39 protein-coding genes are annotated in these 47028 nt (G+C 72.0%); 19 read left to right on the plus strand and 20 right to left on the minus strand.

Annotation, left to right across the window (positions count from 1 at the left end):
* Positions 1-125: 125 nt before the first annotated feature.
* The 4 genes from ACFRCG_RS40230 to ACFRCG_RS40245 are packed head-to-tail and all read right to left on the minus strand — an operon-like array spanning position 126 to position 4181.
* On the minus strand, positions 126-980 hold the full coding sequence (locus ACFRCG_RS40230; RefSeq protein WP_380040900.1) for an ABC transporter ATP-binding protein: 855 nt from the start codon (positions 978-980) through the stop codon (positions 126-128).
* Positions 977-2065: a FecCD family ABC transporter permease gene (locus tag ACFRCG_RS40235; RefSeq protein WP_380040902.1), complete on the minus strand. Its 1089-nt coding sequence runs from the start codon at positions 2063-2065 to the stop codon at positions 977-979. Before ACFRCG_RS40235 ends, ACFRCG_RS40230 begins: the two co-directional genes overlap by 4 nt.
* Positions 2062-3078 (minus strand): FecCD family ABC transporter permease, encoded by a 1017-nt coding sequence (locus ACFRCG_RS40240; protein ID WP_380040904.1) that lies wholly within the window; start codon positions 3076-3078, stop codon positions 2062-2064. The genes ACFRCG_RS40235 and ACFRCG_RS40240 overlap by 4 nt, the downstream gene beginning before the upstream one ends.
* 20 nt (positions 3079-3098) lie before the next feature.
* Positions 3099-4181, minus strand: coding sequence for an iron-siderophore ABC transporter substrate-binding protein (locus tag ACFRCG_RS40245; protein ID WP_380040906.1), 1083 nt, complete (start codon positions 4179-4181; stop codon positions 3099-3101).
* A 117-nt stretch (positions 4182-4298) separates the two neighbouring features.
* On the opposite strand from ACFRCG_RS40245, the gene ACFRCG_RS40250 reads away from it, so the two are divergent.
* Complete coding sequence (locus ACFRCG_RS40250) at positions 4299-5318, plus strand: 1-aminocyclopropane-1-carboxylate deaminase/D-cysteine desulfhydrase (protein ID WP_380040908.1); 1020 nt, start codon at positions 4299-4301, stop codon at positions 5316-5318.
* Between the two features lie 42 nt (positions 5319-5360).
* On the opposite strand, the gene ACFRCG_RS40255 is transcribed toward ACFRCG_RS40250, so the two are convergent.
* The gene (locus tag ACFRCG_RS40255; RefSeq protein WP_380040910.1) at positions 5361-6467 is read right to left on the minus strand and encodes a TetR/AcrR family transcriptional regulator; all 1107 of its coding nucleotides are present in this window, start codon (positions 6465-6467) and stop codon (positions 5361-5363) included.
* Positions 6468-6643: 176 nt separating this feature from the next.
* Between ACFRCG_RS40255 and clpX the strand changes: the two genes are divergently transcribed.
* A complete protein-coding gene (gene clpX, locus ACFRCG_RS40260; protein ID WP_380040912.1) occupies positions 6644-7915 on the plus strand; it encodes an ATP-dependent Clp protease ATP-binding subunit ClpX in 1272 nt (423 codons plus the stop codon).
* 60 nt (positions 7916-7975) lie between these two features.
* Here the strand turns inward: clpX and ACFRCG_RS40265 are convergent, their stop codons facing one another.
* Positions 7976-8617 carry a TetR/AcrR family transcriptional regulator gene (locus ACFRCG_RS40265; RefSeq protein ID WP_380040914.1) on the minus strand — a complete coding sequence of 214 codons (642 nt, stop codon included), beginning with the start codon at positions 8615-8617 and terminating at the stop codon, positions 7976-7978.
* A 76-nt stretch (positions 8618-8693) separates the two neighbouring features.
* Between ACFRCG_RS40265 and ACFRCG_RS40270 the strand changes: the two genes are divergently transcribed.
* Positions 8694-10235, plus strand: a complete 1542-nt coding sequence (locus tag ACFRCG_RS40270) for an MFS transporter (protein ID WP_380040916.1) — start codon at positions 8694-8696, stop codon at positions 10233-10235.
* Between the two features lie 87 nt (positions 10236-10322).
* Here ACFRCG_RS40270 and ACFRCG_RS40275 read toward each other — a convergent pair whose 3' ends face one another.
* The 10 genes from ACFRCG_RS40275 to ACFRCG_RS40320 form a co-directional block, all read right to left on the minus strand.
* Positions 10323-11051 carry a polysaccharide deacetylase family protein gene (locus ACFRCG_RS40275; protein WP_380040918.1) on the minus strand — a complete coding sequence of 243 codons (729 nt, stop codon included), beginning with the start codon at positions 11049-11051 and terminating at the stop codon, positions 10323-10325.
* Positions 11052-11491: 440 nt separating this feature from the next.
* A complete protein-coding gene (locus ACFRCG_RS40280; RefSeq protein ID WP_380040920.1) occupies positions 11492-12001 on the minus strand; it encodes a GNAT family N-acetyltransferase in 510 nt (169 codons plus the stop codon).
* Between the two features lie 81 nt (positions 12002-12082).
* On the minus strand, positions 12083-12616 hold the full coding sequence (locus ACFRCG_RS40285; protein ID WP_380040922.1) for a DUF3060 domain-containing protein: 534 nt from the start codon (positions 12614-12616) through the stop codon (positions 12083-12085).
* A 141-nt stretch (positions 12617-12757) separates the two neighbouring features.
* Positions 12758-13654 carry a sensor histidine kinase gene (locus ACFRCG_RS40290; protein ID WP_380040924.1) on the minus strand — a complete coding sequence of 299 codons (897 nt, stop codon included), beginning with the start codon at positions 13652-13654 and terminating at the stop codon, positions 12758-12760.
* Complete coding sequence (locus tag ACFRCG_RS40295) at positions 13651-14382, minus strand: response regulator transcription factor (RefSeq protein WP_380040926.1); 732 nt, start codon at positions 14380-14382, stop codon at positions 13651-13653. The genes ACFRCG_RS40290 and ACFRCG_RS40295 overlap by 4 nt, the downstream gene beginning before the upstream one ends.
* Positions 14383-14487: 105 nt before the next feature.
* Entirely contained in the window at positions 14488-14637 is a 150-nt protein-coding gene (locus tag ACFRCG_RS40300) for a hypothetical protein (RefSeq protein ID WP_380040928.1), read from the minus strand.
* A gap of 9 nt (positions 14638-14646) precedes the next feature.
* On the minus strand, positions 14647-16716 hold the full coding sequence (locus ACFRCG_RS40305; protein WP_380040930.1) for a radical SAM protein: 2070 nt from the start codon (positions 16714-16716) through the stop codon (positions 14647-14649).
* A gap of 78 nt (positions 16717-16794) precedes the next feature.
* On the minus strand, positions 16795-17910 hold the full coding sequence (locus ACFRCG_RS40310) for a hypothetical protein (protein WP_380040932.1): 1116 nt from the start codon (positions 17908-17910) through the stop codon (positions 16795-16797).
* Positions 17911-17977: 67 nt separating this feature from the next.
* The gene (locus ACFRCG_RS40315; protein WP_380000404.1) at positions 17978-18337 is read right to left on the minus strand and encodes a hypothetical protein; all 360 of its coding nucleotides are present in this window, start codon (positions 18335-18337) and stop codon (positions 17978-17980) included.
* Positions 18338-18374: 37 nt separating this feature from the next.
* On the minus strand, positions 18375-18755 hold the full coding sequence (locus ACFRCG_RS40320; RefSeq protein WP_380000406.1) for a hypothetical protein: 381 nt from the start codon (positions 18753-18755) through the stop codon (positions 18375-18377).
* A 469-nt stretch (positions 18756-19224) separates the two neighbouring features.
* Between ACFRCG_RS40320 and ACFRCG_RS40325 the strand changes: the two genes are divergently transcribed.
* The 7 genes from ACFRCG_RS40325 (at position 19225) to ACFRCG_RS40355 (ending at position 31651) form a co-directional block, all read left to right on the plus strand.
* The gene (locus ACFRCG_RS40325) at positions 19225-21531 is read left to right on the plus strand and encodes a TOMM precursor leader peptide-binding protein (RefSeq protein ID WP_380040934.1); all 2307 of its coding nucleotides are present in this window, start codon (positions 19225-19227) and stop codon (positions 21529-21531) included.
* A gap of 174 nt (positions 21532-21705) precedes the next feature.
* On the plus strand, positions 21706-23172 hold the full coding sequence (locus tag ACFRCG_RS40330; protein ID WP_380040936.1) for a SagB family peptide dehydrogenase: 1467 nt from the start codon (positions 21706-21708) through the stop codon (positions 23170-23172).
* Entirely contained in the window at positions 23169-23984 is an 816-nt protein-coding gene (locus ACFRCG_RS40335; RefSeq protein WP_380040938.1) for an HlyD family efflux transporter periplasmic adaptor subunit, read from the plus strand. Before ACFRCG_RS40330 ends, ACFRCG_RS40335 begins: the two co-directional genes overlap by 4 nt.
* Positions 23981-26242 (plus strand): NHLP family bacteriocin export ABC transporter peptidase/permease/ATPase subunit, encoded by a 2262-nt coding sequence (locus tag ACFRCG_RS40340; protein ID WP_380040940.1) that lies wholly within the window; start codon positions 23981-23983, stop codon positions 26240-26242. Before ACFRCG_RS40335 ends, ACFRCG_RS40340 begins: the two co-directional genes overlap by 4 nt.
* Before the next feature lie 87 nt (positions 26243-26329).
* Positions 26330-29317, plus strand: a complete 2988-nt coding sequence (locus ACFRCG_RS40345) for an NHLP bacteriocin export ABC transporter permease/ATPase subunit (RefSeq protein ID WP_380040942.1) — start codon at positions 26330-26332, stop codon at positions 29315-29317.
* A 79-nt stretch (positions 29318-29396) separates the two neighbouring features.
* The gene (locus ACFRCG_RS40350; RefSeq protein WP_380040944.1) at positions 29397-30818 is read left to right on the plus strand and encodes a cytochrome P450; all 1422 of its coding nucleotides are present in this window, start codon (positions 29397-29399) and stop codon (positions 30816-30818) included.
* Entirely contained in the window at positions 30815-31651 is an 837-nt protein-coding gene (locus ACFRCG_RS40355; protein ID WP_380040946.1) for a methyltransferase domain-containing protein, read from the plus strand. Before ACFRCG_RS40350 ends, ACFRCG_RS40355 begins: the two co-directional genes overlap by 4 nt.
* A gap of 42 nt (positions 31652-31693) precedes the next feature.
* On the opposite strand, the gene ACFRCG_RS40360 is transcribed toward ACFRCG_RS40355, so the two are convergent.
* Positions 31694-34780, minus strand: a complete 3087-nt coding sequence (locus ACFRCG_RS40360) for a LuxR C-terminal-related transcriptional regulator (RefSeq protein WP_380040948.1) — start codon at positions 34778-34780, stop codon at positions 31694-31696.
* 356 nt (positions 34781-35136) lie between these two features.
* Here ACFRCG_RS40360 and ACFRCG_RS40365 point away from each other — a divergent pair, with 356 nt between their 5' ends.
* Both ACFRCG_RS40365 and ACFRCG_RS40370 read left to right on the plus strand, forming a co-directional pair.
* Positions 35137-35370 carry a DUF397 domain-containing protein gene (locus tag ACFRCG_RS40365; RefSeq protein ID WP_380040950.1) on the plus strand — a complete coding sequence of 78 codons (234 nt, stop codon included), beginning with the start codon at positions 35137-35139 and terminating at the stop codon, positions 35368-35370.
* 122 nt (positions 35371-35492) lie between these two features.
* Positions 35493-36419 carry a helix-turn-helix domain-containing protein gene (locus ACFRCG_RS40370; RefSeq protein ID WP_380040952.1) on the plus strand — a complete coding sequence of 309 codons (927 nt, stop codon included), beginning with the start codon at positions 35493-35495 and terminating at the stop codon, positions 36417-36419.
* Positions 36420-36437: 18 nt separating this feature from the next.
* Here ACFRCG_RS40370 and ACFRCG_RS40375 read toward each other — a convergent pair whose 3' ends face one another.
* The 3 genes from ACFRCG_RS40375 to ACFRCG_RS40385 all read right to left on the minus strand — a co-directional run bounded on the left by ACFRCG_RS40375 (position 36438) and on the right by ACFRCG_RS40385 (position 39106).
* A complete protein-coding gene (locus ACFRCG_RS40375; RefSeq protein WP_380040954.1) occupies positions 36438-37250 on the minus strand; it encodes an SAM-dependent methyltransferase in 813 nt (270 codons plus the stop codon).
* A 199-nt stretch (positions 37251-37449) separates the two neighbouring features.
* Complete coding sequence (locus ACFRCG_RS40380) at positions 37450-38088, minus strand: hypothetical protein (protein ID WP_380040956.1); 639 nt, start codon at positions 38086-38088, stop codon at positions 37450-37452.
* Complete coding sequence (locus ACFRCG_RS40385; RefSeq protein WP_380040958.1) at positions 38078-39106, minus strand: helix-turn-helix domain-containing protein; 1029 nt, start codon at positions 39104-39106, stop codon at positions 38078-38080. Before ACFRCG_RS40385 ends, ACFRCG_RS40380 begins: the two co-directional genes overlap by 11 nt.
* Before the next feature lie 1062 nt (positions 39107-40168).
* Between ACFRCG_RS40385 and ACFRCG_RS40390 the strand changes: the two genes are divergently transcribed.
* The 7 genes from ACFRCG_RS40390 to ACFRCG_RS40420 all read left to right on the plus strand — a co-directional run bounded on the left by ACFRCG_RS40390 (position 40169) and on the right by ACFRCG_RS40420 (position 46972).
* Positions 40169-40918, plus strand: coding sequence for a DUF4232 domain-containing protein (locus tag ACFRCG_RS40390; protein ID WP_380040960.1), 750 nt, complete (start codon positions 40169-40171; stop codon positions 40916-40918).
* A gap of 906 nt (positions 40919-41824) precedes the next feature.
* The gene (locus ACFRCG_RS40395) at positions 41825-43297 is read left to right on the plus strand and encodes a hypothetical protein (RefSeq protein ID WP_380040962.1); all 1473 of its coding nucleotides are present in this window, start codon (positions 41825-41827) and stop codon (positions 43295-43297) included.
* A gap of 54 nt (positions 43298-43351) precedes the next feature.
* Positions 43352-43738: a hypothetical protein gene (locus ACFRCG_RS40400; protein ID WP_380040964.1), complete on the plus strand. Its 387-nt coding sequence runs from the start codon at positions 43352-43354 to the stop codon at positions 43736-43738.
* A gap of 64 nt (positions 43739-43802) precedes the next feature.
* The gene (locus tag ACFRCG_RS40405; protein WP_380040966.1) at positions 43803-44525 is read left to right on the plus strand and encodes a nuclear transport factor 2 family protein; all 723 of its coding nucleotides are present in this window, start codon (positions 43803-43805) and stop codon (positions 44523-44525) included.
* Between the two features lie 158 nt (positions 44526-44683).
* Entirely contained in the window at positions 44684-45187 is a 504-nt protein-coding gene (locus ACFRCG_RS40410) for a hypothetical protein (RefSeq protein WP_380040968.1), read from the plus strand.
* Positions 45188-45293: 106 nt separating this feature from the next.
* Positions 45294-45830 carry a hypothetical protein gene (locus tag ACFRCG_RS40415; protein ID WP_380040970.1) on the plus strand — a complete coding sequence of 179 codons (537 nt, stop codon included), beginning with the start codon at positions 45294-45296 and terminating at the stop codon, positions 45828-45830.
* A 329-nt stretch (positions 45831-46159) separates the two neighbouring features.
* Positions 46160-46972, plus strand: coding sequence for an SAM-dependent methyltransferase (locus ACFRCG_RS40420; RefSeq protein WP_380040972.1), 813 nt, complete (start codon positions 46160-46162; stop codon positions 46970-46972).
* Positions 46973-47028: the final 56 nt, after the last annotated feature.

Here is a 47028-nt window from a genome sequence, read left to right on the forward strand (position 1 = left end):
CAACCAGATGCTCGCCCACGCCGGCAGCGCCGACCCCACCAAGACCCGCACCGACTTCGAGACCACCTGGAACATCTGGAACGGCATCCGCGCCGTGCTGTCCACCGCCGCCGCCGTCGCCATGGTCAAGGCCGTGCGGCTGTACCGCCGCTCGGCATGACGCCCGAACCGCTCCGTGGGGTGCGGGTGTGGGGGATGACCATGGGGGTTCCGGTGATCGGGTCCGGGGTGATGTCGCAGGGGAGGGCGAAGACGTCGTGGACACGTTCGGCGGTCAGGACCGCGTCCGGTGGGCCCTCGGCGACGATGCGGCCGGACTTCATCACGATCAGGTTCGAGGCGAAGCGGGCGGCCTGGTCGAGATCGTGCAGGACGGCCGCGATCGTACGGCCCTCGCGGTTCAACTCGGCGCACAGCTCCAGGAGTTCGTACTGATGCGCGATGTCCAGGAAGGTGGTCGGCTCGTCGAGCAGGATCACCGGGGTCTGCTGGGCGAGCACCATCGCGATCCACGCCCGTTGCCGCTGCCCGCCGGACAGGTCGCCCACCGGGGTGTCCGCCAGGTCGGCGAGGCCGGTGCGGTCGAGGGCGAAGGCGATCGCGCGATCGTCGTCCGGGGACCACTGGCGCAGCAGCGTGTGGTGCGGGTACCGACCGCGGCGGACCAGGCCGCGCACCGTGATGCCCTCGGGAGCGATCGGGCTCTGCGGCAGCAGCGCCACCTTGCGGGCGAACTCCCGTCCCCGGTAAGCGTGTACGTCCCGACCGGCGAGGGTGATCGTGCCGCCGACGGGGCGCAGCACCCGGGCGAACGACTTGAGCAGCGTGGACTTGCCGCAGCCGTTGGGGCCCACGATCACGGTGAGGCCGCCGTCGGGGAGGTCGAGGTCGACGCCCTCGACGACGGGGGTGCGACCGTACGACAGGGTCACGTCGCGGGCGCTCAGCCCGACAGACGTCGGGGCCGGTTCGGCGGTCACAGTCGACCACTCCTCCACTCGCGGGTCAGCAGGAATCCGAGGTAGGCCCCGCCGAAGGCGAGGGTGTAGATGCCGACGGGAAGCGGTTCGACGTACGGCAGTTGCTGGGCGGCCAGGTCGGCGACGGTCAGCAGCGACATCCCGACCAGGGTGGAGAGCACCAGGTGCGGACCGGATCCCCGGGTCAGCCGGCGGGCGATCTGCGGCGCGGTGAGCGCGATGAACGCGACCGGGCCGGCCACGGTGACGGCACCCGCCGACAGCACGATGGCCAGGACCACCGCGCAGGTTCGGGCCCGGCCGGGGTTGCCGCCGAGCGAGCGGGCCACCTCGTCGCCCATCTCGGCGAGGTCCAGGTGCCGGGACAAAACCAAGGCCGGGACGGCCACCACGAGCAGGACCAGGGCGATGGTCGTGGCGTCGTCCCAGGAGCGGGCCGCGACACTGCCGTTGACGTACGCGCTCAGCGCGCTCGCCTTGTCCCGCTCGACGACGTAGACCACGTACTGGGTGATCGCCGTCCCGATCGCGGCCACCCCGATCCCGGCGACGACCAGCCGCCCCGGATCGCGGAAGCCCGTGCCGGTGGCCAGGTGCACGATGCCCATCGCGCCGGTCGCCCCGAGCAGCGCGCCCAGCCATACGGGCGCGCCGGCGGGCATGGCGAGCGCGAAGATCGCCGCCCCCGCGCCCGCGCCGCTCCCGAGCCCGATCACATCCGGACTGGCCAGCGGATTGCGGGTGGCCGTCTGGAACAGCGCGCCCGACAACCCGAACGCCGCTCCCGCACCCAGGCACACCACGAGTCGGGGCCCGCGCAGCCGGTTCAGGACGAACTTCTCCTTGCCCTCGGCGCCGCCGAAGATCGCCGGCAGCAGGTCGCCGGGCGCGATCCCGAGCCGCCCCAGGGTCAGCGTGGCCACGGCGGCCGCGAGGGTCAGCACGAGTACGACGATCGCCGCGAGCACGGTGACCCCGCGTACGGGCAGCACGACCAGGTTCCCGATCCGCAGCCGGCCGCGCGGGCGACGCACCTCGACGGACACACCCGCACCGCCTTCGAGTTCGGTCTCGACCGGGCTCATGTCGCCGGCCGCATGCGCCGTACCGCGACCAGGAGCGCCGGTGCGCCCACGAAGGCCGTGACCACGCCGACCATCAACTCCTGGGGGCGGAGCAGGACCCGGCCCAGCACGTCGGCGAGGAGCAGCAGGGCCGGTCCGAGCAGAGCCGCAAAGGCGATCCGGCGTCGGAAGTCGGTGCCGGCCATGGCCCGTACGATGTGCGGAACTCCCAAGCCGACGAAGGCGATCGGGCCTACGGCGGCGGTCGCCGCGGCGCTCGCGACGATGGCCGCGACCAGGCCGCCCGCACGCAGTACGGCCGGGTTGCCGCCGAGCGCGGTGGCCGATTCGTCGCCCAGGGCAAGGGCGTTCAGCCCGGGGCCGAGCAGCAGCGCGGCGGCCAGACCGAGCCCGGCGAGCGGCAGCACCGACCAGAACACGTCCCACCCGCGCCCGCCCAGCGCGCCCACGACCCAGTAGCGGTAGCTGTCGAACACCTTGGGTTTGCTGAGCGCGACCGCCTGGATGTACGCGCCGAGCACCGCGGACAACACGGCGCCGGCCAGCACGAGGCGCACGGTGCCGCCGCCCGCACCGCCCCCGCCCAGGAGGTGCACGAACCCGCCGGCGAGCAGCGCGCCGGGCAGCGCCCACCACAGGGCCGCCCAGCCGCCGGAGGCGCCGGCGAAGGCGGTGCCGGTCACGATGCCTGCCGCCGCGCCCGCGTTGATGCCCAAAAGCCCCGGATCGGCCAGGGGATTTCGGGTGATGCCCTGCATCAGGGTGCCGGCGACGGCCAGACTCGCGCCGGCGAGTACGCCGAGCGCGGTCCGGGGGTAGCGGCTCTCGACCACGGTGGTCAGGTAGGGGTCGCCGTTGCCGGTGAGCACGTCGACCACGTCCGCGAAGGACGTCGTCCTGCTGCCGAACATCACGCTCGCGAAGAGCGCGACGAGCAGCAGGACGAGAGACCCGGCCAGGAGGGCGGTGGTCCGCGGCACCCCGCCGTCGGCGACTTCGTTGTCGGCTTTCATGCGCGTCGGTTCGGTCGGGGCTACTTGCCGGCCTTGGCGACCGCCGCGTCGATCTGCGGGAGGTAGCGCTGGATGCTCCACGGCACGGTCAGCGGGTTGATCATCGACGACGCGGTGACGAACGGGTTGTCGTTGCTCGCCACGACGGCGCCGCGCTTGACCGCCGGTATCGACGCGTAGAGCGGCTGGGCCTCGATCTCACGGCGCGTCTTGTCGTCGGTGTAGAAGGTGAAGACGACGTCGCTGGCGGCGAGTTTGTCGGCGTTCTCCAGTCCGATGACGGCCGAGTCGGTGCCGTCGGTCTCCGGGAAGGTGTTCACGATCGGATCGACCTTGAGCCCGAGCGAGGAGACCACGGAGACCCGCTGCTCCTCGGGCTTGAAGACTCCGAGGGTGCCGGGGCCGGTCGTGTAGATGTAGGAGAAGGTGACGTTCTTGTAGTTCGGTCGACTCGCCGACGCGTCCGCCAGTTGCCGCTTGATCCCGGCGGTCAACTCCCTGGCCCGGTCCGGCTGTCCGAGCGCCTTGCCGACGATGTCGATCTGCTGGTCCCAGTCGGTGCTCCAGGCCTTGTCCGGGTACGCGACCGTGGGCGCGATGTCCTTCAGCAGGTCGTACTGCTTCTGCGTGATGCCGGACCAGGGCGCGAGGATGACGTCCGGGTCGAGCGCGGCGACGGCCTCGATGTCGAGTTCCTCGCCGCCCTTGAACTGCTTCGGCAGCTTGCCGCCGGACTTGGTGACCGCCTCGTGGATCCACGGCAGATAGCCGGACCCGTCGCTGCCCCACGCGTAGCTCTCGATACCGACGGGGACCCGCCCCAGCGCGATCGAGGTTTCCGCCGAACCCTGCCCCAGCGTCACGACCCGCTCGGGCTTCCTGGTGATCGTGGCGGTGCCCAGGGCACTTTTGATGCCGACCGGGAAGGCGCCGGGGACGTCGGCGGCGGGGGCGCCCGCGGACCCGGCGGAGCGGTCGGCTCCGGCGGACCCGTCGTCCTTGTCGTCCTTCGATCCACAGCCACCCAGCACGAGCGCCATGACAACCGCCGCGACGGGCGCCACGAATCGGCGGCGAACCCTGCCCTCGAACCGGAGAGACATCGATGACCTCTTTCTGCGTACAGCCCGAAAATATCGCGGCTTGTTAGGACAGCCTAAGCTAACCTCTCGATCGTCCTCCATGCACCCTCGGCACCGATGATCCGTAGGCTGGGCGCCGTGAAGACTCCGCTGCTGCACGAGCGTTTTCCCTCGCACGACCCCGACGCGCCGTTCTTCCGTCACCTCCCGCTCGGCGAGCGCCCGACCCCGGTCGCCCGGCTCACCGGCCTCGCGGACGGCACGGCCGAGGTGTGGATCAAGGACGAGAGCGGGTTCGGCGACCTCTGGGGCGGCAACAAGGTCCGCAAGTTGGAGTGGGTGATCGCCGAGGCGCTGGGACGGCGGTCGCCGAGCATCCTCACCTTCGGAGCACTCGGCACCAACCACGGGTTGGCGACGGCGCGGTTCGCCCGCGCACACGGGCTCGACGTCGCGCTCGCCCTGGTGGACCAGCCGCTCGACGAGCACGTGCGCCTGCAGACGGAACGGCTCGAAGCCTCCGGGGCGAGGATCCACCGCACCCGCACCAAGGGCCGCACCAAGCTGCTCGCGCCGTGGCTGATCCTGCGTCACGGACGGCTCGTCGGCGGCCGGTTCAGGCCCGCGTACGTCCTGCCGACCGGCGGCTCGTCCCCGATCGGGATGCTCGGGTACGTCGAGTGCGGCCTGGAGATCGCCGCACAGGTCGGCGCGGGCGAACTCCCCGAACCGTCGCACGTCGTGCTCCCGGTCGGCAGCGGAGGTACGGCCGCGGGCCTCGCCCTCGGACTGCGCCTGGCCGGCCTGCGCACCCGCGTGACGGGGGTCGTGGTGAACGATCAACTGCCCCTGGATGCCGAGCGGATCACCAAGATGGCGAACAGGACCGCTCGGCTGCTGCGCAGACGGACCGGCGACTTCAGGGTCGAGGGCCCGCGTCCCGAGGACGTGACGACGACCCGCGAATGGCTGGGCGCCGGCTACGGGCGTCCGACACCGGAGGGCGAGCGAATCATCCGCGACAGCCGAAGGATCGGCGGCCCGGAACTCGAACCGGTCTACACCGCGAAGGCGTTGGCGGCACTGCGCGACCTGAACGCACGCGGCGGACTCGGCGACGGGGCGGTGCTGTACCTGCACACGCACGGGCCGCGCTGACCCTCCGGCGGCGCCGGGCCGCTCGGGGCGGCCCGGCCGGTTTCAGCCCGTGGCGGACGGTGTCGGTGCGGGCACAGCCGATGCCGCCGCGTGGCAGGCGCCGGCCCCCTCGGCTCGGGTGAGGATCCGGCCGGCATCGATGCGGATCGCCGTCTCGGTCGCGTCGCTGATCGCGGACACCCCGGCCGCCGCCGCGACCGCGCCCGATTCGTCGCACACCACCCGCAGTCGCGGCCAGGCCGCGCGCGGGAACGCGCGCCGCAGACAGTCGCACAACTCGGCGAGGATCAACCGGGCCAGCGGGGTCAACTCCCGCGGATCCCCGGTGACCATGACCACGGTCACCGCCGCGCCGGGCGGCGTGGAGCGTACCGCCTGCTCGGCCGCGGCAAGTCTGTGCAGGCCCAGGATCGCCACCAGACCGTCGTCGAGCAGATCGGCGGGCTCGGCCCGAACCAGGTCGAACACCGGCGGCGGGGCCCAACGTTCGTCCACCCGATGCGTGGGTGCGACCACGGCCGGCGGTGACCACCAGTCGCCGAGCCGCAGGCCGGCCAACCGCTCGCAGGCCGTGACGATGTCGAACGGCTCCACGAACCCCGGTGCCACGGAGGCCATTTGACTCGCCCCGTGCAGCGCGGTGAGCACCGTCTCCGCCAATCGCACGCGCCGGGCCGGCGGCACCCCGGGCACCGTCTCGGGCGGGTCCAGGCGCTCCAGCGCGAGCGCCACCAACAGCGCGTCCAGGTTCATCAGTTGGTGATACGGCACGCGCATGCGCTCGTCGGCCAACACCTCGGGGATCAGGTCCGAGCCGAGCCGGGCGAGGTCGTGCGGATCGGTGTCGGCGTGCGGCAGCCGCGCCACCCAGGCCCGGGCCAGCGCGCCCAACGCCTCGCGCATGGTCGTGCCCGGCGGCGCCGACGCGAAATCGTCGGGATATTCCGCGAGTTCGGCCAGCACCGCCAGGTAGAGCGCACGTTTGCCGGGGAAGTTGGAGTAGACGGCGCCCCGGGTGAGTGCGGCCCGTTCGGCGATGGCGTCGATCCGGGCGGCGCGGAAGCCGAATTCGGCGAATTCGGCGCGAGCGGCGGCCAATACCCGCCCCCGCGTGCGCTGTTGCGTCTCCGCCCTGCTCAGCCGGGCCATCGCTCTCCCTGTCCGGACGCCCCCGCCCAGGCGCACCGCCGTTCCCCGACGGTCAAAGTACCGTACTATCCGGATGGTGAGACCATCTGTTGCGACCACTTGACGTGCGCCGGCCGGGTCCGAACGCCGGCACGGAGCACATTCGGCCGCGCGCCGGAGGGGACGGGTCCGAGGTCATGGCACGCATCGGCGACGGTGAATTCTTGATGAAGTGCTCTTTCTGCGCGAAGACCCGAAAGCAGGTGCGAAAACTCGTCGCCGGACCCGCCGGCCTGTACATCTGCGACGAATGTGTCGGCCTGTGCAACGAGTTGATCGACGAGGAGCCGGTCCCGGACCACGACGCGCCCCGGAGCGGCGACCTGCCGGTCCCGGCCGAGATCCACCACTTCCTCGGCCGCTATGTGATCGGACAGGAGGCCGCCAAGCGCACATTGGCGGTCGCCGTCTACAACCACTACAAGCGGGTCCGGGCCGGCGACCACCGGGCGGGCGCGGTCGAGGTGGCCAAGTCCAACGTCCTCCTGCTCGGGCCCACCGGTTGCGGCAAGACCTACCTCGCCCAGACCCTGGCGAAGTTACTGGACGTGCCGTTCGCCATCGCCGACGCGACCACCCTCACCGAGGCCGGCTACGTCGGCGAGGATGTCGAGAACATCCTGCTCAAACTGCTGCGCGCGGCCGACTACGACGTCCCACGCGCCGAGACCGGCATCGTCTACATCGACGAGATCGACAAGATCGCCCGCAAAAGCGAGAACACCTCGATCACCCGCGACGTCTCCGGCGAGGGTGTGCAGCAGGCGCTGCTGAAGATCCTGGAGGGCACCGTCGCCGCGGTGCCGCCCCAGGGCGGACGCAAGCACCCCAACCAGGAGTTCATCCACATCGACACGACGAACGTACTGTTCGTCGTGGCCGGCGCGTTCGCCGGACTGGAGCGCATCATCGACGAACGGGTGGGCGAACGCGGCATGGGTTTCACCGCCGGCCCGCCCGCCGGACCCACCCGGTCCGCCGTCCCGGAGGGCGACGTGTTCGCCGGCGTCATGCCGGCCGACCTGATCGCGTTCGGCCTGATCCCCGAGTTCGTCGGCCGACTGCCGATCGTCGCACGGGTGAGCGGCCTGGACCGGAGCGCGTTGTTGCGCACGCTCACCGAGCCGAGCAACGCGCTGGTGAAGCAGTATCGGAAGTTGTTCCTGATGGACGACGTCGAACTGGAGTTCAGCCGCTCGGCGTTGGAGGCCATCGTCGATCGGACCCTGTTGCGCGGCACCGGCGCCCGGGGACTGCGGGCGATCATGGAACTCGTCCTGCGTCCGATCATGTACGACATCCCCGGCCGCACGGACGTGGCCAAGGTCGTGATCAACGAGCGCACGGTGACCGACGGTGTCGAGCCGATCGTGGTCCTGCGGCAACCCCCGCACGAGAAGTCCGCGTAGCGGCGGTTCGTCGCCCATCACGAATACCCGGCACCCGCACCACCCACCGCGCCCGGGTGTTCAGCCGTGCGTGTGCGGACGCCGGTGTTTCGCCCGCCAGGTGTCCGTGGCCACGCCGGACATCACGATCATCACGATGTCCTCGGCCAGTGTGTCCGTGATCGGCAGGTGGCCGAACAACGCCCGGTAGTAGGTGGTGGAGGCCAGCAGGTCCAGGAGCAGGTCCAGGTCCGTATCCGGCCGGATGTCGCCGCGCGCGATTCCCCGCCGCAGCGCCGCCGCCGTGGCGGCGCGGCGCGGATCGAACAGTTGGGCGAAGAACGTCTGGGCCAGCGCCGGATCGACGGCCAGGTCCGCGACGAGGGCCGGCCACACCCGCCGGGTGCCCGGTCCGGCGAAGGCCGTGGTGAGGGTGGCGATCCCGACGATCAGATCGCAGTGCGTGCATCCCGTGTCGGGCGTGGGGGCCTCGCCCATCGCGGTCACCAGGGCGTCGATGACCAGGTGCCGGCGGGACGGCCAGCGGCGGCGGATCGCCGGTTTGGTGGTGCCGGCCCGCACGGCGACGCCTTCGAGGGTGAAGTCGGCGTAGCCGCCCTCTTCGAGCAATCGCATGGTGGCCGCGAGGACCGCCTCGTCGATGCGGTGGTCGCGGGGGCGACCGCGACCGGTCGTGATCGGTCGGACATCGGAGGTGGCCATGGTCACGAGTATAGATCGGATCTAATATCGTTCTGTTCCGGAACGGAACGTAAAAGAATCGACCCGGGAGCCGATCTTGGCAGCCGAACGGCAACGCGAACTCGAACCGCACCCCCACACGGACCCACACCCGGCGGACCGCGCCACGGAGCGCACACCCCGGTCCCCCGAGGACGCCGGCCCGCCCCCGAGGCCCCCGGGCCGCGCCGGGGTCTGGGACCGCGACCATCGCGCGTTGTCCCTGGGCCTGTTGATCTCGGTGGGCCTGGTCGCCTTCGAGGCGATGGGCGTCGTCGCGATCATGCCCCGCGTCGCCCGCGGCCTCGACGGCCTGGGGTCGTACGGCTGGGGCCTGTCCGCATTGATGCTTGCCGGCGTGCTCGGCGCGGTCGTCGCGGGCGGGGCGGGCGACCGGCGCGGACCCCGGCGCCCCCTCGCGGCGGCCCTCGCGCTCCTCGCCGCCGGGTGCGTACTGGCCGGGGTCGCGCCCACCTGGTGGGTCTTCGTCGCCGGCCGATTCGTCCAGGGCCTGGGCGTCGGCGCCGTGATGGGTCTGGCGTACCTGGTGATCGGTCTGGCCTACGGAGACCACCTGCGAGCCCGCATGGTCTCCCTGATCTCCTCCGCCTGGACGCTGCCCGCGCTGGTCGGCCCGGTCGTGGCCGGCGCGCTGGCCGATCGGCTCTCGTGGCGGGCGCTGTTCCTGCTGCTGCCGATTCCCGTCGTACTGGCGGCCCTGCTCACCCTGCCCGCGCTGCACGGGTTGGGCGGGTCCGGGGACGAACCGGCGACGACCGCGCATGAGACCGGCGACGCGGCGCGGGGGCGCGGATTGCGGCGGCTGCCCGATCTCGCCCTGAGCCTGGTGCTCGCGACCGGGACCGGGGTGATGATCGCGGCGTTCGAGTTCGCGGCGTTGGTTCCGGTGATCGTGCTCGCGGCACTGGGCGCCGTCGTCGCCGTGCTCGCCTATCGCGCCCTCACCCCGCCGGGGACCATTCGCGCCGGGCGCGGGCTGCCGGCGGGCGTCGCCATGCGCTGGTTGTTGGCGGGAGCCTACTTCGGCGCCGACACCTTCCTGCCGCTCGGGCTGACCGAGTTGCGCGGTCTCGGCACCATCGAGGCTGGTTTGGGACTGTCGGCGGGCGCACTGACCTGGGTCGTGGGATCGACCCTCCAGGCCCGCTGGGACGACCGGCACGGTGCCCGACTGCGCCCGACCCACGCCGTGTCGGGCAGCATCGTGTTGTGCGCGGGCATCGCGCTGTTGGCGTGCGCCGTTCTGGTGGACACGATCCCGCCGCTGGTGGCCGTACTGGGCTGGGCGATCGGCGGGTTCGGCATGGGCGTGGCGTACAACGCGTCCTCCGCCGCCGTGCTCGCCCAGGCCCCGGCGGACCAACAGGGGCGCACCGGAGCGGCGTTGCAGTTGTCCCAGACGTTCGCCGTCGCCGTGCTCAGCGGCCTCGGCGGCGGCGCGGTCGCCCTCGCCCACGCGCACGGCGCGGGCCTGGGTACCGCTCTCGGCGTCACGTTCGGCCTCACCGCCCTGCTCGCGCTGATCGCCGTCCCGACGGCGCTGCGGATCCGGACGAAGGCGGACCGCGCGACGGGTTGAGCGTCCGGATCACGAAGGGGCGGCCATCCGGGGCCGAGCGTGCCCGCTCACGCTCGGCGCCGGACCGGGCCTTGGAAGGGGTGGCGATCAGCGCGCCGGCAGGTCGAAGTTCCAGCCCTTGGCCTTGAATTCGGGAATCAGCCGGTCCACCGCGTCGACCGTCTGCTGCCGGTCGCCGCCCGCGTCGTGGAGGGTGACCACCCCGGTCGGGGTGATGCCGTCCCGCAGTCGCTGGAGGAGCACGTCGGTGCCGGGCAGTTCCCAGTCGCCGGGCATCAGGGTCCAACTCAGCGGACGCAGGCCGAGGTTCGCGGCGACGGCCGGCGACTGGCCCCAATTGCCGTACGGCGCGCGGAAGTACGGGATCTCCACACCGGGCACGGCGGCGCGGATCTGCGCGTCGGTCCGCTTGATGTCCGCCTCGATCTCGGCCGGGGAGACGGTGGTGAGGTCGCGGTGGCGGTAGGTGTGGTTGCACAGGGTGTGGCCGTCGGCGACGATCGCGCGCACCTGCGCCTGCTGCCACTCGACCTGCTCGCCGACCAGGCAGAACACCGCCTTGACCTGGTGCTTCCGCAAGACCTGAAGCAGTTGGGGGGTGTACTGCGGGCTGGGCCCGTCGTCGAAGGTGAGCGCCACCTGGTTGCCGGGGTGGGCGGTCGTGGTGACCAGGGCCGGGCTCACCGGCCCGGCGGCGGGGCCCGCCGTGGCGGCCGGGGAGCCGATCCAGGCGGTGGCCACGCACACGAGTAACGCGGTGAGGATCGCCGGGCGACGACGGCGTACTCGGGGGTGACCGGTGTGAAGACTACGCATCGCGGGGTCGTTCCTTTCGGTGGAGCGTGGATCGTCGTGCGGCAGTGACGTTTCTTCCGGCCGGGATATCGCCGCGGCCGAATAGCGGAACCGCACGGGAACGGAATCGACGGAATGAACCGTCCGTGAACGGAATCCATCCGGAACACACACAGGGCAGAGCCTTTCGGTTCCGACACCGGCGGCCCGGATTCATCGTAGCTGTATGTGTTCGATATCTGACTGTGTGGTATTCCACCTGCTCACGGCCTTGACCAGGCAATCACACATCGTTCATAATCGTGCAGGATCGAACATCAACCGACCGTACCGATCATCAAGAGAAACGTTTCCTCGTCATTTCTCCAAGAAATCAAAAAGCGAAATACCCCCGAAAAGACGAAACGGCGCCCACTCCGAAGAGAGGGCGCCGAATACGGCGAAGACCGATCGACGACCGATCAGATCCCGAACGGCCCGGCGTAGTGGACGGTCCCTCCGGGCAGCGGGTCGTCGGCGTGCAACGCCAGCGCCATCAGGGCATCGTCGGGGACCTCGATGGTCAGGCCGATGCCGTGCGCCGACGCCCGGGTGAAGCCGAACCTCGGGTAGTACTCCGGGTGCCCCAGCACGACCACGTGCCGCTCGCCCAACTCCTTCGCCGCCGCGAGCGCCGCACGCACGACCGCCGAGCCGGCGCCGGTCTTTTGGTACTCGGGCGACACCGCCACCGGCGCCAGGCACAGCGCCGGCCGGTCGTCGATGTGGCAGCGGGTGAGCAGCGCGTGCGCCACCGGCCGGTCGTCGCCGTCGACGGCGACCACGGACAGGCCCGGGATCCAGGCCGGATCCCTCCGCAGCGCGTCGACCAGATCGGCTTCGGCGGGTGAACCGAACGCGGCCCGCACGATGGCCCGGACGGCGGCGATGTCGGCGTCGGTCTCGACGCGCGTGATCCAGGTGATGCTCATGACGAACAGCGAATCACACGCGCCGAGCCGAACACCTTCCGGGAGGGCGGCCGTCCCCCACCGTCGCGGCCGCCCGTCGTCTCATCCCCTGCTGGTGATCCGGTTGCTCAGCCCGTTGTCGTCGATCTGCGGCACGCTGCCGTCGGGCTTCCTGCCGTACATCACCAGGTGGTTCGTGCCGGAGACGGTGATCTTGTCGAACCAGGCCACCTCGATGCTGTCGCCGTCGCCGCCCGTCACCGTCAGGCTCTTGCAGAAGCCGGTGAGCGTGAGCGCGATCGTGGAGCCCTCGATCCGCACGTCACGACCCGTGCAGTCGGTGGTCGGCTTCTCGCCGCTGCCGGTGAACACGATCGTGTCGTTCCCCTTCGGCGTGACCGGCGCGGCCGGCGTCGAGTGGTCGGGCTTGCCGGTCTGCGGCGCCGCTGGCGTGGTCGGCGTGGTCGAGGTGCTCGGCCGCTCGCTCGCCGAGGTCGGCGCCGGCGACCCGGTGCCCGGCGCGGTGGTGGCCGGCGCGGCCTTGTCCTTCTTCTCCACACCCGCCTCGCAGGCGGTGGCGCCGACGACGACACCGGCGGTCAGCACGATCGCGGGCAGCACGGTACGAATACGCATCTCGGTTCTCTCCCCCATGTGGAAAGGCCGGTTCCGAAGGGCCGGTTCGGCCTGTGCTCACCACGTTAGGGAACGTCCGTCGCAGCGGTGTGGCAACCGTCTACCGGATCTGCGACACGGGTACCCGGTTCCGATACACCCTCACGACGTGGGCAGCCGAAGGCGCACGACGGTGCCCGACTCGGGCAGGCTGCGCAGTTCGGTACGACCACCGTGGCGCAGCACGACGGCCTGCACCAGGGCCAGCCCCAGGCCGCTGCCCGGGGTGCCGCGTGCGTCGCTGCCTCGGACCAACTCCTCCCAGACATTGGGAAGTTCGTCGGCGCGGATGCCGCGCCCGGTGTCCGCGACCTCGACCACCACGTAGCCGTCCTCCTCGAACGCGCGCAGTTCGATCGCACAGCCCGGGTCGCTGTACTTGACCGCGTTGCCGACCAGGTTCTCCAACGCCAGTTCGAGCAGGTCCGGGTCGCCGGCCAGGGTGGGCAGCGGCCACGGCACGCGCGGGACCGAGACGGTGATCCGCCGGTCGGCGCCGCCGGGCAGGTCGCGGCCGGTCTCGCCGGCGGCGTCGAGGAGTACGGCCACGTCCACCGCCACCCGCTCCAGTGGGCGGGATTCGATGTCGGCGAGCTTGCGCAGGTCGCCGGTGATCCGGGCGAGCCGGGCGACCTGCTCCCCCACGCCGGCGAGCGGACCGTCGGGGCCGGTGTCCTTGTCGGCGGCGAGATTGGCCAGGCCGAGGCGCATCGCGGTGAGCGGATTCTTCAGCTCGTGGTCCAACCGACGCAGGAAGCGGTGGTGTTCGGCCGCCGCGGCGGCGCGGGCGCTCCGCGCGGCTTCGGCGACCCGCCGGCGTGCCCCGATCACCAGCACGGCGGCGCCGGCGGCGAGCGGACCGAGCACGGCCACGCCCAGGACGGGGGCGAAGCGTACGTAAACGCGCAGGTCGCCGGCGAAGACGGCGGCGGACGTCACGGCGGCCAGGTAGGCCGCCACCGCCGCGCCGAGCAGGACGATGCGTCGGCGGCGGCTCACTCGGCCGCCTCGACGCGCGCGACGAAGCGGTATCCCTCGCCGGTGACCGTCTCGATCCAGCGCGGCGCCGCGGTGTCGTCACCGAGCACCCGTCGCAGTTCCGCCACCCGGTTGTCCACCGCCCGCGTCGTGCTGGCCGATTCCCAGCCCCACAGCACCTCCATCAGCCGTTCGCGGGAGAGCAGTTCGTCGGGGTGGGTGACCAGGTAGTCCAGCAGCGCGCCCGCCTTGGGGGTGAGCGTCAGCTCCCGCTCGCCCAGCCAGGCCCGGCGCGCGGTCCGGTCCACCCGCAACGCGCCGGCCCGGAGTGTGCGCGCGCCGGCGAGGGGCGGCAGTCCGCGTCCGGAGCGGCGCAACAACGCCCGCATGCGGGCCACCAGTTCGTACGGGTCGAACGGTTTGTTGAGGTAGTCGTCGGCGCCTTCCTCCAGGGCCATGGCACGCTCGGTGGACTCGCCGACCTGGGTCAGCAGGATGACCGGGATCCACGCGCCGGAGCGCCGAATACGGCGCAACACCTCGCGCCCGTCCAGGAGCGGCATCAGCACGTCCAGGACGATCACGTCCGGGAGCGGTGCGGTGCCGGCGGCGGTGAGCGCCGCCGCGCCGTCGTGCACGATCCGGACATCGAATCCGGAGCGTTCCAACAGCGGCCCCAATTGCGCGGTGATCGCGACATCGTCGTCGGCCAGCAGCACCGCGGGCCGCCTCGTCTCGTCCCCTGTCACCGCGCCCACCCCCGTATCCGGGACGAGGATAGGCGACGCGGCGGTGCGGACGACGGCATTCCGGCGGTCGTGGGTCACCTGCTCCGGGTCGACGGCCGCAGGGGCTCAGGAGCGGCGCAGCATGGTGTAGGCGAGGCCGACGAGCATGCCGCCGACGATGCAGACGGCGATCCCGACCCGGGTATCGATCAGGAAGCCGACCACGATGGCGGCGGCGTAGATCATCGGGACGGCGGCACGGACGTTGCGGGTCATGGCGATCCCTCAGTGGCGCGCGGGCTCGACGGCCTCGGCGGGGGTGGCGACGGCGGTGGTCGTGCAGTCGTGGATCGGGCGCCCGCTGCCGTGCCAGACCGACAGGGCGTAGGGGCTGAACGGGTATTGGGTGCGAAACGCCGGAACGGTGACGGTGCCGCGGACCACGGCCGCGCCGTGGTCGCCGGCGCTCTCCTCGCCGGCCGCCTCGGGCACGTCGCCGTACTCGCGCAGGATCGCCCACAGCGCGGCCGGCACCGCGAACTCGTGGGTCTCGGCCACCTGGTGGATGCCGGCGCGGAAGACCGAGGCGGCGGCGAGGTCGAGGTCGATCACCGCGTCCAGGTCGGCCCGGTCGGGCAGCGCGGCGGCGCCCAGGTGTTCGTACAGCACGTCGACGGCGGCGTGCGCGTGCCGGCGGGCGCGCTCGGGGGTGCGCACCATCCGGTGCAGGATCACCTGGTAGTGCACCTCCTCGTGGATCGGTTCGGTGCCCAGTTCGGCGTACAACGCCTCGCGCGGGAAACGGTCCGGCTCGCGCCACGAGCGGGTGTAGTCGGCGTACCAGAAGGCGGCGATCGGGTCCGGGCCGCCGGCGCGCAGGTGTTCGCCGAGCGTGGCGACCAGGTCGACGGTGCGGGCGCCGGCGGCCCGGGCCAGCACCCGCAGCGTGCAGCGGAGCAGGCACTTGTGGAACAGCGTGAGCGGGATGCGCAGTTCCATGCCGCGCAGCCAGTCGGCGAAGTCCATCCGGGAGTGCCCGGTGACCACGTCGGCGATCAGGTCGGTATTGCCGGGGTCGCACGGCATGCGGCGGGTGGTCAGCGCGTGCTCGTCGCGAAAGCGGGCGTGGGTGTAGTCGGTGTTGTTCAGCAGCAGGAGCGGATACACCACCGGTGACCCGCCGGAGGCGACCGCCTCCTCGACACCGTCCAGGTGAGTGGCCAACGATTCGCCGGGCATGCCCCAGATCAGATCGGTGTAGGTGGGGATCCCGCGATCGCGGAACTGCCGTTGCATGCGCCGGTAGTTGTCCACCCGGATGTTGGTCCGGTTGGCGAGTTGCAGCACCTCGGCGTCGAAGGACTGCGCCGAGAGCGTGATCGCGCCGGTCAGGCCGGCGCGGTGCAGGATCGAGGCGATCTCGACCACGCGGCCGTTGGTGTTCTTGGCCCAATTGGTCATCACGAGCAGGCGTTTGCGCCGGCTCGCGCACAACTCGACCAGGAGCCGGGCGATTTCGGTGTCGCGCGGCAGGATGCCGAAGTTGGCGTCGGCGATGAACAGTTGGGTGCCGTTGCCGGCGTGGGTGACGATCCGTTCCAGTTCGGCCCGGATGCGGTCCAGGGAGTATTGGCGCACCTTGGAGTTGGTGGCGCCGCCCCAGTAGCAGAACGCGCACGAGTACGGGCAGCCGCGGTTGGTCTCGTAGACGATCATCCGCGAGGCGGCCAGGTCCCGGTCCGACCACACCTCGGGGTCGAGCAGCGGCGACGGCAGCGCGTCCAGGTCGCTCACGCGCGGCGCGTCCGCGGTGTCGATCGGCGTGCCGTCGGGGCCGCGCAGGCTGATCCCGGCCACCTCGCCCAGCGCGGCCCGCAGGGCGGGGTCGGTGAGCGGGGCGTCGGGGTGTGCGACGAAGTGCCGCAGCAGGTCCCGGAAGCGCAACTCCCCCTCACCGTGCACCAGTACGTCCACCCACGGAGCCTCGGCGAACAGCGCGCGCTGCTGGTGGGTGACGTCGTTGCCGCCGACCACGACCCGGCAGCGCGGCCAGCGTCGCTTGACCCGGCGGGCCAGTTCCAGGGTGCGTGCCCGGTTCCAGAAGTAGACGGTGAAGGCGATCACGAGCGGGTCGTCGAGCCGGTCCAGGACCGCGTGCGCGACGCGGTCCCGGTCGCCGGCGCCGCGCTGGAGGTGTACGTGCTTGTGGAAGGTCACCGCGGCGGCCAGTTCCGGGTCCGCCCGGGCCGCCGCGTGCAGTTGGCCGAGCACGGCGCTGTAGCGCACCCCCGGCATCACGGTCAGCTCGACCAGGTGGACCTCACGGCGGCGGGCCGGTGCGGCGGGCGACGACATCCGGGGTCCTCTCTGCGGCGTGGTGGACGGGGGCGCACCGCGGTGTGCGGGACGGGGGTTCGGGGTCCGGGCCGGGGCTCAGCCGGCCGCGACCGACAGGGCGTAGTCGCCGTAGGCGATCAGCTGCACGCCGGTGCCCGGCGCCGAGGCGGGTGGGATGTGGCTGAGCGAGACGATCAGGCGGGTGATCACGTACTGCGCCGCCCGGGCCCCCTCGGGGCTGCCGGCCAACGCCGCCTCCCGGCTGCCCGCGTCCAGCGGCACACCGTCCTTGCCGCCCGAGGAGGTCATCGTGTCCCGAACCTGGACGGCGGTGAACGCCAGCACGCCGCCGTCGCGGGTGCGCAGCAGATACGTCGGGTATTGCGGTGCGTCGGGCGCGATGGCGCGCTCCAGGATGCCGCCCTTGGCACGCAGCGCCTGGACGCCGGCGGTCCATCCGCCGGTGAGTTGTCCGGTGAGCGTCTTGGTGGGCGACAGCGGCACCTTGGGGTCGCGTTTGCCCTGGGCGTAGTCCTGGTAGGCGCGGCCGAGGGCGGCGGGGTCGGCGAGCAGTCCGGCGGCGTCGGTGACGGCGGGGGCGCCGCCGGCGGCGTCCTGGTCCAGGTCCGGGATCTCCGAACGGTCGGTGACGAACGGGTAGTACGCGACCTTCCACGGCGCGCCGTCGTGCTCCTGGACGAACAGCAGGTACTTGGGCGACGGGGAGACCGTGTCGGATTGCAGCAGTTGGGTGATCGCCACGAAGAACTTCGGGTATCCGCTCTGGCGCGGGAAGACGAAGCGCGGATGCACGTATCCCGTCGTCGGCACCGCGACCGCCTGGGTCTTGGCCACCTGCAGGCCCGCCTTGCTGCCGGTGGCGGCGGGCGGGATCTCGATCGCGTCGACCCCGGCCGGGTCCAGGGCGGTGTTGATCCGCGTGTTGGCCGCGGAGTACTCCTGGAGCAGCCGAGTGGCCTGTTCCACGCCCACCGGGGGCGCGTCGGCCTGGGGCGCCGCGGGCTTGGGGTCGGCGGTGCCCTCCCCGCATCCGGCCAGTGCGGCGCCGGCCACGAGCAGGGCGCAGGCGAGCGTGGCCGCCCGGCGGCGAACGGCCGAAGTCGCCCGGCGGCGGGGGCCGACGGGCGGGTGGATCACGCGTGCCCCGAAGGGGTGCGGTGCGCGCGCGTCCGGCGCGGTCGGTCCGGGCATGGGTCTCCACCTCGGGTCAGTGGCCGGTCGAGTTCCGGGGTGGCGGGACGCCCCCGGGCCGGGTCGATCAGGTGCTGGTGCAGCACGGTGAGCAGGAGCAGCTGTACGCGTCGCCGCCCGCCACCGAGTCGAGATCGGCTTCGGACAGCTCGCGCGTCTCCAGCAACGGCGAGTCCAGGACCCACAGTTCGTACCGACCGGTCTTCGTGCCCTCGGCCCACGCGTGCACCTGCGCCTCGAGGTCGGGTTCCCCTCCGGCCTCACGCGTGATGCGCACCGTGGCGCCTGCGGGCAGTTCGAAGCCCATCTCCGCGAGGGCGGCTCGCGGGTCCGATTCCAACCGGGCCGCGTACTCGTCGTCCGACCACGCCGCGGTCAACACCTTGGCGTAGAAACTGACGAACGCGGCCCTTTCCCTGGGCTCCATGAGCCGTCCTCTCCCTACGCCGTGCCGCGGCGCGCCGTCAGGTGCAGCAGCAGCACGGGGAACAGCAGCAGCAGTACGTGGTGTCGTCGCGCGTTTCGATGGTGCCGCCGGCGACCGATTCGAGGTCGGCCTCGGACAGTTCGCGCAGTTCGATCTGCGGCGAGTTGGGCACGCGCAGCTCGTACGTGCCGGAGACGGTGCCGGCCTCCCACAGGGTGACCTGGCCGTCGAGGTCGGGCTCGCCCTCGACGTTGCGGATGATGCGCACCGAGGCGCCGGCGGGCAGTTCGAGGCCGTGTTCGGCGAGCGCGGCGCGCGGGTCGTTCTCCAGCCGGCTCGCGTACTCGTCGTCCGACCACGCGGCGGTGAGCACCTTCGTGTAGGACCTGACGAACGCGGCCCTGTCCCTGGGCTCCATCTGAGTCTCCCTCGTTGGGTCCGACTTCGGGATCTGCAGCGAATTCCGCCCGCTCGGCTTCGGATTCACCTCGGATTCGAGGCACGTTCGGATCGGATCCGGATCGGTTCGGCTGCAATACCGGAAGCATGCGGAGCACGCCGAGGAACCGTCAATGCCCGAACTCCTAATTGCCGGGTCCCAGGATTTCGGCACCCCTCCCCCAAGCTCTGTGCCCCGCCGCCCGTACCTCCGACACCGCCTGCCGGCAGGACAAACGGGGGACCCCCCAACGTTAGGCGGGCACCTCCGATAGAACTCACCCGGGCACCCCCCTGGCCCAATACGAACACACCGGAGAAACAGCGGAATTTCGCCGGAACGACCTTGTCCCGGCGCCCGGGACGCCGCTAACAATTACCGGGCGACGGCCGCAGGGCACCGCTGCCGGAAAAGCTGCCGGAAATTCGACTACGCCGGGAGAGAATTCGTGGACCTGCCTCGACTCAAGGCACATCTCGTCCCTCGCCCCTTCGGTACGGATCGGGTCTTCCTCCTGTGCGAGGAGGGCCACTACCTCGTCCAGGGCAAGGCGGTCGCGGCCGTGTTGCCGTATCTCGACGGCACGCACACCATCGCCGAGATCACCGAGAAGCTCGCCGAGCGCTTCACGATGGGCGAAGTGGTCTTCGCGATCTCGAAGTTCCAGCGCTTCGGCCACCTCGTGGACGGCGCGGCGAACGACGACCGGGCCGGGGCCGCGGCCTGGGAGAGCCTGGGCCTGGACGCGGTCGAGGCGGCCCATCGGCTGCGGGGCGCGCGGATCGAGGTGGCCGCGCTCGGCGCGGTGGACGCCGCCGCCGTGGTGGCCGCGCTGCGCGAGATCGGCGCGGCGGTGACCCCGGTGACCTCGGCCGCGACCGGCGCGGCGCCCGCCGAGGGCGGACACCGGCCTGACCTGACGGTGGTGCTCACCGACGACTACCTCGACCCGCGACTGGCCGCGATGGACGCCCGGTTGCGGGCCGCCGGGCTGCCCTGGCTGCTCGCCAAGCCGACCGGCGCGGATGTGTGGACCGGCCCCTACCTGGTCCCCGGGCGCACCGGTTGTTGGCACTGTCTGGCCCACCGCCTGGCGGGCAACCAGCAGGTGGAGACGTTCCTGCGGCGGCGCCCCGACGGCACCGTCGACGAGGAGCCGATCCGCACCTCCGTGGCCGCCACCGCCTGGTCGGTGGGCCTGTCCGCGCACCTGGTCGCCGCCGCCGCGGCCGAACTCCTGGCGGCGGAGGGACGTTCCGGCTACGAGGGTGTCCTGGTGTCGCTGCACGTACCCAGCCGGCGGCTGGAGCAACACCGGTTGATCCGGCAGCCGCAGTGCCCCGCGTGCGGCGATCCCGCGCTGCTCCTGGACCGCGATCCCCGCGTCGAACTCGTAGACCAGGCGGTGCGGTTCGACGACGAGGGCGGGCACCGTACGATGCGCCCCGACGACACGTTCAAGCGGCTGGAGAAGCACATCAGCCGACTGCTCGGCGCGGTCAGCGCGCTGCGCCTGCTCAACGACGTGGACAACGGCGTCACCTTCAGCTACTCGGCCAGCCACAACTTCGCCGTCCCCGGACCCAACATCGGCATGTTGCGCCGCAACCTGCGCGGCCAGAGCGGCGGCAAGGGCCGCAGCGACGTCCAGGCCCGGGTCAGCGGGGTGTGCGAGGCGATCGAGCGCTACTCGGGGGTGTGGCGCGGCGACCGCCGGACCGAGCCGGGTTCGTTCGAGGAGCTGGGCGCCGACCTGGCCCTGCACCCGTACGACCTGTTGCTGTACTCCGACACCCAGTACGAGACGCGCGAGGAGTGGAACCGCGAGTCGGCCGGGCGCCTGCACATCGTGCCGGAACGATTCGACGAGAAGCGCCGGCTGAACTGGACCCGGGCCTGGTCGCTGACCGAGGACCGGCCCCGCCTGGTACCGGCCGGCTACTCCTGGTTCGGCCACCCCGACCTGAACGAGCACTTCTACTGCTTCAGCGACGGCAACGGCAACGCCTCCGGGAACACCCTGGAAGAGGCGATCATGCAGGGCCTGTTCGAGAGTTGCGAGCGGGACGCGGTCGGCCTGTGGTGGTACAACCGGGCGCTGCGCCCGGGCTTCGACCTGGACTCACTGCACGAGCCGTACGTGGACAGCCTGCGCGACTTCTACGCCGGGATGCAGCGCACCCTGGAGGTCGTCGACATCACCACCGACCTGGGCGTGCCCACGTTCGCCGCGGTCTCCCGGCGCACCGACCACCCGGTGGAGGACATCCTCCTCGGCTTCGGCGCCCACCTGGACGTGCGGATCGCGGTGTTGCGCGCGCTCACCGAGGTGAACCAGTTCCTGCCCGCGGTGATCAACCGCAACCCGGACGGCAGCACCGCCTACTGGGAGGACGACCCGCACACCCTGGCGTGGCTGCACACCGCCACCGCCGAGGCGCAGCCGTGGGCGCTGCCCGCGCGGCATCTGCCGCAGACCACGCTGGAGGGCTACGGCATCCTGCACAGCGGCGACATCGCGCGCGACATCCGCGGCACGGTGGAGCGGTTGCGCGCGGTCGACCTGGAGGTGATCGTGCTCGACCAGAGCCTGCCCGACCTGGAGCTGAACGTGGCCAAGGTGATGGTCCCCGGGCTGCGGCACTTCTGGCGCCGGTTGGGTCCGGGGCGGATGTACGACACGCCCGTGCGGCTGGGCTGGCTGGCCGCGCCGGTGCCCGAGGCCGACCTCAACCCGTACAGCGTCTTCTTCTGACCACCTCCCGTGCCCACGGCCCGGGTCCGGGCCGACCGTCGGCGCTCCGCAGGCGCCCGGTCGGCTCGGCCGGGCCGGCCGGCCCCGCACCGCTCCGCACGCACCGCCCGCTCCGTCCGGGCCGCTCCCGCCGCGTAACCGATTCGGCCCGGCCCGACCTGCCCCGGAGGTTCCATGACCAGCCTCGGTATCCCGCCGACCGCGGCCGGCGCCGCGACGACGGTGCCGGTGGAACGCGTCGCCCTGCATCCGAACGCGCGGGCGAGCACCAACGACGCCGGCGCCACCCTGCTCTTCCTCGGGCCGCGTGGTCTGTCCCTGGGCGTGTTGACCCCGGGCGTCGCGGCGGCCGTCGCGCTGCTCGCCGACCGCCCGAGCAGCGAGGACGACCTGCACCGGGCCGTGCTCGACCGCGACGGTGAGAGCGCCCTGCTGAAACTGCCCGCACTGCTCCAGCGGTTGCGCGCCGGCGGGTGGCTGGGCACCACCCTGGAGGTGGCCGGCCGACCCGTCCTCGCGCTGCGTCCGCTCGCCCCGCCGGCCCCGCCCGCCCGCGGCGCGAGCGCCCCCGATCCGGCGACCCGGCGATTGTCCCGCTTCGCGGTGCTCCGCCGCGAGGGCGAACACATCGTCCTGGAGTCGCCGTTGGCCCCGGTAGCCGCCGACCTGCTCGACCCGGCGCTGGCCGGGCTGGTGGCCGCGCTGCCGCACCACGACGCCGGCGCGCTGCCGCCCGGCGCCGCGCGTGCCCTCGAACTGCTGTCCCGGCACGGTCTGTTGGTCGATCCGGAGCAGGAGGACGCCGATCCGGACCGGGCCCGCTGGTCGCCGCACGAGTTGTGGTTCCACGGGCGCACCCGGGCCGGCCGGCACGACCTGCCCTACGGCGGCACCTACTGGCGCGCCGCCGCCGAGCCGCCCCTGCCGGTGGTCCGTCCGGCGTTCGACGGACCGACCGTCGACCTGCCCCGCCCCGACCCGGACGCGGTCCGCCGGACCGATCCGCCGCTGACCGAGGTGCTGGAGGGCCGCCGTTCGGTGCGCGCGCACGACGACACGAAGCCGTTGACCCTCGCGCAGCTGGGCGAGTTCCTGTACCGCACGGCACGCAACCGCGCCGTCCTGCACGAGGACCGCCAGGAGGTCGGCGACCGGCCCTACCCGTCGGGCGGGCGCTGTCACGAACTGGAGCTGTATCCGCTGGTGAACAACGTGGTCGGGGTGCCCCCGGGCCTGTACCACTACGACCCTCGCGATCATCGCCTCGAACACGTCGCCGACCCCGGCCCGGCGGTCGGCCGCTTGTCCGAGATCGCCCGCGCCACCGCGCTGATGAGCACGCCGCCGCAGGTCGTGCTGCTGGTGAGCGCGCGGTTCGGGCGGGTGATGTGGAAGTACCAGACGATGGGCTACGCGCTCGTGCTCAAACACGTCGGGGTGCTCTACCAGACGATGTACCTGGTCGCGACCGCGATGGGCCTGGGCGGGTGCGGGCTCGGCGGCGGCGACTCCGACCTGTTCGCCCTCGCCACCGGCAACCGATGGGAACGCGAGGGCACCGTCGGCGAGTTCCTGCTCGGCACGATCGGCCCGGAGCCGAACACGGCCGTGCCGGGCGCGCCCGGAGGGGGACGGCCATGAACTTCCGTCGCGAGGCCCTGGAGGGACTGAAGGCCCCCGAGGAACTCGACGCGCCCATCCGCCTGGTCCGCACCCGCGCCTGGGCGCTGCTGCTCGCCCTGGCCCTGCTCCTCGGCGCCACCGCCGCGTGGTCGGCGGGCGGCACCCTGCCGCGCAAGGTCGAGGTGCCCGGCATCCTCACCCATCCGCTCGGCGTCTCCCGTGTACAGAGCCCGCAAACCGGCCTGGTGTCCAACCTGTTCGTCGATTCGGCCACGCTCGTGCCCAAGGGCACCCCGGTGCTCTCGGTGGTCGACGCGCAGGGCGCCACCCAGATCGTCCGGGCGCCGTTCGCCGGCCGGGTGATCGGCCTGCTCGTCTCCAGCGGCCAATACATCTCCGTCGGCACCACGTTCATGACCGTCGAGCGCACCGACGCCAACGACGACCGGCTCCTGGCCACGCTGTTCGTATCCCCGCGCAGCGCGGGCATGTTGCGCCCGGGCACCCAGGTGGACGTGTCCGTACAGTCCGCGCCCTCCCAGGCGTTCGGGCTGCTGCGCGGCCGGATCACCGCGATCGACCAGTTCCCGTACACCGCCCAGCAGGTGACCGACTTCCTCGGCGGCGACCAACAGGCCGCGGGCCGGCTGCTGTCCGCCGGCGGCGCGGTCCGGGTCACCGTCGACCTGGAGACCGACCCTCGCACGCTCAGCGGCTACCGCTGGACCAACCGGTCGGGGCCGCCGTTCCGGATCGACTCGCAGACCCCCATCACCGGCTTCGCCCGCCTGCCCGGCGAGCGCCCGCTCGATTGGCTGCTTCCTGGATGACCACCACCAGTTCGCCACCGCCCGCCGGCGCGCCGCCCGCCCCGCCGGAGCGCGGTCGCCGCCGCCGCGAGTCCGCCGAGCGCCGGATGTCGGTACGCACGCCCACGGTCATCCAGTTGGAGGGCGTCGAGTGCGGCGCCGCCGCGCTGGCCATGGTGCTCGCCCACCACGGCCGCTTCGTCCCGCTGGAGGAGTTGCGACACGCGTGCGGGGTCTCCCGGGACGGCGCCAAGGCGGCGAACCTGCTGCGCGCCGCGCGCTCGTACGGACTGATCGCGCGCGGCATGCAGATGGAGACCGCGGCACTGGCCCGGAACCGGCCGCCGGCCATCCTGTTCTGGAAGTTCAACCACTTCGTCGTCTACGAGGGCATGACGCGCCGGCTCGGGCGGCCGATGGTGCGGCTCAACGACCCCGCGCAGGGCCGCCGGTCGGTCACCACCGAGGAGTTCGACGTCGCGTTCACCGGCATCGTGCTCACCTTCGAGCCGGGCCCGGAGTTCCGGCGCGGCGGTCACCCGCCCCGGCTGCTCGCCGATCTGCGCGCACGCTATCGCAGCAGCGGCGGCGCGCTGCTGCTCGCGCTCCTGGCGAGCCTGTTGCTGATCCTGCCCGGCCTGGCCGCGCCCGCGTTCACCCGGGTGTTCATCGACCGGGTGCTCACCGGCGCGGACCACTCGTTCCTGCCCGCGCTGCTCGCCTCCATGGGTTTGGCGGCGGCGGTGACGATCGCGCTGACCATGCTGCAACAGACCCATCTGCTGCGGGTCGAGTCCGCGTCCTCGATCCGCAGTTCGGTCCGCGTGGTGCGCCATCTGCTGCGGCTGCCGGTGGTGTTCTTCACCCAGCGCAACCCGGCCGAGATCAGCAAGCGGGTCTCCGCCAACAACACCATCGCGCAGATCCTGTCCCGCGATGTGGCCACCACGGTGGTCAGCATGCTGCTGGTGGTGGTCTACGCGGGCCTGCTGTGGACGTACGACGCGCAGTTGACCCTGGTCGGGGTCGGCGTGGCGATGCTCAACATCGTGGTGCTCAAACTGGTCTCGCGGATGCGCACCGACACGGTGGCCCGGCTGCGCGCGGATCGCTCGGGCCTGGTGTCGGCGTCGTTCAACGGCCTCCAGTTGATCGAGACGCTGAAGGCCTCCGGCGCCGAGGGCGACTACTTCAAGCGCTGGGCCGGATTCCAGGCCCGGGTGGTCTCCGGACAGCAGGCACTGGGCGCGCCCACCTCGATCCTGGCCGTGGTGCCGCCGCTGCTCGCCGCCGTGGACAGCGGTCTGCTGTTGTGGATCGGGGGCCTGCGGGCGATCGACGGGCACATGTCGATCGGCCTGCTGGTCGCCTTCCAGACCCTGGTCAACTCGTTCAGCCGGCCCGTCGCCCAACTGACCAACCTGGGGCCGAGGTTGCAGGACGTGACCGCCGACCTGGGCCGGCTCAAGGACATCGAGAAGTTCCCACCCGCGCCCGAGTTCCTCGACGACGAGCCGGACCGTCGGGCCCGCTCCGGCGCCGGGGAGCCGGCGACGGTGCTCGCCGGCCGGGTCGAGTTGTCCCATGTCACCTTCGGCTACAGTCCGTTGGGCAAACCGCTCCTCGACGACTTCTCGCTGCGGGTGGGCCCCGGGCGGCGGGTCGCCCTGGTCGGCGGCTCGGGCAGCGGCAAGTCGACGGTGAGCCGGTTGATCGCCGGGCTGTACGAACCGTGGAGCGGCGAGCTGTTGTTCGACGGCCGGCCGCGCCGGGACTATCCGCGCGACGTGATGGGCACCGCGGTGGCGTTCGTGGACCAGGACATCTTCCTGTTCGAGGGCACCGTACGGGACAACGTCACGCTGTGGGACGACTCGATCCCGGACGAGGCGGTGGTCGCGGCGCTGCGCGACGCGGCCGTGTACGACGTGGTCGCGGCCCGGCCCGGCACCATCCACAGCGCGGTCGCGGAGAGCGGCAAGAACTTCTCCGGCGGCCAGCGCCAGCGCCTGGAGATCGCCCGCGCCCTGGTCCGCAACCCCAGCGTGCTGGTCCTGGACGAGGCCACCAGCGCACTGGACGCGCAGACCGAGGCGACCATCGACGACAACCTGCGCCGACGCGGCTGCGCGTGCGTGATCATCGCGCATCGGCTGTCCACGGTGCGCGACAGCGACGAGATCGTGGTGCTCGAACAGGGCCGGGTCGCCCAGCGCGGCGACCACCACACGCTGGCGGGCGTCCCCGGGCCGTACGCCGAACTGATCCGCGACCTGTAGCCCCGCGCGCCGCGCGCCCACCGACCACCCCCGACGCGGGCCGCCTCCCCACGAACCGGGCGTCCCCCACGGAAAAGAGGAGGAAGGATGACCGAGCCCACGCAGGGCTTCGAGCCCGCCGAGCCGCCCGACGACGCGCCGCCGGACCTGCACGCGCTCGGTGCCGCGCTCGGCCCCGAACTCGCCGGGGCCTGCGCACTGGACGGCGCCCTCCAGGTCTGGTTCGTCACCGCCGGCATGGTGGACGTGTTCGCCACCACCCGGGAGGAGGGCGGGCGTTGGCAGTTCCTGTGCCGGGTGGGGGCCGGGACGGTGCTGTGCGGGGCGCCGGCCGGCGGTACCGCGATGCTGGGCAAACCGCTGCCCGGCGGGACGGTGCGGGCCGCGCCGCTGGCCGACGTACTGGCCGCCGCCGCGGCCGACGCGGCGTTCGCGGGCTGCTTCGCGGCGGGCCTGGACCGGGGACTGGGCGCGCTGGCCGACGCGGTCCGGATGGGCCTGCCGCCGCGTACCTTCACCGCCCTGGAGGCGGGCGAGGGCGCCGAGTTGCCCGCAGGCGGCTCGGCCCGATCGGTCGCCGGCACGCTGTGGGTGCGGGTGTTGTCCGGGTCGGTGGCCATCGGCGGGCCAAACGAGGCCGACGGGCACGCCCCGGCCGACGACGTCCCCGACGCGGGCGCCACGGTCGGCTTCGGCGGCCGGCTGGCGATCGGCGCGGCCGACTGGCTGTACTCGGTCGGCGGCGCGCTCGTGCACGTCGTCCGCACCCTGGACGTGCTCACCGAGGCCCCGTTCGCCCGCGACCTCGCCCACCACCAGCACACCCTGATGCAGCGCGTGGACGAACGCCTGCGCGGCCGGCGCGGCAACGCCTGCCGGGAACTGGACGCGCGCCGCGAGGTCGACGCCGACGCGCTGCGCCGCTCCTCGCGCGCCCTCGGCGCGGTCCTGGATCCCTACCGGCCGGTGCACCGGGTCGGCCTGGACGCGGCCGACCAGGACGACTACCTCGCGGTGGCCCGGGTGGTCGGGCAGGCGAGCGGGGTGACGATCACCCGGGGTGGCACCTCGGAGGCGGCCGATGCCCGGCTGGACCCGCTGGAGCGGATCGCCGTCTCCTCCGGCTTCCGGGTGCGCGACGTGGCGCTCACGGGTCGCTGGTGGCGTACCGACTCCGGCCCGCTGGTCGGGCACACCCGCCCGGTGGACGGGGATCCCGACACCCGCCGCCCGGTGGCCCTGATGTGGCGGCGTCGGCGCTATCACGTGCTCGACCCCACCGGCACCGACTGGACGCCGGTGGACCGCGCCCGGGCGGCCCGCCTGGAGCAGCGGGCGACCATGTTCTATCCGGCCCTGCCCGAACGCCCCGGAAGCGCCCGCACCCTGCTGCGCTTCGGCCTGCGCGGCAGCACGGTCGACGTGCTCGTGCTGTTCGCCTGCGGCCTGGGCGCCGCGCTGCTCGGGCTGGCGGTACCGGTGTTGACCGGGAAGGTGCTCGGCGTGTTCGTCCCGCAGGGCGACCGGGTCCTGGTCACCCAGATGTGCGTGGTGCTGCTCGCCTCCGCGCTCTTGGCGGCGGTGTTGTCCGCGGTGCAGAACCTCTCGCTGCTGCGGGTCGAAGGGCGGTTCGAGGCGATCGCCCAGGCCGCCGTATGGGATCGGCTGTTGCGTCTTCCCACCGGGTTCTTCGCGTCCGTCTCCTCCGGGTCGTTGAGCAGCGCCGCACTGGGCATCAGCGCGCTGCGCGAGATCCTCAGCGGGGTCACCGCACTGTTCGTACCGGCGTGTCTGATCTTCCTGGTCAACCTGGGCCTGCTGTTCTTCTACAGCGTGCCGCTGGCGCTGCTCGCCCTGCTGCTCGCCGCCCTGGGCGGCGCGGTGTGCGCGGTCGCCGGGCTGCGCCAGATGCGCCGCCAGCGGGAACTGATGGCCGAGGAACACGAGTTGTCCGGGCGCATGTTCCAACTGCTCACCGGGCTGCCCAAGTTGCGGGTGGCGGCGGCCGAGGACCGGGCGTTCGCGTTCTGGGCGATGGGCTTCGCCCGCAGCCGGGTGTTGTCGGTGCGCACCCGTCGGCTGCAGAACACGGTCACGGTGTTCAACTCGGGCTACCTGCTGCTGTGCACGCTGCTCCTGTTCGCGATGGTCTCCGGCCCCGCCGACGGGGAGTTGGACGTCGGCGGGTTCCTGTCGTTCAGCGTGGCCTACGCGCTGATGCTCGGCTCGATGCTGCAGATGACCGCGAGCATCACGATGATGGCGGCGGCGGTACCGCTGTTCGAGGGGGTGCAGCCGGTGCTCGCCCAGTTGCCCGAGGTGCTGGAGTCCAAGCAGCCGCCGGGCGATCTGTACGGCGGCATCGAGGTCAGCCGGCTGTCCTTCCGCTACGCGCCGGACGCCCCGCCGGTGCTGGACGACGTGAACCTGCGGGCCCGGCCCGGGGAGTTCGTCGCCATCGTCGGGCCCACCGGCTGCGGCAAGTCCACCCTGCTGCGGCTGCTGATCGGCTTCGAGCAGCCGACCACCGGCTCGGTGCTCTACGACGGCCAGGACCTCGCGTCGCTGGACGTGGCGGCGGTGCGCCGGCAGTTCGGCGTGGTGTTGCAGAACGGGCAGTTGTTCGCCGGCAGCGTGCTGCACAACATCTGCGGACTGCGCAACTACACCCTGGACGAGGCGTGGGAGGCGGCCGAGATGGCCGGTCTGGACCAGGACCTGGGCCGGATGCCGATGGGCATGCACACCGTGCTCTCCGACGGCGCGGTGACCCTGTCGGCCGGCCAGCGGCAACGGCTGATGATCGCCCGGGCGCTGATCGGCCGGCCGCGCATCCTGTTCTTCGACGAGGCGACCAGCGCGTTGGACAACCGCACCCAGGAGGTGGTCACCCAGAGCACCCGGCGGCTGAACGCCACCCGGATCATCATCGCGCACCGGTTGTCGACGGTGATGCAGGCCGATCGCATCGTGGTGCTCGATGCCGGACGGGTGGTCCAGTCCGGGCCGCCGGACCAGTTGCTGGCCGACGAGGACGGCCTGTTCCACCAACTGGTCCAGCGTCAGATGACCTGAGGCCGCGGGCGGTGGGATTCACCGCCACGGCACCCGACCCGCCCGCCAGTTCGGCCGCTACCGCACCCAGGAGGCCCCCGTGCCCGGATCGCCCGTCCACTCCGGTCCGCCCGGATCGCCCGGATCACCCGTCCACGCCCGTCCGCCCGGCCCCGCCGACGACCTCGACCTGGCCGACATCCGGGTCGACCCGCTCGCCTTCCTCACCACGCTCGCCGCCGAGTTCGGCGATCTGTGCAGCCATCGCACGCGCGGCGAGGTGGTGTGGTTCGTCAATCGCCCCGACCTGGTCCGGCACATCCTCAAGGACAACTACACCGCGTGGACGAAGGCCGGCACCCCGGACGACTTCATGCTCACCCCGCTGCTCGGCAAGGGCCTGCTGACCAGCGACGGCCCCGCCTGGGAGCGGCAACGCCGGTTGTGCGCGCCCGCGTTCCGGCCGCGCCGGGTGGAGGAGTTCGACACGCTGATGACCGACGCGGCCGTGGACCTGGCCGACGCGTGGGAGCGGGCCGCCGAGGAGGGGCGGACCATCCGCGTCGACCACGACTTCACCGCGCTCACCCTGCGGATCGTCGCGGACGCGCTGCTCGGCGCCGATCTGGCCGCGGCGGGACGGGGGTTCGGCCGCGCGGTGGACGACATCAACCGCTTCATCGGCCACTTCGACGGCGAACCGGGCACGCCGACCGTCGCGGACGCGGACCTGGCGCTGCTCCGCCGGCGGTACACCGCCGCGCAGACCTTCCTGGCCCGCGTCGTCGGCATGCTCGTCGCCTCCCGGCGCTACACCGGCCCGCCGACGGATCGGCCCGCCGACCTGCTCGACGCCATGCTCGGCGCCCGGGACGCGCACGGGGACGCGCTGAGCGACCGCGAACTGCACGACCAGGTGCTGACCATGGTGATGGCGGGGCACGAGACCACCGCCAAGGCGCTGAGTTGGACCGTGCACCTGCTCGACCGCCATCCCGAGGCCGCGGCGGCAGTCCGGGCCGAGTTGGCCGAGGTACTGGCCGGCCGGCCGCCCCGGGCCGCGGACCTGCCCCGCCTGGAGCTGACCCGGCGCTGCCTGGAGGAGGCGATCCGGTTGTATCCGCCGGTGTGGCTGATCTCCCGGCGGGCCGCGGCCGACGACGTGCTCGGCGGCCGTCACGTGCCCGAGGGCACCCTCGTGTGCATCAGCCCGTGGACCCTGCACCGACACCCGGCGGTGTGGGAGGATCCCGAGCTCTTCCGCCCGGAACGCTTCACCACGACCGCCCGGGCGGCCCGGCCCGCGCACGCCTACGTGCCGTTCGGCGGCGGGCCCCGGGTGTGCATCGGCCAGTCGTTCGCCCTGACCGAGGCGGTCCTGGTGCTGGCCACGGTGTTGCAGCGGCTGGAGTTGCGCGGTGTGGCCGGGCATCCGGTGGTGCCCGAGGCGCTGGTGACCCTGCGACCCAGGGACGGCCTGCTGATGACCGCGCACCCGCTCACCACCGGCGGTCGGCCGTGACCGGCCCGGCCCGCCCCGGGGGCAGCTATCGGCCGCAGGCCGAACTCGGCGGGGTGCCGGCCGAGGTGCGCCGGTTGGAGATCCAGGCCGAGCTGAGCTGGGCACACGAGTGGCGGGTGTTGCGGGACACGGCCCCCACGGTCGCCGGCGCGGTCCTTGACGCCGGTTGCGGAACCGGGGCGGTCACCCGCCGACTGCGCGCCGAACTGGCCGACCCGCGGACCCGGTTGGTGGGTCTGGACGCGGACGAGCGGCTGCTGGCGGTGGCCGGGGCCGAGGCGCCCGCCGCGGGGATCGACTACGTCAGGGGCGATCTGACCGAACCGCCGCTGCCGGCGGGCTCGTTCGACCTGGTGCTGGCCCGCTACGTGTTCCAGCACCTGGCCGACCCGGTGGGCGCCGCCCGTGCGCTGGCCGCGCTGTTGCGGCCCGGCGGCGTGCTGGCCGTGATCGACGTGGACGCCGGACTGTGGGGCTGCGCGGACCCGGACCTGTCGGCCCTGTCCGCCGACGCCTACCGCGCCCTCGGCACGGCCCAGGCCGCCGACGGCGGGGATCGCCTGGTGGCCCGCCGGCTGCCCCGGATCCTGCGCCGCGCGGGCCTGACCGGGATCACCGTGCGCCCGTTCGCGTACACCAGCGACGAGGTCGGCGGCGCGGCCGCGCTCGCCCCGCAGTTGTCCCCCGAGCGCCTGCTTCCCCTGGTCGAGCGCGGTGTGCTGGGCCTGGGGACCTACGCCCGGGCGATGGCGGCGTGGGAGCGTTTCGTCGCCGCCGACGGCTTCACCCTGCTCCTCGGCTTCGCGGTCGTCGGCCGAGTACCCACGTCGTAAGGGAGGTTCGCTCCGCGGGGCGTCGGGTGACGCGCGTCACCGTCACTGCGTCGAGGCCAGTCTCGTGGACAGCGCGGTACGACCCGAGATGCCCAATTTCCGGTAGACGTGCGTCAGATGCACCTCCACCGTGCCGCGCGTGACGCACAACGACTCGGCGATCGCCCGGTTGGTGTGCCCGGCCGCGGCCAGTTCCGCGATCTGCCGCTCCGAGGGGGTCAACGAGCCGGGGCCGGACAGGCTGGTCCGACGCAACCGGCCTCCGCAGGCGAGCAGATCCTTGTGCGCCCGCTCCACCAGCAGATCCCAACCGCACTCCTGGGCCAGCCCCATGCCGCGCCGCAACGCCAGGCGGGCCGCCGCCGGTTGCCCCGCCAGCGCGTACACCCGGCCCGACTCGACCAGGGATTCGGCCAGTTGCAGCCGGGCGCCGGAGTGCTCCAGGATCGCCACCGACTCCTCCAGGAGCCGGATGGCGCCGCGCGGACCCTCGATCCGCGCCCGGTTGCGCAGTGCCTCGCCGATCGGGGCGGGCGCACCCCAGCGGCGGGCGATCTCCAGGCCCTCCTCGAACAGCGGCGCCGCCTCGGCCCGCCGGTCCAGGTCCACCAGGGCCAGCCCGGCACCGCCGCGCCAATCGCTCAGCGCCGGGTTGACGATGCCCAGCTCGGTCAGCCGTCGGCCGCATTCGAGGTGGTCGGCCAGGGCCCCGCGCGGGTCCCCGGCCGCGTACCTACATCGGGCCCGCACACCCAGCGCGGTGGCCCGTGCGCGCGGCACGCCCAAGGCCCCGCGCAACATCGTGGTCGCCGCGTCGTACTGGCCCAACACCACCCGGATGCGCGCCAGTTGCACCCTGGTGAGCTGAGTGAGCGCGGACAGTTCGGGGCCGCGCGCGAGCCGGCCGGCGGTGCGTGCCTCGGCCAGCGCCTCGGCCAGGTTCCCGGCGCGCAGCGCGATGTCCGCGCACAGGCAGTGCGCGACCACGGCGGGCAGGCCGATCCGCGAGTGCGCCGGGCCGATCGGGATCGCCGCGGTCAGGCTGCCCGCCCACGTGCGGGCCTCGTCCAGCCGGCCGGCCCAGGCGAGCACCACCACGCTGCGCAGCAGGAGCAGCGCCGACGCGCTGCCCCGGGGCGGTTCGCCCGCCAGCGCGCGTTCGATCAGGTCCAGCGCGATGCCGCTGGGCTCGGCCCGGCACGCGCTGTCCGACGCGAACGCGGCGAGCAGTTCGCGCTCGCCCGCGGTGACCCCGGTGACCTCGGCGGCGGCGCGGTCGAGGCCGGATCGGGCCTCCCGGTCGGATCGGGCCTCGGCGGCCGGTCCGCCCAGGTGCGCGATGGCCCGCAGCCGCAGCCGCACGTCCGGGTCGGGGCAGTCCCGCTCGGCCAGTTCGCCCAGCCGCGCCGCCGCGTCCCGGGCGGGCCGCATCACCGCCTCCACACTGTCCCCTTGGCGGAGCACCTGCGCGTGGCACAGCTGCAACACCGCCTCGGCCCGTTCACCCGGGTCGGTGAGCAGCCGCAGCGCCTCCTCCAGGTGCCGTGCGGCCGCCTCCGGCGCGGTGGGCACCTCGGCCCGGCCCAGCAACACGAGCAGGCGCGCCCGATGTTCGGCGGGCGGGTCGTCGCGCAGCGCGCGCCGGGCGTATTCGGCGCAGCGCAACGTCGCGCCCGCCTCCAGCGCGGCCCGGCCCGCCTCGTAGAGCACCGCCCCCGCCCAGGCGTGCTCGTCCACGTGCAACGTGTCGATCCGCAGCAGGTGTTCGGCCACGCGCGTCGGCGGCGCGCCGTAGTCGCCGAGCCGGCGGGCGGCCCGCACATGCCGATCGCGCAGCAGCGTCTCGGGGATGGTGTCGTGCACGGCGTCGCGCAATTCGGGGGTACGGAACGACAACCGGCCGCCCGGGGGTGTGCCGCGCAGCACACCGACCCGGACGAGTTCGGCCAGGGGCCCGTCCAACCGGTCCGGCCCGGTGCCCAGCAGGTCGGCCACGATGTCCAGGTCGGCGCCGTCGCCGAACAGCGCGGCCGTCTGCGCCAACGCCCGGACCCGCTCGGGTTGTCGGGCCAGTCGGGTGGTCACCGCGGCCGCCTCGATCCGGGCGGCGATCCGGCGGATGTGGTCGGCCCTGGTCTGCCGGGGCCGTCCGTCGAGGTGCACGCCGGAGCGGATCGGCCCCAACTCCGGCGGCAGTCCGGCCTGGAGTTGGCTGTCGATCAACCGGACGAGATACGCCGGCACCCCGCCGGTGACGTGGTGGCACAGCCGTACGAACGGATCATCGGGGACCCGGCCGGCGTAGGCGCGTTGCACCAACTCCCGCGCGCTGTGCACGGACAGCGGGCGCAGCGTGCTCTCGTGGCAGGCGGCCTGCGCGCCGATGTCGTCGAGCGCGTCGCGCGCGGGCAGGTCGTCGTCCACGCGCACGCCGAGCACCACGAGCAGCGGCAGTCGGGTCAATCGGCGCACCAGGTGCGCGAACCACCGCAGCGAGGCGTCGTCCATCCACTGCGCGTGGTCGACGACGATCACCCGCGGGCAGCGCCTCACGGCCGGCAGCAGCACCTCGTACAACTCGTCGAACAGCGGCCGCCCGTGGTCCTCGGGCACGGTGTGCGGGAGCGCGCGGCGCAGTTCGTCGAACCGGTCGTCCCCGGCCGGCTGTGCCGCGTCGCCGAGTCCGGCGAGCAACTGGCGCAGCGCGGCGAAGGGTTCGCGGGCGTCGCGGTGCTGGCACGAGACCAGCACGGGGGCGGCGCCCGCGCGGCGTTGGCGCTCGGTGAATTCGACGAGCAGTTCGCGGCACCACATGCCCGACGCGGTACGGATGATCACGGCCCGTCCGCCGGCCCCGCTCCGCGAGGCGCGTGCGTGCGCCAGCAGATCGGAAAGTTCGGATACCCGCTCCGGTTCCACTGAAGCGACCCCTTCCCCCCAGCGCGGCCCGCACCGCGACACCCTGCGGGGAGACCGGGCAGCCCGATTGTCGTCGGGAACGCCGCCGACGGCTCCCCGCGGGGCCGCAGCGGTAGGACACGTAGTTCTCGACCACCGTCCCCCCGGGGCCGGCCGTGCGCTTGCGGTTCCGTTCCTGCCGCGCGGGCCCCCCGGTCCGACGCGGTGCACGGCGGCCCGAAATCGGGATGTGGGGCACGCCGATCAACTGTGTCTCCAGCAGCGGGTTCCTTGTTACGCCATTGCGGTGGCGTGCCACAAGACCCGATCTCCAACTCTACGCAAGGATCTTGTGACCATCCGTCGAACGCATTTCAACACGATCCGACACGGCGTAAAACCCGCCGATCCGGGCCGAAATCGACCCTTGACGCCGGGAATCGCACCCACTTGGTTCGGCGATTCCCGTGACTGCGCCCGCCATCGGTTCCATGATGCGAATGCACCTGGTTTTGCACGAACGGCGGAACCGTCCGTGGTCGTGCCATACGGGGCAGTGACCGGACGGAAGCGGGAAGGTGATGACGATGCGTGCCGGCAACGGGGATGCGGCGGACACGCTCGGGTCGGTGACCTGGGTGAAGAGCAGTGCGAGTACGGCCGAGGGCAATTGTGTGGAGGTGGCGCTGCTGCCCGGCGGCGCGATCGCGGTCCGCGACTCGCGGCGGGCGCGGGGACCGGCCCTGGTCTACTCCCGCGCGAGCCTCGCCGGCTTCGTCGCGAACCCCGGACTCCGGGGGTGCGCCGGGCCGATCGGCTGACCCGGACCGCGGCGCGGTCACCCGACCGACCCGGGGGACCGCGGCGCGGTCGCCCAATCGACGGACACGCGGTATCCCGTCTCGGGATAATGGCGGACGTCCGTCTGCCCCTTGGAGTTCCCATGTCCGCCGAACACCCGGCTCGCGCACCGTCGATCGCACCCGTGGTGTCCCTCACCCAGCAGACCAGTCCGGCCGCGGCCGTCAAGGTGCTCGGCGCGACGCTGCGCAAGTTGCGGCTGGACAACGGCCGCGGGCTGAAGGACGCGGCCGAGGCGATCCGGGCGTCGATGTCCAAGATCAGCCGACTGGAGCGCGGCGAGAGCCCACCGCGCCCCCGGGACGTCTTCGATCTGGTCCGCTACTACGGGGTCCGGGACGAGGAATCCCTGTCCGAGATAGAGGAGTTGCTGAAGAAGGCGCTGGAGCGGGCCTGGTGGAGCCACTACAGCGACGTGATGCCGGGCTGGCTGGCCCGGTTGATCGGGATGGAGGACTCGGCCACCAAGATCGACACCTACGAGGTGCACGTGGTGCCGGGCCTGCTCCAGGTGCCCGAGTACATCCGCGCCGTGGTGCGCTCGGGGCTGCCCCGGGCCGCGCCCGAGGAGGTCGAGCGCCGCATCGAACTGCGACTCCAGCGCCAGGCGTTGCTCGCGGACGAGCATCGCCCGGATCTGACCGCGCTGTTGGACGAGGGCATCCTGCGCCGACCCGTCGGGGGGCCGGCGGTGATGGCCGCGCAGATGCGGCACCTGTTGGCCGAGTCGGCGCGGGAGCGGATCAACATCCGCGTGGTGCGCTTCGATCGGGCCGCCGGTGTCGCCCCGCCGTCGCCGATGACGTATCTCCGCTTCGCCTCGGGCGGGCCGAGCGAGATGATCTACCTGGAGCAGGCCAACAGCGCGACGTACCTGAGCAGGCGCGCGGACATCGACGCCTATCGGGAGATCCTGCTCCGCCTGTGGGCGGCGGCCGAGAATCGGGCCTCCAGCGAGCGTATGTTGCGCGACGCCGAACGCCACTTCACCGCGGCCGCCGAGAGCTGACGCTTCGGGGCATGCGTTTCAGCGCACCCGGGCCAGGCCGCCGTACTCGATCCACTCGTCGGTCTGTTGACGCGCGGCGACCTGCGAGTCGGGACGCCAGGTGGACACCTCCACCAGCCCGGGTTCGAGCACGGTCAGCCCGGTGAAGTAGTCGTTCACCTGGGCACGATCGCGCACCCGACCCCAGTTGCCACCGGTGGCCCGGTCCATGAAGTCGCTCACCCCGTCCCGGATCACCGGGTCCTCGCTGACCAGTTGGCAGATCACCATGAAGCTGCCCGGGGGCAGTCGGTCGGCGACCCGGCGAATCATCGCCGCCGGCTCGGCGGACTCGGGCAGGCAGTGCAGGACCGAGACGAACAGCGCCGCGACCGGTTCGTCGAGCCGGATCAGCCGCTCGACCTCGGGGCGCCCGAAGATGCCGTCGGTATCGGTCATGTCGGCCTGGACGACGGCGGTGTTCTCGTTCTCCTCCAGCAACATCCGACCGTGCGCCAGCACGATGGGGTCGTTGTCGACGTAGACCACCCGGGACGCGGGATCCACGCGCTGCGCCACCTGATGCACGTTGTCCCGGGTGGGCAGCCCGGATCCGTGGTCCAGGAACTGCCGTACGCCGTACTCGGCGGCCAGCACCCGGACCACCCGGCGCAGGAACGCTCGGTTGTTCAGCGCCAGTTCGCGCGTGCTGGGGACGATCTCGAGCAGTTCCTCGCAAGCCGCGCGATCGGCCGCGTAGTTGTCGGTGCCGCCGAGATACCAGTCGTACATCCGTGCGGCACTCGGTGTGTCCACGTCGATCTCGGGCATCGGTCCGTCCGCGTTCCCCATCGCGCCCCCTCGTGCGTCCGCGCTCGCCGGAACCCACCGCGGTCTTCCGGTCGCCGCCCGTGCGCGCACCATGCTAGATGCGTGACGTGCGCCGGGGCAGGCACTCGGCCCGGGAAGTGGGGGGTCCGCACGCGGCGCGAAACGGCACGGCGGGGGAAAGCGGGTCGCGCGGCACGGGTTGCGCACGACCCGCACGCCCTCATCCGCCGCCCGGGCCGTCGGGACCGCGGGCGTGGATCGGGGCGTCGCGACCGTCCGGACGCGGCGCGGCGTCGGGACGGCGTTCGAGGGTCCTGACCACGGCGGTGGGCAGGCTGCGCTCGGCCAGGACCAGTTGGGCGGCCACCTCGGGCGGGTCGGTGCCCATCAAGTCGGCCGCGGCGGTCAGGGTCATGCCGAGCCGGTAGTGCAGCACCACCGCGTCCGCCTGCGGCCACGGCAGGGTGTCGTACAGGGTGCCCCGGGCGGGGGCGTGCGAGGCGGTGACGGTCCGACCCAGGATGCGCCAGGCCCCGGCGGTCGGATTGGGCCCGCGCAGCATGTCGGCCCAGGTGCCCGCGAGTTCGGCCACGGCCGAGCGCACGGCCCACTCGCCGCGGACCGCGTCGCCCACGCGGTGCCGGGCGTACTGCGCCCACCGCGCCCGATGCAGCAGGCAGAACGCGGCGAAGTCGATCGACGTGCCGGCCGATCCACCGAAACCGGCCGGCTCGCCATCGGCACGATCCGGCTCCGGCTCGCCGGCCGTCGGCGCCGCTTGGCGCCGCGCGGCGGATATCGGCGCCTGCGCGCGGGTCCGGACGACCGTGCGCTCCGGCGCGCCCCGGTCAGCCGACATCGCCGTCGCCGGTGTGCGTCCCGGTCACCGGGTCCGAGCGCGACTCGGGACCCGGCAGGGCGGCGAACGGCAGTCCTCCGGCCGGGAATCCGGCGTCGCCGAGGCGGATCAGCACGCCGTAGTGCACCTGCTTCCACAACCGCCGGACCACGTCCGGATGCGCGCCCAGTCGCTCCACCAGCAGCTCGGCGCCGGCCCGGTCCGGGATCAGCTCGCCGGCCAGGACCCGCTCGACCGTGCCCGGGCGCAACGGATCACCGCCGATGCGATCCGGCGCGGGCCGCCCGGCGGCCAGCCACAGGCCGCGCGCCATCGCGGTCAACAACGCGGCCAGGTCCGGCAGTTCCCGCCGGATGCCGTGGTCGACCCCGCGCGAGCACTCCCACAGGGCACGCAGCTCCGCCGCCTCGCCGCCCAGCTTCCCGGCCAACGTCTCCACCACCGGCCAGGACGCGAACACCTCTCCGGCCAGGATCCGGGCCAGGAACTCCTCGCTGATCCCGGCCTGCCACGCCAGGTCCGCGACGGTGACCCCGGCGGTACGGCGCAGTTCGCGCAACGCCGCCGCCAGTCGCTCGCCCGCGTGCTGGGACGCCGACAGGTCCGCGTCCCCGCGCCCGTCGTCGCCCGGATGCGACCGGGCCCCCAGACGCGCGGCCAACTGCGCGGACCACTCCGGGCGCAGCCGTACCGCCGTGCCGGGCCGGGCCTCCCCCACCACGGCGCGATACCGCTGGGTCTCCCCGCTCAGCCGGTCCGCGTAGGCCAGCCGGACCCGCAACGGCTCGCGCGTACGTTCGGCCTCCTCCAGCGCGCAGGCCACCCGACGCAAAATCGCCACGATGCCCGCCTCCAGCCCCTGAGGATCGGCGGCCGGCGGCGCCTCCCGCTCCCGCGCCGTGCGTGCCCGCCGCCGGCAACCGGGGGCGCAGTAGCGCCGCTTGCGGTCGCCCGTGTCGCGCCGCGCGAAGCGTCGACCGCACGCGGCGCACGTGGTGATGCCCCTGCGGGCGTTCATCCCGTGTCTCTCCCTCCGGTCCCGGGCCTGGCCCCGGAGCCGGCCGGCCGCCCCCGCCTGCCGAATGCTTTCCCCGCACGGAAACCGGGGAATGCCGTTCTCGGGAATCGCCGGAGATCGTCCGAAACTCCTCCGGCGGATAAGTCGTCCACCATGTCGATTCCTTGATCCTTGTTCCCTCGCGCCCCCGGGGCGACGACCGTCGATCCGGATCGTCCGACGCTCCGGAAGCTACCCCGAGAGTTTCCGAAACGCCAAGGAAACCCAGGAAATGCAAATGCACGGCCGGGCGGCCCGCCGCCTCGAAGCCACCCTCGAACCCCGTCGAATCCGCCGGCAACGATCCCACAGCACCCAAAGAAGCGCAGGTCACGCCGCATAACCCGCACGACCGGGAGCAACTTGATCGGAAGACGTCACCACGAAGGAACGTCCCGATTTCACCCATCCACCGCCCGAAACCCGCCCAGACCACGAATCCACCCCTGCGAGTGACACCCATGCAATTGCATATGCAAAGGAACCGGTCACCGTCCCCACCCATAAATCACCCCCACCCGAATCCCCCGTCCCACACAATCCCCCATCACGCACGAATACCGGCTTCCCGACCTCCCTGGTGACCGGTCCGGCGAGGGAACCGATGTCGTCGGTCCCCGCCGCAACGTCGCCGGGCCGGGCGGCGGCACCTCAGCCACCCGGCCGATCGGTGGGGCGCCGTTCGGGCCGGGGCGGGAGCGGTGGGTCCGGTGGACCCGGTCGATGAAGGTCTCGACGGGCGGCAGGGTGGGCCGCCGGCGGACGGGCTGGTGTAACACCGCCCTTCGGGGCCACCTCTGATGGCTGTGACCAGGGAAAACGTGGTGTCGTCGGAATGTCGGGCGCGGTGTTTCGGGGTGGTTCTCGTTTCTTCTCGTAACCTTGTCACCGCTCTGCGACAGCGGTGTCGTGGTGCGACGACCGGGGTGTTGGCGGGCTCGGCGGCTCGGCCATGGTGGTGGGGCAGGCACCGAGGAGCCGAGCGTGTTTCGGCTCCAACCACCGGCTATCAAGGGGTCGTTCATGTTCCGCAACCGTCGCACCGCTCTCCTCGTTTCCGCGGCCGTTCTCGGCGGCGCGATGTCGATGACGGCGTGCCAGGGATCGGACTCGAACTCGAACGCGGGGGCCGCACAGGGCTCCTCGCCCGTCGCACCGCCGGCCGCCGCGCCCGGGGCGTCGACCACCGGCGGCAACGCGGGCGGCAACCCGGCAGGCAGCGGGGGCGGCGGCGGGACCGAACCCGCCGGCAAGGTCGCCTCCGGGAAGGACTCCGCCGGCAAGGACTCCGCCGGCAAGAGCTCCGGCGGCCAGGGTGCGACCGCCACGGGCGGGAGCGGCGGCGACAACAGTTCGATCGGCAAGTGCCGCACCGACGACCTGAGGGCCACCGCCCAGGACGCCACCATCGGCGGCGACGACGCACTCACCGTCGCCGTGACGTTCAAGAACATCGGCCACAACTGCACGATGTCCGGCTTCGCGGGCGTCGACCTCCAAACCGCCCAGGGACCCCTGTCCGCCAAGCGCGTCGGCGACCCGGCCGACCCGTTCACCCTCAAGAGCGGCACGTCGGTGTCCTTCGGTATCACCTACCCCAGCGGCGCCACCGGCCCCTACGGCGTCAAGATCACCGGCCTCGAGGTCACCCCGCCCGGAGAAACCAAGACCATCACCCTGAACTGGCCCGGCACCCCCACCCTGCCGGTCGTCGACGGCGCCGGCTCCCCGGTCGACGTCGGCCCCATCGGCAGCGCCGGCCAAGGCGGCTGACCACACGCGGACCGACGAAGACCTCGGACGCCGATGCCGACCAGGACATCGACATCCGAGGTCTTCGTCCGTCGGCCCACCACCCGTGAAGCCCAACCGAGCGGACGAACTCGAGTTCCAACGGCTGCCGCCGAAGGTGGTGTCGATGACGGGTGTGCCGTCGGCGAGGGTAGGCAACGGTGCCGTAGGCATACACCTGGCGCGTCGAGCAGATCGCCGCATAGCCGCGCCCGCCCCCGGTCACTTCCACACCGACCAGCGAGCCTGAACAGCCGGACCGGGGAGTCTTTCGTGCCGGTTGGCCCCCTGCGCCACCATCGTCCCCATGGCAGAGCCTCCGATAGGGCCCTTCGGTCCGTGGCGCGCGCCACGCCCCCGTGGTCGCCGGCTCACCAGGTCGTGGAGATGATCTTCCAAGGTCTGAACGGCCCTTACGAGGCTCGGATTCTCGTCGTTCTTCCGCTTCTCCGCGGATTGCCCGCGAGAAGCCACGAGCGATCGAATGACGGCGAACCGGAAGGTCGGATTCTCTCTCCGGATAACGATTCCCATCGCTTCGACGAACATCCCGACTATTCCGTCCTCGCACGCTCCAGGCGAGTAATCTCGCGCCCAGGGGCATTCTCCGGATCCGGAGCGTGAGGGGGGCGATGGGGTGTGCGTTGCAATTCGTGTGGTCACGAGAATCCCGAGGGTGCAGATTTCTGCGGTAGCTGCGGTGTACAGATAAAGCGTCCGAACCCCGTGCCACCGCAGCCGACGGACCGAAACGACACCGCGACTGCGTCCGTGCGGCTGCCCGCCCATCAGGCGGCCCCGCCGCCGGCCGCGCGCGTGGTCCATCACCGGCCCCGGCAACCCGCCGGCGCACCGAGCGCACCGACCGCACCGACCGCACCGAGCGCAATGGCGGATGAGGCGACTCGCTACCTGTGCGCGGCCGTTCACCTGGACAGCAAGCTGGCCGAGAAACTCGTCGAGGATGTCCTCGAGGAGCCGCTCCGCGCGGTGGTGCGCTCCCCGGGCGTGGACCTCGTCGCGGTCATGAAGCACGCCATCGCCGCTCGTGCCCGGCATCTGACCCGGGACGCGGCCCTGGCCGTACTGCTCATCCTGGCCATCGTGAATTTCACGGCCATCGGAACACTCGCGGGAATGCTCGTGGTCGTGGCGTCCTGGGCCGTGGTCTTCGCCGAGGCGTACGTCACCCGCTGGGGAGCCCTCGCGCAAACGCTGCGGCGCGGGACCTTCGACGCCTCCCGAGCGCCCGATCCACAACTCCAGGTGACGCGGGACCAGATCGACCTGGTCGCCGTCTACGCCGCCGGCAACGTGAGCACCTACAGCGCGTTCGACCCGTTCCTCGGTCACGGGTGGACGTTGGACAGTTGGTCGTTCGCCCTGGACACGACGGTGGCGTGCGACGAGGATCCCGTCGTCTCCTTCACGGCCTCCGAACTGCGCGGCAGGATCGCCTCCAGGATCGCGCTTCTCGACCTTCCCGGGCTGAGCGTGCACGACCGGCTGTTCATCAATGGTGCCGACATCCACCACGACAGCCGGTTCCTGACCGGCCGGAACCCGCGCCCGGTCGACCGAGTCTCCGACGCGGTCGTCACATACCTCACCGAGCATCCCGAGGATCGGGCCCGCCCCTATCTGGTGGTGGAGATCGTCGGCTGGGGCGGGCAACTCGTGTACACGCTCTTCCTGCGGGTGACCGTCGGTTCCTCACATCTGTTCGTCGAGGTGAACCACTCCCTGCTGCCGCCTCTGCACTGGCGCTACTACGAGATCGACGACCTGCTGCTGCACCCCACGTTCGGAGAGTTCGCGCGACTGGTCGTGGCCAGTGGATTCCGCTGGTTCGGCCTGATGTTCCGCTGTATCCCACGCACTCTCAAGCACGTCTTCGCGGGCCCTCGACGGCGTTGGAAGCAGGCTCGTCAACGGCGGATGGTCGCCAGGCGCTTCACCTTCAACCACGGCGCCCTGTTGAGCATCCGGCAGGAAGCCGCCGACCTGCGCTCCCGTGTCCCGAACCGTTTTCCCTCGCTGGGCCCCGTCCTCGACCCGATGCTGAGCCCGGTCATTCGAACAATTCTCCGACTCGTCCTCGACTCGGACGGGCTCCTGATCGGCTATCACCGATATTTCCAGAAACTTGATCAGGAAATGTATACGAAGGTCGTGGAGAAGAGGATCTTCGACACTCTCGTCGACTTCCTCGAAGAAAAGAACATCGACCCCGCGGAACTCAAGCGGCGCGCCGAGACGATCGTCAACAACAGCCTCACGGTGGGCGCCGGAGCCACCGTCACCGGGTCGGCATTCAGCGTCGGCCGAGGCGCCTCGGCCGCCGCGAACGGAAAACCCTAGAAACCGACCGACCCGAACCGGAACCACATCCGACACGAGACGAACGGAATCGACATGAGCAAGGAAACAAACAAGGTCGACATCGGCGAGAACGCGAGCGTCAGCGAGTCCGCGATCGCCGTCGGCCACAAGGCCCGTGCGGAACAGACCACGACCACCGGATCGGCCGCCCCCTCGGCACCACGGACCCCGGACGAACTGCTGGCCGCGGTCGACGAACTCATCGTCCGGATCCGGGCGACCGAAGCCACACTGACCGACCGCGAACAGGCGCTCGCCGACGCCGAGGAACTGCGCCACGAACTCACCCTGACCCCACCGAGTCGCGTGCGCCTGAAGCGAACCGCCACCTCCCTCCGCGACGCCGTGGGCGGCGCCACCGCGTTGAGCGGAGCGATCGCACTCGTCATCCAGGCGATCAACACCCTGTTCGCGTCCTGACCGACCGCCGGGGGCGAACTCCGCTTCCACGGCGCGGCATCGACTCCCCGAGGGGCGAGCCATCATGATCACGTGCGCCCACTGCGGGGCCGCCCTCTCGGCGGCGGCGCTGCGCTTTTGCACCGTCTGCGGCGGTGAGGTAGGCCCCCGGAACACCGAAACGACCACGCTCGCGAACACCCCCGCGGACGCGGGGAATCGGCGCGTCCTCCTGGCGGTCCTGACCGTCCTCGGCGTGGCCACCATCGCCGTCACGATCCTTCTTCTCCGGGAGAGCGGCTCCGGCTCCGACACCACCACCGCGGCAACCACGACCACCGAAGCCGCCATCACCCCCGCAACTCGCACACCACTCCCACCGACCCCGGCGTTCGTGCCGAGGACGGCGGCCGCCTCGATCTCGACCGGCCCGTCCCCGAGCGCGTCGTTCCCACCAACGCGCCCGCCGACCGGCACAACCGCCCTCGCCACCACGAACACTCCGCCATCGGACCCGGCCACCGTCGTCGCCCGCTACTACGACGCGATCAACCGAGGCGACTACGCAACGGCCTGGACCCTCGGCGGCAGCAACCTCGGATCGACCTACACCACATTCGTCGCCGGCTTCTCGGACACCGTCAGCGACCGCCTGACAATCGGCTCCGTCAGCGGCGACACCGTGCAGGTACGAGTCGCTGCACAGCGCACCGACGGCAGCGTCCGCCTGTACGCCGGGTCCTACACCATCCGAAACGGCACCATCACCAAGGGCACCCTGCGCGCGACCGGCACCACACCCCCGTGAACCCGCGTCGACCACGCTTGCGAATCGCGATGACGGCGCACCTCGCCGGCTACCGTCACCAGGTTTCGCGCCTTCGCGCGGTGGTTCTCCGCCATTCGTGAGTCACGACGGCCCATCGCGGACTAACGTGCCGAACACCAAGGACGTGGGGGTGACGGATGGGGCCGGTCGACGATGCTCCAAGGCAGGAGCACGAGATCGAAGAGATCGAGTTCGCGGAAGAGCGGGAGCGCCTCAGGCTCTCGGGCATCGAATCGCGCCGGGGCGTTCGGATGACTCCCGAGCTCGCCGCCTTCGTGGCCGACGTAGCCGGGCGACTGCCGACACGCAAGCTCGTATCACTGTTCCTGCACGTCGACACTCGCAAGGAGAAGGCCGGCCTGTTCGGCCGCAGGACACACACGGTGCGGGTCTGCGAGGAGGTCGGGAAGGGCTGGGAACTGGCGACGTTCGCACCGGAGACCGGCTCCGGCGAACACCGCCTCGTATTGTCCTCGGACGGGCTTTTGTTCGAAGCGCGCAGGGTCGACGCCGCATTTCACCGCGGCATCCCCAAGGAAGGCGGGTTGACGTTGGTCCCGACGAGCGAGGACGTCATCGCCCTGACCCCGGATCTGCGATCGCTGTTCTCGGACTACCTGAACCCGCGAACCGCCACCTGAACGCAACCAGCGTCCGGTACCGGTATTCGCGACGCCCGAACCCCACCCGAGGTCTGATCTGCGGACATGTCGCGCCACCCCCCGCGGCTGTGCGAGGAGGTGTTCCGTGTCATCGCCCTGTGATCCTGTGCACGCCCCCGTCGGCGACGTGGGTGCGGCGCTCATGATGGTGGACTCTCGGCTCAAGAGCATCCACGGCGACCGGATCGACACCGATCCGGAGCAGCAGGAGTTAACCGATCGGTTCGTCGCGTCGCTGGGCCCCGAGGGAGCGGCGGCCGTGTTGGACGGCGCGTGCACGCTCATCCTCCTGTTCATGGAGTGGTTGCGGGTCGCCTACGCGGAGCATGGCATGGACGCCATCGAACGTGTGGTGCCCGACCTCGTGGCCACACTGCGCGGGATGCCCGTGAGCATCCGTCCCGAAGCCATCCCCACCATGGCCGGCCTGGTCGTCGCCGCGGGAACGGGGTTGAGCCCGAGTCTGTGGCGCGCACAGTACGGAAGCTGGACCGAGGACGAGATGACTCCCCTGGAAGCAACCGCCTTTCTGCTCGCGGCACACATCAACCACCTCACCGACGACCCCGACTTCGCCACCCGCATGATCGCCGACACACTGTCCGCGTCGGACCGCGACTGACGTACCGCCGCTCAGTCGGGGTTGCCCGATCACAGGGCCCCCGAGTCCGACCGCCCGGTAGCGAAGTCACACAGGTTGGCGGCCCGCACCGGGACACCGGCGAACTGCCGGGCACCCACCCCCGAACCCTCGTGGCAGCGCCGCGGCGCGGGGTGTGCGTGTCGCGGGGCGCGATCCCGACACGCGTGGCGACACGGTTCGTGGTGTGGTGAACCGATTGGTGGGTGGGTGGCAGAATGACTCGGGAACGGGTTCGAAGGCGCTCGTGCGCGCAGCCTTTCGTTCGGGACGCACCGGGTGAACGGCGGACAGGAAAAGGGACCATCGCCGTGAGCGAGAATCGACCGTCCGAGGGCCAGCCGATCTCGGGGCCCGACGTCGCGCACAACGCCCGGGTCTGGAATCACTGGCTGGGTGGCAAGGACAACTACCCGATCGACCGCAAGGTCGGCGACCACGTCACGAGCATGTTCCCGAGCATCGGCGAAGTCGCCCGCGCGGACCGGGAGTTCCTGGGGCGCGCGGTGCGCTTTTTGGCCGGCGAGGCCGGGATGGACCAGTTCCTCGACATCGGCACCGGGTTGCCCACCGCCGACAACACGCACGAGGTCGCCCAGCGGGTGAACCCCGCCGCGCGGATCGTCTACGTGGACAACGACCCATTGGTCCTGGCGCACGCCCGCGCGCTGCTCACCAGCACCCCCGAGGGTGCCACCGACTACATCCACGCCGACGCGCACCACCCCGACGCCATCGTCCGGGACGCGAAGGCGACCCTGGACTTCGACCGCCCGGTCGCGGTGATGCTGCTCGGCAGCCTCAACTTCATCCTCGACACCGACACCGCCGTGGACATCGTCGGCCGGTTGATGGCCGCCGTACCGTCCGGCAGCCACCTGGTGATCACCCATCCGACCACCGAACTCGGCGGCGAGGGCAACGTCGAGGCCATGCGGTTCTGGAACGAGAACGCCACCCCGCCGATCACCGCCCGAAGCCTGGCCGAGTTCACCCGCTTCTTCGCCGGCCTGGACCTGCTCGACCCGGGCATCGTCTCCTGCGCACACTGGCGAGCCGCCCCCGTCGACGGCGAACTCCCGCCGATCGTCCCGCAGTTCGGCGCGGTCGCCCGCAAACCCTGACCCGTCGCGCGCGGCTCCGAGCGAGCCCGACCCACGGCTTCCGAACAAACCGCGGC

Origin of the sequence: Embleya sp. NPDC056575 (genome assembly GCF_042793325.1) — a bacterium.
GTDB lineage: Bacteria > Actinomycetota > Actinomycetes > Streptomycetales > Streptomycetaceae > Embleya.

Bases quoted from the DNA above. Each gene is read 5' to 3' on its own strand.
- ACFRCG_RS40385 (WP_380040958.1), bottom strand. From the start codon at position 39,106: ATGAACGCCCGCAGGGGCATCACCACGTGCGCCGCGTGCGGTCGACGC.
- ACFRCG_RS40335 (WP_380040938.1), top strand. From the start codon at position 23,169: ATGAACTTCCGTCGCGAGGCCCTGGAGGGACTGAAGGCCCCCGAGGAA.
- ACFRCG_RS40310 (WP_380040932.1), bottom strand. From the start codon at position 17,910: ATGCCCGGACCGACCGCGCCGGACGCGCGCGCACCGCACCCCTTCGGG.
- ACFRCG_RS40240 (WP_380040904.1), bottom strand. From the start codon at position 3,078: ATGAAAGCCGACAACGAAGTCGCCGACGGCGGGGTGCCGCGGACCACC.
- ACFRCG_RS40380 (WP_380040956.1), bottom strand. From the start codon at position 38,088: ATGTCGGCTGACCGGGGCGCGCCGGAGCGCACGGTCGTCCGGACCCGC.
- ACFRCG_RS40255 (WP_380040910.1), bottom strand. From the start codon at position 6,467: ATGGCCCGGCTGAGCAGGGCGGAGACGCAACAGCGCACGCGGGGGCGG.
- ACFRCG_RS40340 (WP_380040940.1), top strand. From the start codon at position 23,981: ATGACCACCACCAGTTCGCCACCGCCCGCCGGCGCGCCGCCCGCCCCG.
- ACFRCG_RS40245 (WP_380040906.1), bottom strand. From the start codon at position 4,181: ATGTCTCTCCGGTTCGAGGGCAGGGTTCGCCGCCGATTCGTGGCGCCC.
- ACFRCG_RS40280 (WP_380040920.1), bottom strand. From the start codon at position 12,001: ATGAGCATCACCTGGATCACGCGCGTCGAGACCGACGCCGACATCGCC.
- ACFRCG_RS40275 (WP_380040918.1), bottom strand. From the start codon at position 11,051: ATGCGTAGTCTTCACACCGGTCACCCCCGAGTACGCCGTCGTCGCCCG.
- ACFRCG_RS40300 (WP_380040928.1), bottom strand. From the start codon at position 14,637: ATGACCCGCAACGTCCGTGCCGCCGTCCCGATGATCTACGCCGCCGCC.
- ACFRCG_RS40305 (WP_380040930.1), bottom strand. From the start codon at position 16,716: ATGTCGTCGCCCGCCGCACCGGCCCGCCGCCGTGAGGTCCACCTGGTC.
- ACFRCG_RS40265 (WP_380040914.1), bottom strand. From the start codon at position 8,617: ATGGCCACCTCCGATGTCCGACCGATCACGACCGGTCGCGGTCGCCCC.
- ACFRCG_RS40390 (WP_380040960.1), top strand. From the start codon at position 40,169: ATGTTCCGCAACCGTCGCACCGCTCTCCTCGTTTCCGCGGCCGTTCTC.
- ACFRCG_RS40410 (WP_380040968.1), top strand. From the start codon at position 44,684: ATGGGGCCGGTCGACGATGCTCCAAGGCAGGAGCACGAGATCGAAGAG.
- ACFRCG_RS40320 (WP_380000406.1), bottom strand. From the start codon at position 18,755: ATGGAGCCCAGGGACAGGGCCGCGTTCGTCAGGTCCTACACGAAGGTG.
- ACFRCG_RS40235 (WP_380040902.1), bottom strand. From the start codon at position 2,065: ATGAGCCCGGTCGAGACCGAACTCGAAGGCGGTGCGGGTGTGTCCGTC.
- clpX (WP_380040912.1), top strand. From the start codon at position 6,644: ATGGCACGCATCGGCGACGGTGAATTCTTGATGAAGTGCTCTTTCTGC.
- ACFRCG_RS40370 (WP_380040952.1), top strand. From the start codon at position 35,493: ATGTCCGCCGAACACCCGGCTCGCGCACCGTCGATCGCACCCGTGGTG.
- ACFRCG_RS40330 (WP_380040936.1), top strand. From the start codon at position 21,706: ATGACCAGCCTCGGTATCCCGCCGACCGCGGCCGGCGCCGCGACGACG.
- ACFRCG_RS40285 (WP_380040922.1), bottom strand. From the start codon at position 12,616: ATGCGTATTCGTACCGTGCTGCCCGCGATCGTGCTGACCGCCGGTGTC.
- ACFRCG_RS40375 (WP_380040954.1), bottom strand. From the start codon at position 37,250: ATGGGGAACGCGGACGGACCGATGCCCGAGATCGACGTGGACACACCG.
- ACFRCG_RS40345 (WP_380040942.1), top strand. From the start codon at position 26,330: ATGACCGAGCCCACGCAGGGCTTCGAGCCCGCCGAGCCGCCCGACGAC.
- ACFRCG_RS40400 (WP_380040964.1), top strand. From the start codon at position 43,352: ATGAGCAAGGAAACAAACAAGGTCGACATCGGCGAGAACGCGAGCGTC.
- ACFRCG_RS40395 (WP_380040962.1), top strand. From the start codon at position 41,825: ATGGCGGATGAGGCGACTCGCTACCTGTGCGCGGCCGTTCACCTGGAC.
- ACFRCG_RS40405 (WP_380040966.1), top strand. From the start codon at position 43,803: ATGATCACGTGCGCCCACTGCGGGGCCGCCCTCTCGGCGGCGGCGCTG.
- ACFRCG_RS40315 (WP_380000404.1), bottom strand. From the start codon at position 18,337: ATGGAGCCCAGGGAAAGGGCCGCGTTCGTCAGTTTCTACGCCAAGGTG.
- ACFRCG_RS40365 (WP_380040950.1), top strand. From the start codon at position 35,137: ATGCGTGCCGGCAACGGGGATGCGGCGGACACGCTCGGGTCGGTGACC.